This is a genomic window from Tardiphaga sp., assembly GCF_044336785.1.
In the GTDB taxonomy this organism is placed as follows: Bacteria; Pseudomonadota; Alphaproteobacteria; order Rhizobiales; family Xanthobacteraceae; genus Tardiphaga.
Genome location: NZ_JBIIOT010000025.1, coordinates 1 through 56,559, shown reverse-complemented (window position 1 = coordinate 56,559; position 56,559 = coordinate 1). Strand labels below are relative to the sequence as shown.

The 56,559-nt window shown below is 63.9% G+C and carries 47 protein-coding genes; 28 read left to right on the top strand and 19 right to left on the bottom strand.

Annotation, left to right across the window (positions count from 1 at the left end):
• The first annotated feature begins 75 nt into the window (after window positions 1-75).
• On the top strand, window positions 76-768 hold the full coding sequence (pdeM, locus tag ACIQ2A_RS09995; RefSeq protein WP_398478452.1) for a ligase-associated DNA damage response endonuclease PdeM: 693 nt from the start codon (window positions 76-78) through the stop codon (window positions 766-768).
• 12 nt (window positions 769-780) lie between these two features.
• Here pdeM and ACIQ2A_RS09990 read toward each other — a convergent pair whose 3' ends face one another.
• Window positions 781-1,755, bottom strand: a complete 975-nt coding sequence (locus tag ACIQ2A_RS09990; protein ID WP_398478458.1) for an NADPH:quinone oxidoreductase family protein — start codon at window positions 1,753-1,755, stop codon at window positions 781-783.
• A 224-nt stretch (window positions 1,756-1,979) separates the two neighbouring features.
• Here ACIQ2A_RS09990 and ACIQ2A_RS09985 point away from each other — a divergent pair, with 224 nt between their 5' ends.
• The 6 genes from ACIQ2A_RS09985 to ACIQ2A_RS09960 all read left to right on the top strand — a co-directional run bounded on the left by ACIQ2A_RS09985 (window position 1,980) and on the right by ACIQ2A_RS09960 (window position 9,070).
• The gene (locus ACIQ2A_RS09985) at window positions 1,980-2,573 is read left to right on the top strand and encodes an invasion associated locus B family protein (protein WP_398478449.1); all 594 of its coding nucleotides are present in this window, start codon (window positions 1,980-1,982) and stop codon (window positions 2,571-2,573) included.
• Between the two features lie 324 nt (window positions 2,574-2,897).
• Window positions 2,898-4,130, top strand: coding sequence for a 23S rRNA (adenine(2503)-C(2))-methyltransferase RlmN (gene rlmN / locus ACIQ2A_RS09980; RefSeq protein ID WP_398478447.1), 1,233 nt, complete (start codon window positions 2,898-2,900; stop codon window positions 4,128-4,130).
• A gap of 160 nt (window positions 4,131-4,290) precedes the next feature.
• Entirely contained in the window at window positions 4,291-4,764 is a 474-nt protein-coding gene (locus ACIQ2A_RS09975; protein WP_398478445.1) for a hypothetical protein, read from the top strand.
• A gap of 48 nt (window positions 4,765-4,812) precedes the next feature.
• Window positions 4,813-5,619 (top strand): phosphatase PAP2 family protein, encoded by an 807-nt coding sequence (locus ACIQ2A_RS09970; RefSeq protein WP_398478443.1) that lies wholly within the window; start codon window positions 4,813-4,815, stop codon window positions 5,617-5,619.
• 173 nt (window positions 5,620-5,792) lie between these two features.
• A complete protein-coding gene (argG, locus tag ACIQ2A_RS09965; RefSeq protein ID WP_398478441.1) occupies window positions 5,793-7,124 on the top strand; it encodes an argininosuccinate synthase in 1,332 nt (443 codons plus the stop codon).
• A gap of 188 nt (window positions 7,125-7,312) precedes the next feature.
• A complete protein-coding gene (locus ACIQ2A_RS09960) occupies window positions 7,313-9,070 on the top strand; it encodes an alkaline phosphatase (protein WP_398478439.1) in 1,758 nt (585 codons plus the stop codon).
• Between the two features lie 201 nt (window positions 9,071-9,271).
• Here ACIQ2A_RS09960 and pnp read toward each other — a convergent pair whose 3' ends face one another.
• From pnp to rimP, 8 genes are all read right to left on the bottom strand, one after another.
• The gene (gene pnp / locus ACIQ2A_RS09955) at window positions 9,272-11,422 is read right to left on the bottom strand and encodes a polyribonucleotide nucleotidyltransferase (RefSeq protein ID WP_398478436.1); all 2,151 of its coding nucleotides are present in this window, start codon (window positions 11,420-11,422) and stop codon (window positions 9,272-9,274) included.
• A 339-nt stretch (window positions 11,423-11,761) separates the two neighbouring features.
• Window positions 11,762-12,031 (bottom strand): 30S ribosomal protein S15, encoded by a 270-nt coding sequence (gene rpsO / locus ACIQ2A_RS09950; protein WP_398478434.1) that lies wholly within the window; start codon window positions 12,029-12,031, stop codon window positions 11,762-11,764.
• 2 nt (window positions 12,032-12,033) lie between these two features.
• Window positions 12,034-13,116: a tRNA pseudouridine(55) synthase TruB gene (gene truB / locus ACIQ2A_RS09945; RefSeq protein WP_398478432.1), complete on the bottom strand. Its 1,083-nt coding sequence runs from the start codon at window positions 13,114-13,116 to the stop codon at window positions 12,034-12,036.
• Window positions 13,113-13,529: a 30S ribosome-binding factor RbfA gene (gene rbfA / locus ACIQ2A_RS09940; protein ID WP_398478430.1), complete on the bottom strand. Its 417-nt coding sequence runs from the start codon at window positions 13,527-13,529 to the stop codon at window positions 13,113-13,115. Before rbfA ends, truB begins: the two co-directional genes overlap by 4 nt.
• Before the next feature lie 144 nt (window positions 13,530-13,673).
• Window positions 13,674-16,544, bottom strand: a complete 2,871-nt coding sequence (gene infB, locus ACIQ2A_RS09935; RefSeq protein ID WP_398478428.1) for a translation initiation factor IF-2 — start codon at window positions 16,542-16,544, stop codon at window positions 13,674-13,676.
• Window positions 16,545-16,601: 57 nt separating this feature from the next.
• Window positions 16,602-17,333 carry an RNA-binding protein gene (locus ACIQ2A_RS09930; protein ID WP_398478427.1) on the bottom strand — a complete coding sequence of 244 codons (732 nt, stop codon included), beginning with the start codon at window positions 17,331-17,333 and terminating at the stop codon, window positions 16,602-16,604.
• Between the two features lie 15 nt (window positions 17,334-17,348).
• A complete protein-coding gene (gene nusA / locus ACIQ2A_RS09925; protein ID WP_398478425.1) occupies window positions 17,349-18,956 on the bottom strand; it encodes a transcription termination factor NusA in 1,608 nt (535 codons plus the stop codon).
• Window positions 18,957-18,959: 3 nt separating this feature from the next.
• On the bottom strand, window positions 18,960-19,730 hold the full coding sequence (gene rimP, locus ACIQ2A_RS09920; protein WP_398478423.1) for a ribosome maturation factor RimP: 771 nt from the start codon (window positions 19,728-19,730) through the stop codon (window positions 18,960-18,962).
• Between the two features lie 290 nt (window positions 19,731-20,020).
• On the opposite strand from rimP, the gene ACIQ2A_RS09915 reads away from it, so the two are divergent.
• Window positions 20,021-21,118, top strand: coding sequence for a DUF2336 domain-containing protein (locus ACIQ2A_RS09915; protein ID WP_398478421.1), 1,098 nt, complete (start codon window positions 20,021-20,023; stop codon window positions 21,116-21,118).
• On the opposite strand, the gene ACIQ2A_RS09910 is transcribed toward ACIQ2A_RS09915, so the two are convergent.
• Window positions 21,115-22,014, bottom strand: a complete 900-nt coding sequence (locus tag ACIQ2A_RS09910; RefSeq protein WP_398478419.1) for a LysR family transcriptional regulator — start codon at window positions 22,012-22,014, stop codon at window positions 21,115-21,117. The genes ACIQ2A_RS09915 and ACIQ2A_RS09910 overlap by 4 nt on opposite strands.
• Window positions 22,015-22,133: 119 nt before the next feature.
• On the opposite strand from ACIQ2A_RS09910, the gene ACIQ2A_RS09905 reads away from it, so the two are divergent.
• The gene (locus tag ACIQ2A_RS09905) at window positions 22,134-23,129 is read left to right on the top strand and encodes an aldo/keto reductase (protein ID WP_398478417.1); all 996 of its coding nucleotides are present in this window, start codon (window positions 22,134-22,136) and stop codon (window positions 23,127-23,129) included.
• 4 nt (window positions 23,130-23,133) lie between these two features.
• Here the strand turns inward: ACIQ2A_RS09905 and ACIQ2A_RS09900 are convergent, their stop codons facing one another.
• Window positions 23,134-24,153, bottom strand: a complete 1,020-nt coding sequence (locus tag ACIQ2A_RS09900) for a LacI family DNA-binding transcriptional regulator (protein ID WP_398478415.1) — start codon at window positions 24,151-24,153, stop codon at window positions 23,134-23,136.
• A 203-nt stretch (window positions 24,154-24,356) separates the two neighbouring features.
• Here ACIQ2A_RS09900 and ACIQ2A_RS09895 point away from each other — a divergent pair, with 203 nt between their 5' ends.
• The 6 genes from ACIQ2A_RS09895 to ACIQ2A_RS09870 are packed head-to-tail and all read left to right on the top strand — an operon-like array spanning window position 24,357 to window position 29,243.
• Window positions 24,357-25,247, top strand: a complete 891-nt coding sequence (locus ACIQ2A_RS09895) for a dioxygenase (protein WP_398478413.1) — start codon at window positions 24,357-24,359, stop codon at window positions 25,245-25,247.
• Window positions 25,248-25,254: 7 nt separating this feature from the next.
• A complete protein-coding gene (locus tag ACIQ2A_RS09890; protein ID WP_398478410.1) occupies window positions 25,255-26,001 on the top strand; it encodes an SDR family NAD(P)-dependent oxidoreductase in 747 nt (248 codons plus the stop codon).
• 10 nt (window positions 26,002-26,011) lie between these two features.
• Window positions 26,012-26,908 (top strand): 3-keto-5-aminohexanoate cleavage protein, encoded by an 897-nt coding sequence (locus ACIQ2A_RS09885; protein ID WP_398478456.1) that lies wholly within the window; start codon window positions 26,012-26,014, stop codon window positions 26,906-26,908.
• The gene (locus ACIQ2A_RS09880) at window positions 26,905-27,897 is read left to right on the top strand and encodes a zinc-binding alcohol dehydrogenase family protein (RefSeq protein WP_398478408.1); all 993 of its coding nucleotides are present in this window, start codon (window positions 26,905-26,907) and stop codon (window positions 27,895-27,897) included. The genes ACIQ2A_RS09885 and ACIQ2A_RS09880 overlap by 4 nt, the downstream gene beginning before the upstream one ends.
• A gap of 4 nt (window positions 27,898-27,901) precedes the next feature.
• Entirely contained in the window at window positions 27,902-28,252 is a 351-nt protein-coding gene (locus ACIQ2A_RS09875) for a cupin domain-containing protein (RefSeq protein WP_398478406.1), read from the top strand.
• Window positions 28,253-28,286: 34 nt separating this feature from the next.
• Window positions 28,287-29,243 (top strand): Bug family tripartite tricarboxylate transporter substrate binding protein, encoded by a 957-nt coding sequence (locus tag ACIQ2A_RS09870; RefSeq protein WP_398478404.1) that lies wholly within the window; start codon window positions 28,287-28,289, stop codon window positions 29,241-29,243.
• A 5-nt stretch (window positions 29,244-29,248) separates the two neighbouring features.
• On the opposite strand, the gene ACIQ2A_RS09865 is transcribed toward ACIQ2A_RS09870, so the two are convergent.
• A complete protein-coding gene (locus tag ACIQ2A_RS09865) occupies window positions 29,249-30,049 on the bottom strand; it encodes a HesA/MoeB/ThiF family protein (protein WP_398478402.1) in 801 nt (266 codons plus the stop codon).
• A 215-nt stretch (window positions 30,050-30,264) separates the two neighbouring features.
• On the opposite strand from ACIQ2A_RS09865, the gene ACIQ2A_RS09860 reads away from it, so the two are divergent.
• Complete coding sequence (locus ACIQ2A_RS09860; RefSeq protein WP_398478400.1) at window positions 30,265-31,617, top strand: serine protease; 1,353 nt, start codon at window positions 30,265-30,267, stop codon at window positions 31,615-31,617.
• 11 nt (window positions 31,618-31,628) lie between these two features.
• On the opposite strand, the gene ACIQ2A_RS09855 is transcribed toward ACIQ2A_RS09860, so the two are convergent.
• From ACIQ2A_RS09855 to mutM, 3 genes are all read right to left on the bottom strand, one after another.
• On the bottom strand, window positions 31,629-32,303 hold the full coding sequence (locus ACIQ2A_RS09855) for a PilZ domain-containing protein (protein ID WP_398478398.1): 675 nt from the start codon (window positions 32,301-32,303) through the stop codon (window positions 31,629-31,631).
• A gap of 141 nt (window positions 32,304-32,444) precedes the next feature.
• Window positions 32,445-33,242, bottom strand: a complete 798-nt coding sequence (locus ACIQ2A_RS09850) for a class I SAM-dependent methyltransferase (RefSeq protein WP_398478396.1) — start codon at window positions 33,240-33,242, stop codon at window positions 32,445-32,447.
• A gap of 22 nt (window positions 33,243-33,264) precedes the next feature.
• Window positions 33,265-34,146 (bottom strand): bifunctional DNA-formamidopyrimidine glycosylase/DNA-(apurinic or apyrimidinic site) lyase, encoded by an 882-nt coding sequence (gene mutM, locus ACIQ2A_RS09845; protein ID WP_398478394.1) that lies wholly within the window; start codon window positions 34,144-34,146, stop codon window positions 33,265-33,267.
• 96 nt (window positions 34,147-34,242) lie between these two features.
• Between mutM and ubiE the strand changes: the two genes are divergently transcribed.
• From ubiE to trxA, 11 genes are all read left to right on the top strand, one after another.
• On the top strand, window positions 34,243-35,004 hold the full coding sequence (gene ubiE, locus ACIQ2A_RS09840; RefSeq protein ID WP_398478454.1) for a bifunctional demethylmenaquinone methyltransferase/2-methoxy-6-polyprenyl-1,4-benzoquinol methylase UbiE: 762 nt from the start codon (window positions 34,243-34,245) through the stop codon (window positions 35,002-35,004).
• Entirely contained in the window at window positions 35,001-36,569 is a 1,569-nt protein-coding gene (ubiB, locus tag ACIQ2A_RS09835) for a 2-polyprenylphenol 6-hydroxylase (protein WP_398478392.1), read from the top strand. The genes ubiE and ubiB overlap by 4 nt, the downstream gene beginning before the upstream one ends.
• A gap of 54 nt (window positions 36,570-36,623) precedes the next feature.
• On the top strand, window positions 36,624-38,078 hold the full coding sequence (gene coaBC, locus ACIQ2A_RS09830; RefSeq protein ID WP_398478390.1) for a bifunctional phosphopantothenoylcysteine decarboxylase/phosphopantothenate--cysteine ligase CoaBC: 1,455 nt from the start codon (window positions 36,624-36,626) through the stop codon (window positions 38,076-38,078).
• The gene (dut, locus tag ACIQ2A_RS09825; protein WP_398478388.1) at window positions 38,075-38,533 is read left to right on the top strand and encodes a dUTP diphosphatase; all 459 of its coding nucleotides are present in this window, start codon (window positions 38,075-38,077) and stop codon (window positions 38,531-38,533) included. The genes coaBC and dut overlap by 4 nt, the downstream gene beginning before the upstream one ends.
• A 309-nt stretch (window positions 38,534-38,842) precedes the next feature.
• Entirely contained in the window at window positions 38,843-41,356 is a 2,514-nt protein-coding gene (locus ACIQ2A_RS09820) for an ATP-binding protein (protein WP_398478386.1), read from the top strand.
• Between the two features lie 193 nt (window positions 41,357-41,549).
• Window positions 41,550-43,070 (top strand): tRNA (adenosine(37)-N6)-threonylcarbamoyltransferase complex ATPase subunit type 1 TsaE, encoded by a 1,521-nt coding sequence (gene tsaE, locus ACIQ2A_RS09815; protein ID WP_398478384.1) that lies wholly within the window; start codon window positions 41,550-41,552, stop codon window positions 43,068-43,070.
• A gap of 229 nt (window positions 43,071-43,299) precedes the next feature.
• Entirely contained in the window at window positions 43,300-43,626 is a 327-nt protein-coding gene (locus ACIQ2A_RS09810; RefSeq protein WP_398478381.1) for a PilZ domain-containing protein, read from the top strand.
• A 125-nt stretch (window positions 43,627-43,751) separates the two neighbouring features.
• A complete protein-coding gene (locus ACIQ2A_RS09805; protein WP_398478379.1) occupies window positions 43,752-44,474 on the top strand; it encodes a nucleotidyltransferase family protein in 723 nt (240 codons plus the stop codon).
• 193 nt (window positions 44,475-44,667) lie between these two features.
• Window positions 44,668-47,850, top strand: a complete 3,183-nt coding sequence (addB, locus tag ACIQ2A_RS09800; protein WP_398478377.1) for a double-strand break repair protein AddB — start codon at window positions 44,668-44,670, stop codon at window positions 47,848-47,850.
• The gene (addA, locus tag ACIQ2A_RS09795) at window positions 47,847-51,347 is read left to right on the top strand and encodes a double-strand break repair helicase AddA (RefSeq protein WP_398478375.1); all 3,501 of its coding nucleotides are present in this window, start codon (window positions 47,847-47,849) and stop codon (window positions 51,345-51,347) included. Before addB ends, addA begins: the two co-directional genes overlap by 4 nt.
• A 102-nt stretch (window positions 51,348-51,449) precedes the next feature.
• Entirely contained in the window at window positions 51,450-51,770 is a 321-nt protein-coding gene (trxA, locus tag ACIQ2A_RS09790; protein ID WP_398478372.1) for a thioredoxin, read from the top strand.
• A 184-nt stretch (window positions 51,771-51,954) separates the two neighbouring features.
• Here trxA and ACIQ2A_RS09785 read toward each other — a convergent pair whose 3' ends face one another.
• The 4 genes from ACIQ2A_RS09785 to trpA form a co-directional block, all read right to left on the bottom strand.
• Complete coding sequence (locus tag ACIQ2A_RS09785) at window positions 51,955-52,695, bottom strand: metallophosphoesterase family protein (protein ID WP_398478370.1); 741 nt, start codon at window positions 52,693-52,695, stop codon at window positions 51,955-51,957.
• A gap of 160 nt (window positions 52,696-52,855) precedes the next feature.
• Entirely contained in the window at window positions 52,856-54,184 is a 1,329-nt protein-coding gene (locus ACIQ2A_RS09780; RefSeq protein ID WP_398478368.1) for a bifunctional folylpolyglutamate synthase/dihydrofolate synthase, read from the bottom strand.
• Window positions 54,181-55,104 (bottom strand): acetyl-CoA carboxylase, carboxyltransferase subunit beta, encoded by a 924-nt coding sequence (gene accD, locus ACIQ2A_RS09775; RefSeq protein WP_398478366.1) that lies wholly within the window; start codon window positions 55,102-55,104, stop codon window positions 54,181-54,183. Before accD ends, ACIQ2A_RS09780 begins: the two co-directional genes overlap by 4 nt.
• Window positions 55,105-55,209: 105 nt before the next feature.
• Window positions 55,210-56,046 carry a tryptophan synthase subunit alpha gene (gene trpA / locus ACIQ2A_RS09770; protein WP_398478363.1) on the bottom strand — a complete coding sequence of 279 codons (837 nt, stop codon included), beginning with the start codon at window positions 56,044-56,046 and terminating at the stop codon, window positions 55,210-55,212.
• A 207-nt stretch (window positions 56,047-56,253) separates the two neighbouring features.
• Here trpA and ACIQ2A_RS09765 point away from each other — a divergent pair.
• The coding region (locus ACIQ2A_RS09765; protein WP_398478361.1) for an endonuclease domain-containing protein at window positions 56,254-56,559 on the top strand (306 nt) is incomplete at its 3' end.

The window sequence follows — 56,559 nt, the reverse complement described above, 5'->3', positions numbered from 1 at the left end:
TTCGCGAAAACCCATCAGCAGCCATCTGTGAAAATGATGGGTTTTCGCTGCGCTCAACCCATCCTACAAAGAGCCATGCTTGCCGAGTCGCTCACCAATGACACGAGTTCCGTCGCCATCGCCGGCGTCACACTGGCGGCGGATCTGTCGGGTGCGCTGTATTGGGAAGATCAGCGAACGCTGATCGTGTCCGACCTGCATCTGGAGAAAGGCTCGAGCTACGCCATGCGTGGCGTGCTGCTGCCGCCTTATGACACCATCGCCACTCTCGGCCGTCTCGGTGCGGTGATCGCGCGGCATGATCCGCGCACCGTGATCGCGCTCGGCGACAGTTTTCACGATCGCGACGCGCATCAGCGCCTCTCACCGGCCAATCGCGACGTGCTCGGCGCGCTGCAGGCACGACGCGACTGGATCTGGATTTCCGGCAATCACGATCCGGCGCTGCCCTCGGATCTTGGTGGTACGGTCGCTGACGAAATCGCCATCGGCGCCATCACGTTCCGCCATGAGCCGACCGGCGCGCTCGGTGAGATCGCCGGCCACCTGCATCCGAAGGCGCGGATCAGCGCGCGCGGACGGGCGATGGAGCGCCGATGCTTCGCCACGGACGGACAACGCGCCGTGATGCCGGCCTTCGGTGCCTATACCGGCGGCCTCAGCATCCGCGATGCCGCCTTCGCAAAAATCTTCCGGTCTCTCGGCTTCGTCGCCCATGTGCTTGGCGACCACCGCATGCATGCGATCGCCGCCTCGCGCTGTTGTTGATCCCGCTCCGTCTTACGGATGCAGGATCACCTTGCCCATGGCCTGACGACCACCCAGCACCTTCATCGCTTCCGCCGTTTTCTCCAGCGGGAAGGTGCGGTCCACATGGGCCGAGATCTTGCCCTCGGCTGCCCAGTTCAAGAGCTTCGTGATGCTCGCGCGATATTTGTCGTGGTTCTGCCGCACCCAGGCGCCCCAGAACACGCCACGGATATCGCAGCCCTTCAGCAGCGCGAGATTGAGCGGCATTTTTGGAATGTCGCCGGCCGCAAAGCCGATGACCAGGAAGCGACCTTCCCATGCGATGGCACGCAAGGCAGACTCGGCATACTTTCCGCCGACCGGATCGAAGATGATATCGACGCCCTTGCCGCCGGTGAGGCTCTTGAGGCCTTCCTTGAGATCTTCCTTCGCGTAGTTCAAGGTGAGCTCGGCGCCATGCTGCTTGGCGAATTCGAGCTTCTCGTCCGACGATGCGCAGGCGATGACTTTCAGGCCGAGCAGCTTGCCGAGTTCGCAGGCAGCCAGACCGGTGCCACCGGCAGCGCCGAGCACAGCCAGCGTTTCACCGGGCTTCGGCGACGCACGATCTTCCAGCGCATGCAGCGCGGTGCCGTAGATCACGATGACACCGGCCGCGCGATCGAAGTCGAGATTGTCGGGGATCTTGATCACGGACGTCGCAACTGCGGCCACTTTCTGCCGGGCACCGTTGTGACCGATGGAGGCGACAACGCGATCGCCGACCTTCAGCGACGTGACGCCGGCGCCAACGCTCTCGATCACGCCCGCGACTTCCGCGGCCGGCGAGAACGGGAATGGCGGCTTGATCTGGTACTTGCCCTGGATCATCAGGATGTCGAAGAAATTCAGCGCCGCCGACTTGATGGCGATGACCACCTGGCCCTCGCCGGCAACGGGATCCTCCACATCGGCAAAAACGAGATCGTCGGGTTCGCAATATTGCGAGCAGAGAATGGCTTTCATGATCATCTGACCTTCATCGTGACAGTTGAGAAAGTTGTGAAGGATTTACGCGCGACCCGCAACCGTCATTGCGCTTCGCTCCATGCGGGCTACGACAGTCCTGCGATATTCCGCCATGTGGCGTGTGCCTTTTCAAACAAGCACATTCCGTCTATTGGCAGATGTCCATGGCGCGCGTGATTCCAGGCCATCTTCCAGTCACAAAGATAGAGGATCGACACCTGATGTCCGTGCGGCGAATCCTGACAGTTGTATCGATGAGCGTAGCGATGATCGGCGTTACCGGTCTTGCGCAAGCGCAGACGGCTGCCAAGGGCAAGGCTGCACCGGCGGCCAAGCAAGCGCCGGCACCGGCTGCTGCCGGCAGTGCCGAGCCGACGCTGCTCGGTCAGTTCGGCCCATGGGGCGCCTACACCGCAGCACCAGGCGGCAAGAAGGTCTGTTTCGCGCTGGCAAAGCCAGCGTCATCGAAGACCAATCCCGCCAACCGGCCGCGCGATCCCGCTTACGCTTTCATCTCGACCCGCCCGGCCGAGAAGGTCAGCAACGAAGTTTCGATCATGATCGGTTATCAGCTGAAGCCCGGCTATGAGTCGACGCTCGATGTCGGCGGCGCGAAGTTTGCGATGTACACGCAGGGCGACGGTCTCTGGATCAAGAACGCGGCCGAAGAAGAGCGTCTCGTCGAAGCGCTGCGCAAGGCGGGCGACGTGACCGTGAAGGGCGTCTCCGCCAAGGGCACCGAGACGATCGATTCCTTCTCGATGAAGGGCCTGGCCCAGGCGCTGGACAAGGTTGCGCAGGAGTGCCGGCGGTAACCGCTGACGTAGGATGGGTTGAGCGAAGCGATACCCAGCACAACGAACTCCGGAGCAGGCGGTGATGGGTATCGCTCCGGCGCTTTGCGCCTGCGCTCAACCCATCCTACGGGCCGCCGTTAATATTGCCGCATTTGGCGCCTTTCCATTCGGGCGCGAAAAGCATATCTCTGGCCCTCATGGTGAGGAGGCGCGCAGCGCCGCCTCGAACCATGAGATGGTTTGCTCCGAGCTTGTCGCCATCCTTCGAGACGCGGCCAAGAGGCCGCTCCTCAGGATGAGGGATCGAGCTAACTCATTGCCCTTACTGATAGATCGAACGCCATGACCCCCGCTTCTGCCGAGGCCAGCACTGCCGTTGAAACCCACGCGCTCCAGGTTCCACTGGAGAAGATCGCGACGGAAACCTATGTGCCGCTGGCCAAACCCTCGCTGATCGGCCTGTCGCGGGCGCAGATCGCCGAGAAGCTCGGTTCCATCGGCGTGAAGCCGGCGCAGCAGAAGATGCGCAGCCAGCAGATCTGGCACTGGCTGTATTATCGCGGCGTTCAGAGCTTCGCCGAAATGTCCAGCATCTCCAAGGACATGCGTGCCGAGCTGGAGCAGCATTTCACGGTCGACCGGCCGGAAGTGGCGGTCGAGCAGATTTCCAATGATGGCACCCGCAAATGGCTGCTCAAGCTGCCCTCGGGCACCCATGGCGAGCGCGCCCATGAGGTCGAGTGCGTCTATATCCCCGAGACCGACCGCGGCACCCTGTGCGTCTCCTCCCAGGTTGGCTGCACGCTGAACTGCTCGTTCTGCCATACGGGAACCCAGCGGCTGGTGCGCAACCTGACGCCGGGCGAGATCGTCGGCCAGATCATGGTGGCGCGCGACCGGCTGAACGACTGGGCCGACCGCGACACCCCGAATGCCAATCGCCGCATCACCAATATCGTGATGATGGGCATGGGCGAGCCGCTCTACAATTTCGACGCCGTGCGCGACGCGCTGCTGATCGTCTCCGACAATGAAGGCATTGGCATTTCGCGCCGGCGCATCACGCTGTCGACCTCGGGCGTTGTGCCGAACATCGCGCGCACCGGCGACGAGATCGGCGTCATGCTCGCGATCTCGCTGCATGCGGTGCGCGACGAGCTGCGCAACGAGCTGGTGCCGCTCAACAAGAAGTATCCGCTGAAGGAATTGCTGCAGGCGTGCCGCGACTATCCCGGCGCATCGAACGCGCGGCGCATCACGTTTGAATATGTGATGCTGAAGGGCATCAACGACTCGCTGGAAGACGCGAAGCTGCTGGTGAAGATGCTCAAGGGCATCCACGCCAAGATCAATCTGATCCCGTTCAATCCGTGGCCGGGCACGCGCTACGAATGTTCCGACTGGGCGCAGATCGAGGCATTCTCCGAATATGTCTTCAATGCCGGCTATTCCTCACCGGTGCGTACCCCGCGCGGTCGCGACATTCTCGCGGCGTGCGGGCAGCTGAAGTCGGAGACGGAAAAGCTGAGCGCGCGCGAGCGCCAGGCGCTGCGCGCGATGGCGATGACGGATTGATGGACGGCACTTCCTGCTCCGCCCTCATGGTGAGGAGCACGCCGCAGGCGTGCGTCTCGAACCATGCGTGGCCTGGCACATCCTTCGAGACGCGGCCTGCGGCCGCTCCTCAGGATGAGGGCAGCGTGTGGGGCGCCGGCAGGAAGAACAACGAGCCCCCATGTCCCTGATCGGCCGCATCATCGTCATCTTCTTCGCTTTCTGCGTGGCCTGCATGGTCGGCGGCGCGATCGTGACCTTTTCGATCCTGTTCCCCGAATTGAGCGCGATGGATACCGGTCTCATCGATCCGAACGCCATCAACATCCTTGTCGGCTTCGGCTTCATCTTCTTCTCGGGCTTTGCGCTGATCCCCGCATTGATCGTCGTACTTATCACCGAAGCCTTCAATATCCGCAGCGTGATCGCCTATGCGCTTGGCGGCGCTGTGGTCGGCCTCGTCTGCTATCTCGGCCTGATCCCCTACGACACCACGACCATGAGTTTCGATGGCATCGTGCGCCGGCATCTGGAGGTGATGACTGGCGCCGGTATCGTCGCGGGGCTGATCTACTGGGTGATCGCGGGGCGCAAGGCTGGCGCGTGGCGACAGCCACGGCGGCTTCCACCGCAATCGGATGCCGCGGCAAAGTGATCGCGCTTTAACTTTCTTTCCCCCCGCCCCTCGGATACACCGCCCGCCATGAACCGGACCGGCCTCCTCATTGCGCTCGTGCTGCTTGCAGCGATCCTCGTGATTTTCGGCGTCTGGCCCGAACTCGATCTCAAGCTCGCGGCGCTGTTCTACACGCCCGAAGCCGGCGGTTTCGCCTATTCCGGGCTGCCTTACGCGCAGTTCGCGCGCCACGCGGCCATGTGGATCGCCTGGGCCTTCGTGGCCCCCTCGATCCTGGCGCTGATCGTCAAGCTGATCTGGCCGAACCGGCCGCTGCTGGTGAAGGGCCGCACCATGGCCTTTCTGGTCATCACCATGCTGATGTCGGCAGGCTTTCTCACCAATTTCACCTTCAAGAGCTTCTGGGATCGGCCGCGGCCCGTTTCCGTGACCGAATTCGGCGGCCCGTGGCAGTTCAAGGCCTGGTGGGACCCGAGCGGTGAATGCGTGCGCAACTGCTCGTTCTTCTCCGGCGAGGGCGCCACGGCGTTCTGGACCTATGCCCCTGCCGCGCTGGCGCCCCCGGCGTTTCGCCCGGCCGCCTATGTGGCCGCGACGGTATTCGGCCTCGCCACTTCGGGCTGGCGGATGGCCTTTGGCGGGCACTTCTTCACCGACGTGACGATCGCCGGCCTGGCCTCGTTTCTGGTGATCTGGCTGATCCACGGATGGATCTACCGCTGGCCGCGGACCCGGATGACCGATGACGGCATTGATCGCTGGCTGACCAAACTCGCCTGGCCAGGCTATGCCTGGCGGCGACGGATGCTGTCCGGCCGCAATCCGCCAAGACCGACGCTGGGCAACCGGATCACCGAGCAGCATCACGATTGAACAGAAACTGTCGTTGCCCGGCTTGACCGGGCAACCCAGTAAACGCGTAAGCGGCGGTGTGTACTGGGCCACCCGGTCGAGCCGGGTGGCGACAAGCATTCGTTCCCGCGTTGACGCCCTTTGCCCCGGCGCGCTATCGCTGACCGCGAAAATTAGCCCCGATTGGACGCCCCATGACCACGATCCTGAAGAGCCTTCCCACCGGCAAGAATGTCGGCATCGCCTTTTCCGGCGGCCTCGATACGTCGGCGGCGCTGCTCTGGATGAAGCAGAAGGGGGCAAAAGTCTTCGCCTACACCGCCAATCTCGGCCAGCCCGACGAGGCCGATTACGACGAGATCCCGCGCAAGGCGATGGAGTTCGGCGCCGAGAAGGCCCGCCTGGTCGATTGCCGCGCCCAGCTCGTCCATGAAGGCATCGCCGCGATCCAGGCCGGCGCGTTCCACGTCTCCACCGGCGGCATCACCTATTTCAACACCACCCCGCTCGGGCGTGCGGTAACCGGCACCATGCTGGTCTCGGCCATGAAGGAAGATGGCGTCAATATCTGGGGCGACGGCTCGACCTATAAGGGCAACGACATCGAGCGCTTCTATCGCTACGGCCTGCTGACCAATCCGGATCTGAAGATCTACAAGCCCTGGCTCGATGACCAGTTCATCGACGAGCTCGGCGGCCGCGCCGAAATGTCGGCCTTCATGACCGCCCACGGCTTCGCCTACAAGATGAGTGCGGAGAAGGCCTATTCGACCGACAGCAACCTGCTCGGTGCGACCCATGAGGCCAAGGATCTCGAACATCTCGATTCCGGCATCACCATCGTCAACCCGATCATGGGCGTGCCGTTCTGGAAGGACGATTGCGTCGTCAAATCCGAGCGCGTCAGCGTGCGTTTCGAGGAAGGCCAGCCCGTCGCGCTGAACGGCAAGACATTTGCCGATCCGGTCGCGCTGTTCCTCGAAGCCAATGCGATCGGCGGCCGCCATGGCCTTGGCATGAGCGACCAGATCGAGAACCGCATCATCGAAGCCAAGAGCCGCGGCATCTATGAAGCGCCCGGCATGGCGCTGCTGCACATCGCCTATGAGCGCCTCGTCACCGGTATCCATAACGAAGACACCATCGAGCAGTACCGCATGAACGGCATGAAGCTCGGCCGTCTGCTGTATCAGGGCCGCTGGTTCGACTCGCAGGCTTTGATGCTGCGCGAGACAGCGCAGCGCTGGGTGGCCCGCGCCATCACCGGCGAAGTGACGCTCGACCTGCGCCGCGGCAATGACTATTCGATCGCCAACACCCAGAGCCCGAACCTGACCTATGCGCCGGAGCGCCTGAGCATGGAGAAGGTGGAGGATGCGCCGTTCACGCCGGCGGACCGCATCGGCCAGCTGACCATGCGCAATCTCGATATCACCGATACCCGTGCGAAGCTGAACATCTATGCGAAGACCGGCCTGATCAGCGCCGGTGAAGGCGCGACGATCCCGCGACTGGGCAAGGATTAAACTATGCCGTAGGGCGGATGAGGCGCAGCCGTATCCGCCGCGGAGTTTCAACAACGAAGTCGGCCGGCGGATGACGCTGCGCTTATCCGCCCTACGATCGATCTAACGGCCGGATGTCATTGACGTGACATCCGGCCGTTTTATTGATGGAGACTGCCTGCGACAGAAAGCCACCGGGGATAGCGTCCATGACCAAGACCATTTCATTCGCCGCACTTGCGGCGTTTTTCATGAGCGCATCAGCTTCGGCGCAGGTGATCTATCCGCTGGATCGCGCGGAAATTCTCAAGGGCAGCAAATTCGACTTCAAGGTCGAACTTCCGGGGAAGGTCGCAGCCGCCGACATCAAGGTCACAATCAATGGCGCCGATCAGGCGGCGGCCTTCGGCAAGAGCGCCGACTATATCGAACGTGAGGATGATAAGGATCAATCCGCGCTGGTGCTGCGCGATGTCGTGCTCGACAAGCCCGGCGCCTACAAGATCGACGTCACGGCAGGTGCGCTCACCAAGTCGGTGACGTGGAACGTGTACGACACCGGCGCACGCAAGGCGAAGAACGTGATCCTGTTCGTCGGCGACGGCATGTCGCTGGCGCATCGTGTCGGCGCGCGGATCCTGTCCAAGGGCATCAAGGAAGGCAAGAGCAGCGGCAAGCTCGCCATCGACGATATGCCGAGCATGGCGCTGGTCGGCACCGCCGGCACGGATTCGATCATCACGGACTCGGCGAACTCCGCGAGCGCATACACGACCGGCCACAAGTCGGCGACCAATGCGCTCGGCGTCTATGCCGATCGCACACGCGACGTGTTCGACGATCCCAAGGTCGAGACCATCACCTCGCTGGTGAAGCGCAAGCTCGATCTCGCCGTCGGCATCGTCACCAACACGGAAATCCAGGATGCGACGCCCGCCTCGATGATCGCGCATACGCGCCGCCGCGCGGCCTATGACGAAATCGTCGCGCAGATGTTTGCGGCGAAACCCGATGTCATCCTCGGCGGCGGCGCGGCAAACTTTTTGCCGCGCACGGTCGATATCGGCAAGCGCGCCGACGAGGTGGACTACATCGCCAAGTTCAAAGAGGCCGGCTATCCCTATGTGAAGACTGCCGGCGAATTGAAGGCGACAGCCGACAAGACGGACACCACAAGGCTGCTCGGCCTGTTCACGCCCGGCAATATGGATGGCGTGCTCGACCGCAAGTTCCTCAAGGGTGGCGGCGTGAAGAAATATCCGGAGCAGCCGGATCTCACCGAACAGGTGCAGGCCGCCCTCAACGTGCTGTCGCGCCATGACAAGGGATTTGTCCTGCTGGTGGAGTCCGGCATGATCGACAAATATGCCCATCTGCTCGACATGGACCGCGCCGTCTATGACGTGATCATGCTCGACAATGCGGTGAAGCTCGCCAAGGAATGGTCCGCCAAGCGCGGCGAGGACACGCTGATCCTCGTCGTGTCCGATCACAGCCATCCGAACAGCCTCGTCGGCACCGTCAATGACGACATGAGCGTCGAGACCAATCTGCCGCTGCGCGAGCGGATCGGCGTCTATGACAAGGCCGGTTTCCCGAACTATCCGGCGCCTGATGCGGACGGCTATCCATCGCGCGTCGATGTCAGCCGGCGACTGGCGATCATGTCGGCGAGCCTGCCCGATCACTATGAGACGCTGCGGCCGAAGCTTGATGGTCCGTTCGAGCCGACGCAGAAGGGCGAGGCGCCAAATACATTCACGGCGAACGAGAAATACAAGAACGCGCCGGGGGCGATGCTACGGCTGGGCAATCTGCCGGCGATGATGAATGCGAGCGTGCATTCGGGAGAGGACGTGATCCTGACAGCGACCGGCCCGGGTAGCGATCGCGTGAAGGGGCAGATGGACAATACGGAAGTGTTTCGCGTGATGGTGGATGCGCTGGGATTGGGGAGCGTGAAGTAGAGCTCTGCGGCCATCCTTCGAGACGCGGCCTAAGAAGGCCGCTCCTCAGGATGAGGAAAGAGTATGGCGCTATAGAAGACCCTCATGGTGAGGAGCCCGCAAAGCGGGCGTCTCGAACCATGCAGGCCGAGCACTCTCCACCTTCATAGAAGCAAAAAGGGCGGCCTCACGGCCGCCCTTTTCTATTCATTCACGAAAAGCTTACTCGGCAGCCGGAGCCGCTTCGCCTTCGGCCTTCTGCTTGCCTTCGAGGTCTTCGCCAGTCTCCTGGTCGACAACCTTCATCGACAGACGCGTCTTGCCGCGATCGTCGAAGCCGAGCAGCTTGACCTTGACCTTGTCGCCTTCCTTGATGACGTCCGAGGTCTTCTGCACGCGGCCGGCGGCGAGCTGGCTGATATGCACCAGGCCGTCCTTGGCGCCGAAGAAGTTCACGAATGCACCGAATTCCATCACCTTGACGACGGTGCCCTCGTAGATCTGGCCGACTTCCGGATCGGAAGCGATCGACTTGATCCACTTGATGGCCGCCTTCATGGCCTCACCATCCGACGAAGCCACCTTCACGGTGCCGTCGTCTTCGATGTTGACCTTGGCGCCGGTCTTTTCGACGATCTCGCGGATCACCTTGCCGCCGGTGCCGATCACTTCACGGATCTTGTCGGTGGCGATCTTGAAGGTCTCGATGCGCGGCGCATATTCGCCGAGCTCGGCGCGGGCATTGGTCAGCGCCTTCGACATCTCACCGAGAATGTGAATGCGGCCTTCCTTGGCCTGGCCGAGAGCGACCTTCATGATCTCTTCGGTGATACCGGCGATCTTGATGTCCATCTGCAGCGAGGTGATGCCGGTGTCGGTACCCGCCACCTTGAAGTCCATGTCGCCGAGATGATCTTCATCACCCAGGATGTCCGACAGAACGGCGTAGCGCGAACCTTCGAGAATGAGGCCCATGGCGATACCCGCCGTCGGACGCTTCAACGGCACGCCGGCATCCATCAGCGCGAGCGAAGCGCCGCAGACCGAGGCCATCGAGGACGAACCGTTCGACTCGGTGATCTCCGACACCACGCGGATGGTGTAGGGGAATTCGTGGTGGCCCGGCAGCACCGGATGAATCGCGCGCCAGGCGAGCTTGCCGTGGCCGATTTCGCGACGCTTGGTGCCGCCCATGCGACCGGTCTCACCGACCGAGTAGGGAGGGAAGTTGTAGTGCAGCAGGAACGTCTCTTTGTACGTTCCCGACAGCGAGTCGATATACTGCTCGTCTTCGCCGGTGCCGAGCGTGGTGACGACCATCGCCTGGGTTTCACCGCGGGTGAACAGCGCCGAACCATGTGCGCGCGGCAGGATGCCGACTTCGGCAACGATCGGACGAACCGTGGTCAGGTCGCGGCCGTCGATGCGCTTCTTGGTGTCGAGGATGTTCCAGCGAACGATCTTCGATTCCAGCTCCTTGAACACGCCGGCAACGCGGAGCTTGTCGAACTTGGGCTCCTGACCTTCCGGGAAGTAGTGGTCCATGACCTTCTTCTTCACGGCGCCGACGGCGGCGTAACGGTCCTGCTTGATGGCAATCGAATAGGCCGAGCGCAGCTCGGTCTCGACGATGCCCAGCATTTCCTTTTCGAGCGCGCTGTCATCCACGGTGGTGACTTCGCGCGGCTCCTTGGCGGCCTTCTCGGCGAGTTCGATGATCGCCTTGATCACCGGCTGGAAGTGGCGGTGACCGAACATCACGGCGCCGAGCATGATCTCTTCGCCAAGCTCCTTGGCTTCCGATTCGACCATCAGCACGGCGTCGGCGGTGCCGGCGACGACCAGGTCGAGCTGGGTGTCGGTCATCTCGTCCAGCGTCGGGTTGAGGACGTATTCGTCACCGGTGAAACCGACGCGGGCAGCGCCGATCGGGCCCTGGAACGGTGCGCCCGACAAGGTCAGCGCGGCCGAGGTGGCGACGAGGGCGAGAATGTCCGGATCATTTTCCATGTCGTGCGACAGCACGGTGACGACGACCTGGGTCTCGTTGCGCCAGCCATCGGCGAACAGCGGACGGATCGGACGGTCGATCAGGCGGGAGACCAGCGTCTCCTTCTCGGTCGGACGGCCTTCGCGCTTGAAGTAGCCGCCGGGAATGCGGCCGGCTGCGTAGGTCTTTTCGATGTAGTCGACGGTCAGCGGCAGGAAGTCGATGCCATCCTTGGCGGACTTGGCGGCGACGACGGTCGCGAGCACGATGGTTTCGCCATAGGTGGCGAGCACGGCGCCGTCAGCCTGACGGGCGACCTTGCCGGTTTCCAGCTTGAGCGGACGACCGCCCCAATCGATCTCGACGGAATGAGAATTAAACATCTTGGGATTCTTTCATGGGTTCACGGAAGGCGTGGCGCCGAAAAAACAAAAGCCATGCGCAAGACTGCAAGACGCTTCGCATCGATTGCGAAAGCAGCGTCCGGCGATCTTGCCATGGCTTGTGAATTTCGAATGGCGTCCATCCTTCCGATGGTCGCGGGTTGGGGCATTCTTGCTCCACTCCGCGCGACGGGCTCCTTGCCCGTCATCGCCCAGCTGCCGGATTGCGGCTGGACGCTATCGTGCGGGCCACTCTGGCCTGCACTACGTGATGGCATGGGAATCTTTTGAGGATCGTCCATGCGAAAACGCGCGCAAACGATGCGCGCGTCGATTCGCTTAGCGGCGAATGTTGTGCTTTGCGAGCAGGGCCTTGTACCGGGCCTCGTCCTTCTTCTTGATGTAATCGAGAAGCGAACGACGGGTGGACACCAGCTTCAGCAGACCACGACGGGAATGGTTGTCCTTCGTGTGGGTCTTGAAGTGTTCGGTGAGATTCACGATGCGCTCCGAGAGGATGGCAACCTGAACCTCAGGCGAACCGGTATCGCCGGTCTTGAGGGCGCTGTTCTTGATGACTTCCGCTTTGCGTTCTGCGGCAATCGACATCGTCAGTGACTTTCTTTTTGCACCGGATTGGCAGTCAATCCGGAAAGGTTGAACACGCGCTTGGGGATGAGTTCACCATTGCTGAGTTCGGCGAGGGCCAGTAACCGGCCCGACACCGTGACATAAACCGTGCCATTGCAATGAGGCGCATCCCGTCCGCGCAACAAGACGGCCTGACCCCGATGGAGCCTTGCCGCATCTGACCGTGTGACGGCCAGCGCCGGGATGTCGTCCAGCGCGGTCTCAACGGGCAGTAGCGCGTCGGCGAGGCTTCCCTCGCCAGACGCGGCTCTATCGCACAAAGCCTCCAATTCTGCCAGTGGAATCATGTCAGCTTCGGCGAAGGGGCCGACCAGGGTCCGGCGCAGCGACGAGATATGGCCGTAGCAGCCGAGCAGGCGGCCGATGTCACGGGCCAGCGCGCGCACATAGGTGCCCTTGCCGCATTCGGCCTCGAACACGGCATGGTCGTTATCTGGTTGTTCTGTCAGCACTAATTCGTGGATCACGACGGGACGCGGAACCAGCGGGACGACCTCGCCGTCGCGCGCCAGATCATAGGCGCGCTCGCCCTGGATCTTGATGGCCGAATATTGCGGCGGGGTCTGCTCGATATTGCCGGTAAATTGCGGCAGCAGCGCACGGATCTGCTCGGCCGTTGGCCGAGCGTCCGACGTCTGGGTGACCTTGCCTTCGGTATCGTCGGTGTCGCGCTCGGCGCCCCAGGCGACGGTGAAGCGATAGCGCTTGCGGCCGTCCATCACGAAGGGAACGGTCTTGGTGGCTTCGCCCAAGGCAATGGGGAGACCGCCGGAGGCGAGCGGATCGAGAGTGCCGGCATGGCCGGCGCGCTTGGCCTGGAACAGGCGCTTGGCGACGGCGACCGCCTGGGTCGAGGTCATGCCGATCGGCTTGTCGAGAATGACCCAGCCATGGACGTCGCGCTTGTCGCGGCGCACCTGACCGCCGCCCTGACGCTTGCCGCCCTGATGGCGCGGATCGTTATTACCGCGCGGCGACGGGGCGCCCTGCGGAAGCGGACTCACTTCCACGCCGGTTTCGGTCTTGATCGTCGTCACAGTCATTCTTCGTTGTCCGAGTCTTGTTTGAGGTCACGCGCCACCGCAGGGGTGCGCAAAAGTTTGTCGATGCGTTCCGCTTCGTCGAAACGCTCGTCGATGCGGAAGCGCAGATCGGGCGCGTATTTCAGGTTCACGCGATGCGCGGCTTCGGTGCGCAAAAAACTCTTGTTCGCGGCCAGCGCCTTCAGCACCGGCTCGGTGTTCTTGCCGCCGAGCGGCATCACATAGACGGTGGCGAGCTTGAGGTCCGGAGACATCCGCACCTCCGGCACCGTGATGATGGATGTCGCCAGCACGGGGTCATGAACCCCACCCTGCGAGAGGATATCGGCGATCGCATGGCGCATCAGTTCGCCGACGCGCAGCATACGCTGCGAGCCGCCGGGCGCTGCGGATTTCTGATGATGCTTGGGCATCTTTTTGCCAACCCAAATAACGACGTCATGGCCGGGCTTATCCCGGCCATCCACGTCTATTGTTGTGAAAACAAGGCGTAGATGCCCGGCATTACGCCGGGCATGACGGCCTTCTCAAAATCCGGCTCTCTGTAAGACTTGGACTTACAGCGAGCGCTGGATGGTCTCGATGCGATAACACTCGATCACGTCACCGGCACGCATGTCGGAGTAGTTTTCGAACGCCATGCCGCATTCCTGGCCTGACGCCACTTCCTTCACTTCGTCCTTGAAGCGCTTCAGCGTCGACAGCTTGCCTTCGTGCACGACGACGTTGTCGCGGATCAGGCGCACATTCGCGCCGCGTTCCACATTGCCGTCGGTGACGCGGCAACCCGCGACCTTGCCGACCTTCGAGATGTTGAACACTTCGAGGATCTGCGCATTGCCCAGCATGGTTTCGCGCAGAGTGGGCGCGAGCAGGCCGGACATGGCTTTCTTCACGTCATCCACGAGATCGTAGATGATGTTGTAGTAGCGGATTTCGATGCCGTTGCGCTTGGCAAGAGCAGTCGCTTCCTTGTTGGCGCGCACCGAGAAGCCGATGATGGCGGCGTTGAAGCCTTCCGCCAGCGTGACGTCCGATTCCGAGATGCCGCCGACGCCTGCATGCAGGATGCGGGCTGCGACTTCGTCGGTGCCGAGCTTCTCCAGCGAGCCGAGAATGGCTTCCAGCGAACCCTGCACGTCGGCCTTGATGACCAGCGGGAAGTCCTTGCGGCCCGAGGTCTTCAGCTGGCTCATCATCTGCTCGAGCGAGCCGCGCATGCCGTTGGTGGAGGCTGCGGACTTCTCGCGCTTGGCATGGGTACGATAGTCGGTGATCTCGCGGGCGCGGGCTTCGTTGACCACGACGGCCATACGATCACCGGCTTCCGGCGGACCGTTGAAGCCGAGTACCTCGACCGGCACTGACGGACCGGCTTCGGTGAGCTGCTCGCCCTGATCGGAGATCAGCGCGCGGACACGGCCCATTTCCGAACCGGCCACGATGATGTCGCCGATACGCAGGGTGCCGCGCTGAACCAGCACGGTCGCCACCGGACCACGACCACGATCGAGCTTGGCTTCGATCACGGTGCCTTCCGCCGGACGATCCGAATTGGTCTTCAGATCGAGGATTTCGGCCTGCAGCGCGATCATTTCGAGCAGCTTGTCGAGATTGGTCTTGTTCTTCGCCGACACTTCGACGTCCACGACGTCGCCGCCGAAGGATTCGACCTGCACGTCGTGCTGCAGAAGCTCGGTGCGCACGCGCTCCGCCTTCGCATCGGGCTTGTCGATCTTGTTGATCGCCACGATGATCGGCACACCCGCCGCCTTGGCGTGGTTGATGGCTTCGATCGTCTGCGGCATCACGCCGTCATCGGCCGCCACCACGAGGATGACGATGTCGGTGACCTTGGCGCCGCGGGCGCGCATCGCAGTGAACGCGGCGTGGCCCGGCGTATCGATGAAGGTGATCTTCTTGCCGCTTTCCGGCGAAGTGACCTGATAGGCGCCGATATGCTGGGTGATGCCACCGGCTTCACCCGACACGACGTTTGCCTGACGCAGCGCGTCGAGCAGCGACGTCTTGCCGTGATCGACGTGGCCCATGACGGTCACGACCGGCGAACGGGTTTCCGTATCGGTGGAATCGTCGGCAACGTCGAACAGACCTTCTTCAACGTCCGACGCGGCGACGCGCTTGACGGTGTGGCCGAGTTCTTCAGCGATGAGCTGCGCGGTATCGGAATCGATCACGTCGGTGATCTTGTGCATCGCGCCCTGCTTCATCAGCATGCGGATGATGTCCACCGCGCGCTCCGCCATGCGGTTCGCGAGTTCCTGAATGGTGATCGCTTCCGGGATCACCACTTCACGAATGAGCTTTTCCTTCGGCTCGTTCGACTGATGACCCTTCAGGCGCTGGGTACGGCGACGGAACGAGGCGACCGAACGCTCGCGCACATCGCCGGCCGACAGCGCGGTGACGACGGTGAGACGGCCGCGCTCCTTCTGCGGACCAGGCTTGGCGGTCGGCTTCGGTGCGATCACCGGGCGAGCCGGGCCGCCACCGGGGCGACGAACGACGCGCGGTGCCTCATCCTCGTCGCTGCCATCGGCAGCAACAGCCGGACGGCCGGACGTGGTCGCGATCGGCGCACGCGCCGTGGTGGTCGTCGTGCGGGCAGCGGACTTGGCCTTGGCTTCAGCCTCGGCCTCACGGCGCTTGGCTTCAGCTTCCGCCTTGCGCTTGGCTTCTTCCTCCAGGCGGTGACGCTCTTCCTCGGCCTTGCGACGGGCTTCGGCGGCTTCACGCTCGGCCTGCTCCTTGTATTCCTTGGTGTTGCGACGGGCCGCTTCGGCCTCGGCAAGACGGCGCTCTTCGACCTCGCGGGCGCGCGCATCGGCAAGCGCAGCGGTTCGGGCGTTGCGCTCATCCTCGGTCAGCGTGCGCAGCACGACGCCGGAGCCGCTGCGCTGCGGCGGCTGCGGACGCTGCGAACCACCACGCGGCGGCGGCGAAGCCGAACGCGAGGGTGGCGTCGGCACGCGGGACGACGATCCCGATGACGAGGTGCGAACCGGAGCAGCAGGCGCAGCCGGGCGAACCGGCGCGGCTGGTGCAGCAGCACGGACGGGAGCGGCAGGCGCAGCAGCAACAGGCGCCGGTGCAGCCGGAGCCGCAGCAACGGGCGCCGGAGCCGGCGCAGGTGCGGCGGGAGTCGGAGCGGGCGTCGGCGCAGCAGCAACCGGTGCTGCCGGAACCGGCGCAGGTGCGGCGGCCGGTGCCGGAGCGGGTGCCGCAGCTTCGGTGCTGGTGGTTTCGCCGGGAATGCGGCGCTTGCCGCGTTTCTCGACCACCACCTGCTTGCTACGGCCCTGGCTGAAGCTCTGGCGCACAGTGCTCTGCTCGACGCGTGGCTTCAGCGTCAAGGTCTTGCTGGGAACGCTCAGAGTCTTGTCGCCAGGCGTTTTCGTATCAACCATTCAGCAGTCCTAGTCCTTTTGCGGTGTGCGCGGTCGCACATTCGTCATCGTTCTAATTCAATCGGCGAGATCGTCGTCCGGCAGCGCCGTGTCCGGCGACGCATGGGTCTTCGATGGTTTGGCGCTTGCGTTGATGTCCGCGTCAGCCATCCGGTATCGGACCAAAGTCTGGCTGCGCGACAGGAACGTTTTGCCCGCCGGGCCTGTCAGCACGGCAGCATGTATCACATTTGACCGCCCCAATGCCAAATCCAATTCGTCGCTATGAAGCAGCGAAATGATGGGCAACGGATCGGTTTCTTCGTCGAATTCGGCATTTTGGCGGGCGATGCCATCCAGTTTGCGGATGCCGTCGGCGGCGCCGTTGGAGGCATGCAACAGGATTCCGGCGGTATTACGCCGTAATGTGTCTTCGACCTTGGTGAAACCTGCGACCACCTGACCCGCCTTGGCCACCATGGCCAATGCCTCGATCACGCCGCGCAGCATCAATTTATCGGTTTCATCGGCGAGATCGGCCGATGGTTTGACATTTGTCTTGAAACCCCGGGCGAACAGATTGCGCTTCACCGCCTCGGCCACCGCTTTATGCGAGGCCGAAACCCACATGCCCCGGCCCGGCAGCTTGCGCTTGAGGTCAGGAACAGGCTCGCCCGTGGGGGCGAGAACGAAACGGATCAGTTCATCGATCGGACGCACGCGCCGTGAGACCACGCACATCCGCTCAGTCCCCGATTTGGTGTCTCGGGGGCCGCGATCAAGATCTGCGGGGTCAAAACTGGCGAGCATGCGTGGCGCATATCCTTACGCTTCGACGTCTTCGGACTCGGGCTCGACGCCCTTGTCCAGATCTTCACGGGTGATCCAGCCTGCAACGACACGGGCTTCCATGATCAGACGCTCGGCGTCCTCACGCGAAATCTCGTTGGCGTCGAGGAAACCGGCATGCTTGACCGGCTCGGAGCCTTCCTTGCGCTCGGTCCAGCCGACCAGATCGTCGGTGGCGCAGCCGGCCAGGTCTTCGACGGTCTTGACATCGTTTTCGCCGAACTTGACCATCATCTGCAGGGTCACACCGGGCACATCGCGCAGCGCCTCGTCGACACCCAGTTCCTTGCAACGTGCGCTCAATTCGGCTTCCTGCTGTTCCAGATATTCACGGGCGCGGCTCTGCAATTCTTCGGCGGTCTCGTCGTCGAAACCTTCGATGCTCGCCAGTTCCTTGGCATCCACCAGGGCGAGTTCTTCGACGTTCGTAAAGCCTTCCGACGCCAGCAGCTGGCCGACGACTTCATCGACATTCAGCGCTTCCATGAACACGCGGGTGGCGTTCTCAAAGTCGGCCTGACGGCGCTCGGATTCTTCCTGCTCGGTGAGGATGTCGATATCCCAGCCGGTCAGCTGCGAGGCCAGACGCACGTTCTGGCCGCGGCGACCGATCGCCAGCGAGAGCTGGTTGTTGGTGTCCGGCACCACGACTTCGATGCGCTCGCGGTCTTCGTCGATGACGACCTTGGAGACTTCCGCCGGCGCCAGCGCGTTGACCACGAAGGTCGCGATATCCGGCGACCACGGGATGATGTCGATCTTTTCGCCCTGCAGCTCGTTCACCACGGCCTGCACGCGCGAGCCGCGCATACCGACGCAGGCGCCGACCGGATCCACCGATGAATCGCGCGAGATCACGCCGATCTTGGCGCGCGAACCGGGATCGCGGGCGACCGCCTTGATCTCGACGATGCCGTCATAGATTTCGGGCACTTCCTGCGCGAACAGCTTGGCCATGAACTGCGGATGGGTGCGCGACAAAAAGATCTGCGGACCGCGGGTCTCGCGGCGCACGTCGAACACATAGGCGCGGACGCGGTCGCCGTTGCGGAACACTTCGCGCGGCAGCATTTCGTCGCGGCGCACGATCGCTTCTCCACGGCCGAGATCGACGATGACCGAGCCATATTCGACGCGCTTGACGACACCGTTGACGATCTCGCCGATGCGATCCTTGAATTCCTGATACTGACGGTCACGCTCGGCTTCGCGCACCTTCTGCACGATCACCTGCTTGGCCGACTGCGCAGCGATACGGCCATATTCCAGCGGCGGCAGCGTATCGGCGATGGTGTCGCCGACCTGGGCGCCCGGATTGGCGCGCTGTGCATCATTGAGCGAAATCTGGTTCGACGAGTTCTCGACATCCTCGACCACCAGCATGTGGCGGGTCAGCGAGAGCTGGCCGGTCTTCGGATGGATTTCGGCGTGAACGTCTGTTTCCGAGCCGTAACGCGCGCGCGCTGCCTTCGCGATCGCCTCTTCCATCGCCGAAATCACGATGCTGCGGTCGATCGTTTTCTCGCGCGCAACGGCGTCGGCAATCTGCAAGAGTTCAAGTCGGTTGGCGCTAATAGCGGCCATGGCTCAGTCTCCTTCGGTGGAATCGAAATCGCCGCGCGCAGCGAGGCGGTGGGCCTTGGTGTTCTTCGGCAGCGGCTTCTTCGCAGCCTTCGCGACCTTGGCCTTGGCCTTCGGTGCAAAACTCTTCTTCGGATCGCTGCGCTTGGCATGCGGCGCCGGCGGCGGCGCGAGACCAAGCTCGCGCTTGAGATCTTCCTCGGCATGCTTGCCGCGGCGCATGGACTCGGCGACCAGCTCGTCGGTCAGCACGAGATTGGCGCTGGAAATATCTTCCATCGGCAGGCGGGTGATCGGGTCCTCGCCGTCGCGCGCGCCTTCACGGTCGATCAGAACCTCGCCACCTTCGACAGCGCTGATAAAGCCGCGAAAACGCTTACGGCCGCCGACGGCAACCGCCATATCGACCTTCACGAGATGGCTGATATAGCGCTCGAAATCCGAACGACGCACCAGCGGGCGATCGATGCCCGGCGAGGAAATCTCGAGCCGATAGGCGCGCTGGATCGGATCCTCGATATCGAGCACCGGCGACAGCGCATTGGAAATCGCTTCGCAATCCTCGACCAGCATCGAGCCATCAGGCCGCTCCGCCATGATCTGCACGGTGCAACCGGCCTCGCCCGAAATCTTGATACGCACCAGCCGATAGCCCATGCCTTCGAGCACGGGAGTCGCAATGGCCGCCACGCGCGCGCCAGCACCAGGCTCGACGACCAGACGCGGCTCGGCGAGCAGCTCGGCATCATTCTGGGTGGGTTCGATCGGGTCAGTCATCGGGCAGCAGCGGTCCAGGTTTTGGGGCGTTTCAGGTAATAAAAAAGAGCGGGTCCCCGGGGGCCCCACTCTCAAACGGTCTGTATGAGAACTGTAAGTTGCGGCCGATATAGACCTTTTCGGGCGGGACGGCAAGGGCGAGATTCGGCCACGGGAAGCTCGTGCTTGAACCCACTCTATGTTAAGTCACTGTAAACTCTCGCATCTATGCTTCCGCAGACTAACCCTTCCTTCACAAAGCCCCTTTAGTCTACGCGGGCCTTTGTGATTGGCGTAGTTGAGTATTCTTGATGGCAGAGGCCAAATCCCTCATTCCGGGGCTTGAGGAGATCGTCCGCAACGGCGATCCCGCGCGCCGTGGTGAGGCCGTCCGGAAGATTGCCGACCTGTTTTTGCAGGGCGCATCCCGGTTCCAACCGTCCCATGTGGACCTGTTTGACAGTATCCTGACCAGCCTGGTCCCGCAGACCGAGGTCGAGGCGCGGCGCATGCTGGCCGAGCGGCTGGCGGAACTGGTCAATGCCCCGCCGCAGCTGATCTCCATGCTGGTGCGCGACGATGAAATCGTGATCGCCGGGCCGTTGCTGCGCCGCTCGCCGCAGATCGACGAGCCGACTTTGCTCGATATCGCCAAGGTCAAAGGCCAGCCGCATCTGCTGGCAATCTCCGATCGGCCGACCCTCGGCCCGCGACTGACTGACATCATCATCCGCCGCGGTGACCGTGAGGTCATCCGCCGCGTCGCCGGCAATGCCGGTGCGGTATTCTCGCAGCTTGGCTATCACGGCCTGATCCGCCGCGCCGGCGATGACGGCGTGCTCGCCATCACCGTCGGCCAGCGCGACGACCTGTCCACCGAACAGCTCAAATATCTGCTGGCGCAATCGGTCGAGGTGGTGCGCCGCCGGCTGTTCGATGCCGCCGCCCCCGAATTGCGCGCAGCCATCAACCGCGCCATGCAGGACATCTCTGGTGCGCAGCAACACCTTGCTCTGACACGCGATTTTGCCAGCGCCGAGCGCACCGTGCGGAAGCTGCAAACCAGCGCCGAGCTGAACGAAGGCGCGCTGCTGCGCTTCGCCCGCGCCCATCAATATGAGGAAACAGCTGCCGCATTGGCCGCCATGTCCGGCGTCCGGATCGCCACCATCGATCAGTTGTTGAAGGGCGACCGCGATGATCCGATGCTGATCCTCGGCAAGTCGATCGGTATTTCCTGGGCCACCGTGCGCGCCTTGATCGCGCTTCGCGTCGGTCCCGGCCGGTCGCCGGCAGCGCCCGATGTAGAGGAAGCCCGGCAGAATTTCGAACGGCTGGTTCCCGCCACCGCCAAGCGCGTGCTGACCTTCTGGCAGACCCGCGAGCCCACCGCGGAAATCCCGAACTAGCGCCTACGCCTCCATTCCCCGACAAAACCGACGAACGTCGCCAAGGCGGGCGGCGGCTGCCTGCGGCTCGGATAATACAGAAACGGCCCCGGAAATGGCGGCAGCCAGTCTTCCAGCACACTGACCAGCTTCCCGGACGCCACCGCCTCCCGCACATAGCCCTCGAATGTCATGAAGAAGCCGAGCCCGCCCAAAGCGGCCTCGATCCCGAGCCGCGAATAGCTGGCGATCAGCGCCGGCTCCGGCGCCACCCGGACCTCCCGACCGTCCTTTTCGAACTCCCAATCCAGCAGCGCGCCGGACGCGAAGCGGGTTCTGATGCAGCAATGCTGCAGCAAATCCTGCGGCACAACAGGGTGCCCATGTTGCGCAACATATTGCGGTGAAGCCACCACCACATAGCGCTCCGGCAGCCCCAGCGAGATCGCAATCATGTCCTGGGCGAGGTGTTCGCCATAGCGAATGCCGGCGTCGAAACCTTCGGCAACGATGTCGACCAGCGACGTTTCCGCAATGATTTCAAGCTGAATGTCGGGGTAGCGCTGCAGGAACGGTGTCACCATCGGCGCCAGGACGAGATCCACCGCGGGTGCCGGGGCATTGATCCGCAGCCGGCCAGAGGGCACAGCGCTGAAGCCTCGGACTTGCTGCAATGCAGCATGAACATCTCCCATCGCGGGAGAGACTTTTGTGCGCAGCATTTCGCCGGCTTCCGTCAGCGAGACACTGCGTGTTGTGCGATGCAGCAATCGCACACCAAGACGCGCTTCCAGGTCGCGGAGCCGCTGGCTGAGACCTGAGACAGACACCTGCAACTCCACAGCCGCCCGGCGAAAGTTTCGCGTTCGGGCGACGGCGAGGAAGGCGGAGAGATCGCGAAGATTCAAGTGATCCATTGTCCGCAGGATTGAACAAGCCTTTCAGGATTGTCCAGCTTATCGAAGGGCGACGTTCGGCGCATATCGGTCGGCATCGGCGGCACAGAGACCGCCCTTCACAGCCACGGAGCATTCCAATGGACACCCGTACCCTCGGAAAGACCGGCCCGCAGACCTCGGCACTCGGCCTCGGCTGCATGGGCATGTCGGATTTCTACGGCCCCGCCGACCGCGACGAGAGCCTCACCACGATCCATGCCGCCCTCGAAGCCGGCATCACGCTGCTCGACACCGGCGATTTCTATGGCATGGGCCATAATGAGATGCTGATCGCCGAAGCCCTGCGCGGCCATCCCAAGCGCGCCAACGCCCAGATCTCGGTGAAATTCGGCGCCCTCCGCGGCCCGGACATGGCTTGGAACGGCTATGACTCCCGCCCGGTCGCGGTGAAAAATTTCGTCGCCTATTCGCTGAAGCGGCTGAATGTCGAGGCCATCGACATCTATCGCCCGGCGCGGCTGGATCCGAACGTGCCCATCGAGGATACGATCGGCGCCATCGCCGACCTCATCAAGGCCGGCTACGTCAGACATATCGGCCTGTCCGAAGTCGGCACCGAGACCATCCGCCGCGCCGCCAAGGTGCATCCGATCGCCGATCTGCAGATCGAATATTCGCTGATCTCGCGCGGCATCGAACGCGACATCCTGCCGACCTGCCGCGAACTCGGCATCGGCATCACCGCCTATGGCGTGTTGTCGCGCGGCTTGATTTCCGGCCATTGGAGCAAGCAGCAGGGCACGCAGGATTTCCGTGCCATCAGCCCGCGCTTCTCGGCTGCGAATATCGATCACAATCTGGCGCTGGTGGAGAAATTGCGCGCCATCGCCAGCGAGATCGGTGCTTCGGTCGCACAGGTGGCGATCGCCTGGGTCGCGGCACAAGGCAACGACATCGTCCCATTGGTCGGCGCCCGCCGCCGTGATCGGCTCACCGAAGCGCTGGGTGCGCTGAATGTGAAACTGACGCCGGCGCATCTCGCAGCTCTGGAGCAAGCCATTCCAGCCGATGCCGCTGCTGGCGGTCGCTATCCCGACAGCCAGCTCGCGCATATGGATAGCGAAAAGGCGTAAGCGCTCAGCTCTCCACAGGCCGCGTCGATGCGCGCGCGACCAGCACAGGCGATGTCACGATCTGCAACGCGCCCTGATGGGTGCCGGTGATCAGATCGAGCAAAAGCTCCCCGGTCCGCTCGCCCATCTCGTGATGGCTGATGCGGACCGTGGACAGCGGCGGATTGACGAGATCGACCAGCGGCATGTCGTTATGGCCGATGACAGAGACATCCTCCGGGCACCGCCGCCCCTGTTCGCGCAGGGCCTCATAGACGCCAAGCGCGAGCAGGTCGTTGGCCGCGACCACCGCCGTCGCATCCGGCCGACGCGCCAGCAGGCTGCGGGCCGCCGGCAGTCCCGCTTCGCGGGTGAAGGCGGAGGCTTCCTCGATGTCATCCTCGTCGGGATCGAGACCAGCCGCCCGCATCGCTGCCACAAAGCCACGACGACGGAGCAAGCCCGTCGAGAGCGACTGCGGCCCGGCGATGTGCACGATGCGTCGATGCCCGGACGCGATCAGGTGATCCACCGCCAGCGTGATCCCCGCCATGTCGTCGGACACCACCGACGGCACCCGCGCCTGACCTTCAGACCGGTTGACCAGCACGACCGGAATCTGCGCCTGCAGACAGCGCTCCACGGCATTGTCCTTCAGGGCCGCGCTGGCGAGCACGAGCCCGTCGACCCTGCGTGCAATCAAGGTCTGCACGAGATCATGGCCACCCGTGCGATCCGGCCGCTGATCGGCGACGATCAGGGCATAGCCCCGCGCCGACAGCGCGCGTTCGAGTCCGCTGATGATTGGTGAGAAGACGGGATTGGCGATGTCCGGCACCACGATCCCGATGAGCTTGGAGCGCCCGCTGCGCAGGCTGGCGGCGGCCACATCCGGCCGGTAACCGAGCCGCTCAGCCGCTTCCAGCACCCGGAGGACGACCGGCTCTCCGAGCCTGTCCCGCCGCGCGGGATCGAGCGCGCGCGACACCGTGGACGGGTGAACGCCAACTTCCCGCGCTACGTCCTTGATCGTCACCGTTGCCATGGCACCTTGCTCGACTGCAGCCCATCCATTCGCACGAAAGTATCCCGTTCCAGCAGGGAAAGCTGCGATCGGTCAAAGCGATAGCTGAGCTTAGTCAATTCGCTTGACCTGCGCAAACGATTGCATTAGCGTTTATGCAATCGATTGCGCATAAAGCGCCGCTCGCAACATGGACGCGACAGCCAATCGACCGGGAGGACCCAATGATCATCACACGTCAGCAGGACGTGACCGACGTCGTTCTCGACGCCATGAGCCCCGCGCCGGACTACCGGCTGCGCACGGTCATGGCGTCCTTCGTCCGCCACCTCCACGCTTTCGCCCGCGACGTCCGGCTCACCGAAGCCGAGTTCGAATTCGCCATCGATTTCCTCAACCGGATCGGCCAGTCCAGCAACGACGCCCATAACGAGGCCGTGCTGTTCAGCGATGCCGTCGGCCTCTCCACCCTGGTCTGCCTGTTGAACAACGGGCAGGACGGCGCCAGCGAGACCGCGGCAGCCTTGCTCGGCCCATTCTGGCGCGCCAATGCCCCGCAAATGGAGAACGGCGCCTCCATCGTCCGCTCGCCGACGCCCGGCCCGCCATTGTTCGTGAGCTGCAATATCCGTGACGCCCAGGGCGCGCCGATTGACGGTGCCCGCGTCGATGTCTGGCAGGCGTCGCCATCGGGCATGTATGAAAACCAGGACGCCGGGCAGGCCGACATGAACCTGCGCGGCGTGTTCACGACCGATGCGGATGGCCGCTTCGGCTTCCGCTCCGTCAAGCCGGCCGGCTATCCGGTTCCGACCCATGGCCCGACCGGCGAGATGCTGGCCGCCCAGCGCCGCCATCCCTACCGGCCCGCGCATCTGCATGTCCTCGCCTACAAGCCCGGCTTCAAGACGCTGATCACCCAGGTGTTCGTCGATGACGACGAGCATCTCGAAAGCGACGTGGTGTTCGGCGTGACTCGCGCTTTGATCGGCGACTTCCGAAAGGGCGAAGGAACGCCGCCGGCGCCGGACGTCAGCGGCGAGTGGTTCAGCCTCAACTACACTTTCGTGATGGAGCCCGGCGAAGCCGTGCTGCCGCATCCTCCCATCAAGTGAGCGACCGATGACACAACCCCTCGCAGGCAAGATTGCGGTCGTGATCGGCGGCTCCGGCGGCATTGGCGCCGCGGCGGCACGGATGCTCGCCGCCGAAGGCGCCACCATTGTGGTGACTTGGCGCTCCGGTGAAGCGGCGGCGAATGGGCTGCTCGCAAAGCTGCCGGGCAAAGGCCATCTCGCCCGCCGCGCGGTGGTCGAGGACACCGCGACACTCACCGCACTTGCCAGCGATGTTGAGAAGGCCTTCGGTCGCTGCGACATCCTCGTCAACACCGCGGGCTACACCAAGCCGATCCCCATCGGCGATCTCGACGCGCTCACCGACGATTTCATCGACGACATGTTCAAGGTGAACTGGCGCGGGCAATTCGCCGCGATCCGCGCCTTCACGCCAATGCTCAAGGCCTCCGGCGACGGATTGATCGTCAGCGTCTCCTCCATCGCCGGCCTCAGCGGCGTCGGCTCCAATCTCGCTTATGCCGCCATCAAGGCCGGCATCGACACCATGACAAAGTCACTCGCCCGCGCGCTGGCGCCTGCTGTGCGCGTGATGTCGGTCTCGCCCGGCGTGGTCGCCACCGATTTCGTGCCCGGCCGCGATGCCGCAGCACTCGAGAAAGTCGCCCCCACCATCCCGCTCAGGCGCGTCGCCACGGCCGATGACGTCGGCCGCGCCATCGCCGCCTGCGCGACGCATCTGACCTATTCCACCGGCTCGCTCGTCGTCGTCGACGGCGGCCGGGCACTATAAGGAGACGATGATGCGCCCGATGCTCGACAAGGTCGTCATTACCTGCGCCGTCACCGGCAATCTGACCCGCCCGGATCAGACACCGCATCTGCCGATCACGCCGGAAGAGATCGCGGATGCCTGCCTCGGCGCGGCAGAAGCCGGCGCGGCGGTCGCCCATATTCATGTGCGCGAGCCCGGCACCGGTGCGCCATCGATGAAGCTGGACTATTATCAGGACGTCGTCGCGCGCATCCGCGCTCGCAACCGTGACCTGATCCTGAACATCACCACCGGCCCCGGTGGCCGCTTCGTGCCATCGAAGGACGATCCCAAGATCGCCGATGCCGGCACCACGTTGATGAATCCGGAGGAGCGTGTCGCGCATATCACGGCGCTGAAGCCCGATATCTGCACGCTCGACCTCAACACCATGAATTCCGGGGCACAGGTGGTGATCAATACGCCCGGCAATGTCCGCCGCATGGCCAAGGTGATCCGCGCCGCCGGCGTGAAGCCCGAGATCGAACTGTTCGATTCCGGCGACATCGCGCTGCTCCATGATCTTCTCGCCGACGGCACGCTGAGCGGCCCGGCGCTGACCTCCTTCGTGATGGGCGTGAAATACGGTTTCCAGCCTTCGCCGGAGACGGTGCTCTATGCACGCGGTCTGCTGCCGGCGAATGCGCATTTCACCGCCATCGGCATCGGCCGCTCCACATTTCCCATGGTGGCGCAATCCGTGCTCGCCGGCGGCCATGCCCGCACCGGGATCGAGGACGGCGTCTATCTCGAACGTGGCGTGCTGGCACCTTCCAATGCAGCGATGGTCGAGAAAGCACGGCGCATTATCGAGGAGATCGGCGCGCAGATCGCCACGCCCGCTGAAGCACGCGCTCTGTTCGATCTGCCGGAGGCTTCAGCATGACGACCGCCACGTGCCTGCGGCTCAACGCGAAAGTCGAGCAGATCGAAAACGTCGCGCCCGCCATCGAGCGGCGTTCGCTTGCGCGTACCAACGCAACCGACGTTCTTGTCGAGATCAAGGCCGCCGCCGTCAATCCATCGGATGCGAAAGCGGCAATCGGCATGATGCCATACGCGATCTTCCCACGCACACCCGGCCGCGATTTCGCCGGTGTCGTCCTGGAAGGCCCGGATGCGCTGATCGGCAAGGACGTCTTCGGCTCCTCCGGCGATCTCGGCATCCGCCGCGACGGCACGCATGCGACGCATCTTGTCGTGGAAGCGGACGCGGTGGTCGAGAAACCCGCGAGTATCAGCCTCGCCGAAGCCGCGGGCATCGGCGTGCCCTTCGTCACCGCACAGGAAGGCTTTCGCCGCGCCGGCATGCCAAACGCCGGTGAAACCGTTTTGATCCTCGGCCTCAATGGCAAGGTCGGCCAGGCCGCGGCGCAGATCGCCTCCTGGCAAGGTGCGCGCGTGATCGGCGTCGTACGCAAGGATGAGCCCTATGTCGGCCATGCCCATGGCGAAGTGACCGTGATCGATTCCAGCCGCAGCGATGTCGCCGCCACCGTGCGCGAACTCACAGGCGGCAAGGGCGCCGATATCGTCTACAACACCGTGGGCGAGCCCTATTACGACGCCGGCACCAAATCGCTGGCGCTGCTCGGCCGGCAGATTTTTATCGCGTCGGTGAAGCAGCCTGTCGCGTTCGACATCTTCGCCTTCTATCGCGGCCGGCACACTTATGTCGGCATCGATACGCTGGCACTCTCCTCCATCGCCAGCGCCGAGGTGCTGCGCGACCTCGTGCCAGGCTTTGCCTCCGGTGCACTCAAGCCATTCCCGATCGAACCGAACGCGATCTATCCGCTCGCTCGCGCCGCCGAAGCCTATGCCGCCGTGCTCGGCTCGTCGCGCGACCGCGTCGTCTTCCAGCCCAACGGGTGAAGCCATGCATGTCGTCCGCCTGAATGACGCGCCGCGCTACGAGGCCCCCGGCCACAGTGACATGCGGATGTTCCGCCTGCAGGGGCGCGATGCCGGGCCGAGCGATGTGATGTGGCTCGGCATGAGCCAGATCCTGCCCGGCGGCGGCATCACGCCATCAGCCTCGCCCGAAGAGAAGTTCTACGTGGTGCTCGAAGGCGAGGTGACCTTCGAGACGCCGGACGGCACCGCCACGCTGACCACCTGGGATTCCTGCCGCATCGCGCCCAACGAGACCCGCGCGCTGCGCAACGCGACGAAGAGACCGGCCGTGGTGTTGCTCGCAATGCCACTGCCCAACACCGCCAGAGGCTGAAAGCCCGGCATTTGAATTCACACGGAGGACACCAATGGATCGCCGACAGTTCATGATCGGCTCCGGCCTCGCCGCGTCCGCGGCGTTGATCGGCAGCAGCGCGTCAGCACAGACCTATCCCAGCCAACTCGTCCGCATCGTGGTGCCATTCTCCGGCGGCAGCATGACCGATATTCTCGCGCGCACCGTGGCGGACAAGCTCGCCACCAAATGGAAGCAGCAGGTCATCGTCGAGAACCGGCCGGGCATCGCCGGCGTCAGCAGCATCGCCAAGGGCCCTGCCGACGGATCGCAGATCATGCTGACCTCCAATGGCCACAGCGTGGTCGGCGTGGTGAACAAGAATCTCGGCTTCGATCCGATCAAGGATTTTGCCCCCATCAGCCGCGTCGCCACCACCGCGGTGATCCTGATCGTGCCGCCCGATGCGCCGTATAAGACGCTCGCCGAATTCATTGCCGCCGCAAAGGCCAAGCCCGATGGCCTCAGCTACAGTTCCGCCGGCGTCGGCAGCTCGACCGGCATCGCCGCCGAACTGTTCAAGAGCCTCACCGGCGCGAAGATGGTTCTGATCCCGCATCGCGGGCAACCGGAGTCGCAGATCAGCGTCATGCGCGGCGACACCAACATGGCCTTCACCTTCTTCAATGTGGGCGGCGACCTCATTCAATCCGGCAAGCTGCGCGCCCTCGCCGTCACCGGCAAAGCGCGTCTGCCGCAGTTGCCTGATGTGCCAACCTTTGCCGAGGCCGGACTGCCGGACTTCGCTTACGATAGCTGGTTCGGCATGCTCGCCGCCGGTGCCACGCCGAAGCCGATCGTGAGCCAGATCGCGCGCGATCTCGCCGAGGCGCTCACCGACCCCGCTCTCGTCCAACAATATGCGGCCCAGGGCGTCACCATCACCAGTTCGACGCCCGATGCCTTCGAGGCCGAGTTGCGCAGCGATGGCGAACGTTATGGCAAGCTCGTGGCCGCCGCGAGCGGCTGAGCGCTTCAACGATAGCTGCTCAAATCCGTGATGGACGGCGTATCGCCGTTCAGCGGATTGGCGGGATCGCGCGCATAGCGCAGGGTCTCGAAGCGCATCGAACGGGCGTCGATCATCAACAGACGTCCGACCAGGCCTTCGCCAAAACCGACGATCTCGCGGATCGCTTCCAGCGCCATCATCGAGCCGATCATGCCGGCCAGCGCGCCCATCACGCCGGCTTCCTGGCAGCTCGGCACGGTGCCGGGCGGTGGCGCTTCGGGAAACAGGCAGCGATAGGTCGGGTTGAGTGCACCCTTGTCGTTGCGCTCATGCGGCCGCAGCGTTGTGAGCGACGCATCGAACGTACCGAGCGCGGCAGAGATCAGCGGCTTGCCGGCGAGATAGCAGGCATCCGACACCAGATAGCGCGTCGAAAAATTGTCGGAGCCATCGAGCACGAGATCATAGGCCGAGATCAGTGCCATCGCATTGTCAGCATTCAGCCGCTCGCCATGGCCGACAAAATTCACATGCGGATTGAGCGCGTGGATTTTCGCCGCAGCACTATCGACTTTCAGCGCGCCGATATCGGGCGTCGCATGGATGATCTGGCGCTGCAGGTTGGACAGCGACACCTCGTCATCATCCACCACGCCCAGCGTGCCGATGCCCGCCGCCGCGAGATACATCAGCGCGGGCGCACCAAGGCCGCCGGCGCCAATCACCAGCACTTTCGCCGCGCGCAGCTTCGCCTGGCCGGGGCCACCGACCTCGCGCAACACGATGTGGCGCGCATAGCGCTCGAGTTCATCGCCACTCAGCATGATGTTATTCGCTCCAAACTCTCCCCCCTCATGGTGAGGAGCGCGCATCGCGCGCGTCTCGAACCATGAGTGCCCCACACGCATGGTTCGAGACGCCCGCCCTTGGCGGGCTCCTTACCATGAGGCCGGTGTTGAACCCGCAGATCGCTGTCACCGACCCAGCAGATGTGCTTAATTGCCGTAAAATCAATCGCAGGCTTCATACGGGACATGTCATGAGATCGATACTGTCGGCAACCGCGATGATTCTTCTTGCCTCTGCGGCGCATGCACAGTCCCCTGCCCCGAGCGCGCCCGCAAAGCCCAAACCCGTGACCACCGTGCCGGTGCGGCCGGCTTTGCAGACCCCTGCCGACACCGCCAAGAGCATGACCCAGGCCGAGCGCCTGTCGATCCAGTCCGACCTCGCCTGGACCGGGAACTACAACGGCGCCATCAATGGCGAAGTCTCCGATCGCATGGTCAACAGCATCAAGGCGTTCCAGAAGAACAATGGCGGCAAGGAAACCGGCGTCCTGAACCCGCAGGAGCGCGGCCTGCTCGCCGCCGCTGCGAAGAAGCCGCGGGACAATGTGGGCTGGAAGATCGTCACCGATATGGTGACCGGCGCCAAGCTCGGCATTCCCGGCAAACTGGTGCCGCAGCAGATCTCCGATGCCGGCGGCAGCAAATGGCAATCCGCTTCCGGCACGATCCAGGTCCTGCTGACGCGCCGCAAGGAAGAGGGTCTGGCATCCCCTAAACTCGCCGAAGCCGAACGCAAGCAGCCCGGCCGCAAGCTCGACTACAGCGCGGTGAAGCCGGATTTCTTCGTGCTGTCCGGCCTGCAGAACCAGAAAAAATTCTACGTTCGCGGCCAGATCAAGGGCGATGAGGTCCGCATGATCACCATCCTCTATGATCAGGCCACCGAAGGCACCATGGAGCCGGTGGTGATCGCCATGTCCTCGGCTTTTGAGGCCTTCCCCGCCAGCGCCCAGGCCGCAGCGCCGCCACCGCGCAAAAAGGTCGAATATGCATCGGGCATCGTGGTGAGCGCGGAAGGCGCCATCGTCACCGATCGCCAGGCCGTAGATGGCTGCCTGTCGATCACCGTGGCCGGCCATGGCAATGCTGACAAGATCGCGGAGGACAAGACACGCGACCTCGCTCTGCTGCGCATCTATGGCGCACGCGATCTGAAGCCGCTGCCGCTTGGCGCCGGCGCTGCGAAGCCTGATCTTACGCTCGTGGGCATCGCTGATCCGCAGAACCAGGGTGGTGGTGCTGCCGTCAGCAGCGTGAAAGCTGCAGCGGCGCAGGGAGCGAATGGGGAGACGACGTTGTCGCCCGCACCAGGCATCGGCTTCGCTGGCGCTGCGGCCATCGATAACGACGGCGCGTTCGCCGGACTCACGCAGTTGAAACCCACCATTGTCGCAGGCCCGGCACCTGCAGCAACTCAGGCCGTGCTGGCGCCCACGGAGATTGTGCGCAATTTCGTCAAGGCGAATGGCGTGGCGGCAGAAACCGGAAAGGCCAGCGATGCGAAGGCATCGATGGTGCGCCTGATCTGTGTGCGCAAATAGTCCTGCGCTCGCTACGCTTCTTCCATGCGATCCATGCGCTGTTCCAGCGTTGTCGCTCTCAACGCACGCGGGGCCTGCATCGGGCGGATGACGCGGCGCTCCAGCACCTCGCGGCCCTGCTCCTCGACGAATTTCACCGCGAAACCACCGGCGAGATGACGCACCACGCGGCCGACGCACGCCCCGACGGCAAGCGGCGTCCCGATCTCCGGCTGCACGTCAGCGGATACCGCAGCGCCAGACGACGACATGTCGATCACGAAACAGCTCTTCATCGTGCCATCGGCAAAGGTCAGCATCGAATGCGGGCTCGCCGGCACGATGCGGGCCTGCTTGCGCCCGTCCTTGATGGACGGGTCCTTCTGCTTCTTCTCCAGCCAGGTGAGCTGATCCGACATCTTCTGCCGTTGCGGGCGCGTCAGCATCAGTTCGAGCAGGAAGCTGCCCGACACGGTGTCGCTGATCTCACCCTCCAGCTTTCCGAAGTCCCCGAAATAGGTGTCGATCCGGTCGCCGAGCCGCCCCATAACCGGCGCATCGACGATCATCCGGAACGGCGACACGCGGCTGGTGCGGCAGGCAAAGCTGCGCGGCTTGCCTTCGGGATCGAGCCAGTTCGACAGCGTATACTGGCCACCCACGACCACATTGACGGCGCGCTGCCTGAGGAATTTTTCGACGGACACGTGTGGCCTCCTGCGGTACCTCGCAACCATCATAAAAACGGCTGCCAGGCGAGCATTCGCGCGCGCCGTGGTTATCAGGGGTATTTATACACCCGTTCAAGTTGAGACAATATTACCGGGGATTTGCCGGCTTGATAAATATCAGCCGGGCACCCGTCCCTGGATGGCATTGGCGAAGGCGTCATAGCTGACCGCCCCGCCAGACTGCTCTTTGAGATGCGCCCGCACGCGGTGCTGCAACTCGGCCAATATGTCAGGTGCCATTGCGGCCACCGCCGGCTTCACTGTCGAGCCGGAGGTCGAGGCTGCCCAGAAATCTTCGAAACTCTCGAAGCGTCGGGTCACGTCGATCCGGCGCGTTGCGATATCGGAGAGCCCGGCGCCCTGCCACAGCGCGATCAGGTTTTCGGTCCGGGACGCATCCGGATGGGGTGGCGGCTGCGGCACAAAGCCCATGGCGCGCAACTCTCGCATCACGGGCTGTAGCGGAAAGCCGCCACCATCCATATCCCAGGCATAGGCAGACACGAGACCGCCGGGCTTCACCACCCGCGCCATCTCCGCCACGCCGCGTGGCGGCTCCGGCACGAAGAAGATCACGAGCGCCATCACGGCCGCATCGAAGGCCTTATCGCCAAACGGCAACGCCATCGCGTCGCCCTGATGATAGGTCGCGATCTGCGTGCCCGGCCGCTTGCGCGCATAATCGAGCTGGCCGTCGGACGGATCGACACCATTCACCGCCCGTGGCGCACAGCGCTGCACGATCAGCTCGGTGAACGCGCCGTTGCCGCAACCAACATCGATCCAGGCGAGGTCCTGCTTTGGTGCAATCCAGTCGAGAAACGTCTCGCCGGCAAGACGGCTCCATACACCCATCATCCGCTCATAGGCAGCGCCGTCGTTGAAGCGGATAGAGGGATTGGACGTGTCGGTCATGACAAAAACTCCTTCCTCACCGTCACTTCTGACACTTCGGGCACCAGAAGGTCGATCGCCCGTTCTGTACGAAGCGCTTGACGATGCCCGAGCAGCCGTCGGTTTTGCAGGCCTCGCCCTCGCGGTCATAGACCTGGAACGAATGCTGGAAATAGCCGAGTTCACCGGAGGTCTGGCGATGGTCGCGCAGCGAAGAACCGCCGGCCTTGATGGCGAGATTCAGCACGTCGTGGATGGCATCCACCACCAAGGTGGCGCGCTCGGTCGGCTCGCCCTTCTTGGTCGCAAGCGTCGCAGCCAGGCGGCGCGGTGACAGATGCGAGCGAAACAGTGCCTCGCAGACATAGATATTGCCGAGGCCAGCAACCACGGTCTGATCGAGCAGCGCGGCCTTCAGGCTTGTCTTCTTGTTGCGGCAGGCTTCGGCGAGCATTGCCGCATCGAATTCATTCCCGAGTGGCTCCGGGCCGATATCCTTGATGAAGGGCTCCTGCTCCGCCTCGCTGCGGGCAAATATCTTCATGAAACCGAAGCGGCGGGGGTCATTATAGATCACCGACGGGCCCGACGACATGTGGAAGACCACATGATCATGCGCGCGCTCGTCGCTGCGTGGATGATGGAACGCGCCGGGCATCTCATTCGTCCCGTCGGAGACGACGCGGAACGAGCCGGACATGCCGAGATGCATCAAAAGAACGTCACCGGAATCCAGATCCGCGAGCAGATATTTGGCCCGGCGACCAAGGCTGATGACCATCCGCCCCTGCAACCGCTCGGCAAAATCGGGCTGAAACGGAAACCGCAGGTCGCCGCGGCGGAGTTCGAGGCGGTCGATCCGGGCGCCTTCCATGGCGGGCTGCAGGCCGCGCCGGACGGTCTCGACTTCGGGGAGTTCGGGCATGAGATACGTCATTCACCTTGCGAGGCTGACGTGATAGCCCCTTTGCCGCCGGCAGGCTATGGTCCGCCGCAATCGAGGTTTTTTGAGATGAGCAGCATGGATCAGCCGGGCGAAACCACGCATTTCGGCTTCCGGGACGTGCCGGTGGGCGACAAGCAGACGCTGGTGAACGAGGTGTTCCACAGCGTGGCGCAGCGCTACGACCTGATGAACGACCTGATGTCCGGCGGCATGCATCGCGTCTGGAAGGACGTGATGATCAACACCCTCAACCCGCCCCGCTCGGACGCGCCCTTCGCGCTGCTCGACGTGGCCGGCGGCACCGGCGACATTTCTTTCCGTGCGGCCAAGGCGTCGGGTCTCGGCTTCGCGGCGACGGTCTGCGACATCAATACGGGCATGCTGGAAGTCGGCCGCGAGCGCGCGATCAAGCAGCATCTCGAACATCAGGTCTCGTTCGTCGAGGGGAACGCCGAGGAGCTGCCTTTCGCCGACAAGAGTTTTGACGCCTATACCATCGCCTTCGGCATCCGCAACGTGCCGCGCATCGACCGCGCACTCAAGGAAGCCTATCGCGCGCTGAAGCCGGGCAGCCGCTTCCTCTGCCTCGAATTCTCGACCGTGGACGTGCCCGGCCTCGACAAGATCTACGACCTGTTCTCGTTCAAGCTCATTCCGCCGATGGGCAAGGCGGTGACCGGCGATTCCGAATCCTATCAGTATCTCGTGGAATCCATCCGCAAGTTTCCGAAGCCGAATGCGTTCGCCGACATGATCCGCGACGCCGGCTTTGCGCGGGTGAAATACGAACTGCTCTCAGGCGGCATCGTCGCACTGCATTCGGGTTGGCGTTTGTGATTTCTGCTCTCTCGCATATCACACGCCTCGCTCGCGCCGGCATCGTGTTCGCGCGCGAAGGCGTGTTCGGCGCTGTCGATCCCGCACTGATCCCGCCACCGGCTTTGCTTGCCGTGAAAATTGCGCGGCTGATCGAGCGCAAGAATGCGCAGACCGGACCAAAGCTGTCGCGCGCATTGACGCGGCTGGGCCCCGCCTATCTGAAGCTCGGACAGTTTCTTGCCACGCGGCCTGATGTCGTCGGCGTCGCCATGGCACGCGATCTGGAGAATCTGCAGGATCGCCTGCCGCCCTTCTCGATGACCGAAGCCGAGCATGTGGTGGCCGCTTCGCTGGAGCGGCCGATGTCGCAGCTCTATGCGAGCTTCTCGCCGCCGGTGGCAGCCGCGTCGATCGCGCAGGTGCATCGCGCGGAGATCGACAAGGACGGCGTGCGCAAAACCGTTGCCGTCAAGGTGCTGCGCCCGAATGTGGCCGCGCAATTCCGCCGCGACCTCGGCGATTTCTTCTTCGTCGCCCGCAATGCCGAAGAGCATTCGGCGGAAGCACGCCGCCTGCGGCTGAACGAGATCATCACCGTGATGTCGCGCTCTGTCGCGATGGAAATGGATCTGCGGCTGGAGGCTGCCGCACTCTCCGAAATGGCGGAGAACACGAAGAACGATCCGGATTTCCGCGTCCCCGAAGTCGATTGGGATCGCACCTCGCACAATGTGCTGACGATGGAATGGATCGACGGCATCGCGCTGAACGATCACAAGCGTCTTGCCGAATCGCAAACCGATCTGCCGGATCTCGGCCGCAAGGTGATCCAGAGCTTTCTGCGTCATGCTTTGCGTGACGGCTTCTTCCATGCCGACATGCATCCGGGAAACCTGTTCCTCGGCAGCGACGGCCGCCTCGTCGCGGTCGATTTCGGGATCATGGGCCGGCTCGGCCTGAAGGAACGGCGCTTCCTCGCAGAGATTCTGCTGGGCTTCATCACCCGCAATTATCGCCGCGTGGCCGAGGTGCATTTCGAGGCCGGCTATGTGCCGGCGCATCACTCGGTGGAGAATTTCGCGCAGGCAATCCGCGCCATTGGCGAGCCGATTCATAATCGGACGGCCGAAGAAATCTCCATGGCAAAGCTTTTGACTTTGCTTTTGGAAGTAACCGGCCTGTTCGACATGCAGACCCGGCCGGAACTGATTTTGCTGCAGAAAACAATGGTCGTGGTCGAAGGCGTGGCACGCACTTTCGATCCGAAACTGGATATCTGGAAGGTCGCCGATCCCGTGGTGCGCGAGTGGATCGAGCGCAATTTGGGGCCGCTCGGCAAGATTCAGGGCGCGCTGGCCGGCGCCGGCGAGCTGGGCAAGGCGGCCTCGGGCCTGCCGATGCTGGCCACGCGGGCGATGACGGTGCTGGAGCAGCTCGAGACCATGACCCGCAACGGCGTCCGGCTCGACGACGAAACCATTGCAGCCATTGGCAGAATTCGCGCCAAACAGACCAGGTGGCGGACCATCGGAATCTGGGTGATCGCGCTCACCTTCATCGGGATTTTGCTCACCGTGCGATGATTGCATTGCCGGCACATCGTGCTAGCATTGCCATCACACAGCGCGAGGCGCCGCATGGCCAATCTCTCCATTCGCAATCTCGACGACGCCATTCGCGACGAAATCCGGCTCCGGGCGGCGCGCAACGGGCGGTCCGTGGAGGACGAAGTCCGGGTCATTTTGCGTGAGGCGTCGCAAGGCGGCCATCGTGCGGCCGCTGGTTTGCCGCAAGAACAGCTCCCCGAAAATGCGGCTTCACCGCCCGCTTCGCGCGAAATCTTGCGGCAAAATAGTGGCAGCCAGCCCAAGGTCACGCTGATCATCGGCGGCGGCATCGCGGCCTATAAATCCCTCGACCTGATCCGCCGGATCAAGGAGCGCGGCATCCATGTCCGGGTCGTGCTGACCCAGGCCGCGCAAAAATTCGTCACGGCACTGGCTGCGAGCGCCCTCTCGAACGAGCGCGCTTACACCGACCTGTTCGATCCGCAGAGCGAGTTCGATGCCGGGCATATCCGCCTCGCGCGCGAATGCGATCTGATCGTCGTGGCGCCGGCGACCGCGGATCTGATGGCCAAGATGGCGAACGGGCATGCGGATGATCTCGCCTCCGCGATTCTTCTCGCATCCAACAAGCCGATCCTGATCGCGCCGGCGATGAATCCGTTGATGTGGGGCAACCCTGCAACGAAGCGCAATGTCGCGCAGCTGCAGCGCGATGGCATCCGCATGATCGGGCCGAATGCCGGCGAGATGGCCGAGCGCAATGAAGCCGGTGTCGGGCGCATGGCGGAGCCGACGGAGATTGCGGAAGCCGCCAATGCGCTGCTGCGACCGCAACGTCCACAGCCGCTGAGGGGCAAGCGCGTGCTGATCACCGCGGGGCCGACCCATGAGCCGATCGATCCCGTGCGCTATATCGCCAACCGCTCGTCGGGCAAGCAGGGTTATGCGATCGCGGATGCGGCGCGTGCGGCGGGCGCTGACGTGATTCTGGTGTCAGGCCCGGTCGAGCTCGATGAGCCCCGTGGTGTGGACGTGAAGCATGTGGAATCCGCGCGGGATATGCTGAGCGCGGTCGAGGCCGCACTGCCTGTCGATATCGCGATCTTAGCCGCAGCGGTTGCCGACTGGCGCGTCGTCAATGAAGGCGCGCAAAAGCTGAAGAAGAAGGCCGGCGAAGCGATGCCGCCGCTGCAGCTCACAGAAAATCCGGACATCCTCGCGACGATCTCGAAACGCGAATCGAATCGTCCTCCGCTGGTCATCGGCTTCGCGGCCGAGACCGAGCACCTCATCGACAACGCCACTGCAAAAATCAAGCGCAAGGGCTGCGACTGGATCGTGGCCAATGACGTCTCGCCGGCCACCGGCATTATGGGCGGCGACAGCAACACTGTGAACCTGCTCACGCGCGACAAGGAGAGCGGCGAGATCGCCGTTGATTCATGGGCGCCGATGAGCAAGGAGGATGTCGCCGTGACGCTTGTCGCGCGCATCGCTTCCGCCATTGCGAAAGAGACACCATGAGCAGCACCGTCAAAGTCGAAGTCCAGCAATTGCCGCATGGCGCGGGCCTGCCGCTGCCGGCCTATCAGACCGCGCATGCCGCGGGGATGGACCTGCTGGCGGCGGTCCCGGATTCCGCGCCGGTGGTGCTGGAGCCCGGCAAGGTCGCGATGGTGCCGACGGCACTGAGCATTGCGCTGCCGCCGGGCTATGAGGCGCAGGTGCGTCCGCGCTCCGGGCTGGCGGCGAAGCATGGCATCACGGTGCTGAATTCGCCGGGGACGATCGATGCGGATTATCGCGGCGAGATCGCGGTGATCCTGATCAATCACGGCAGTGCAGCTTTCACGATCAAGCGCGGTGAGAGAATCGCGCAGATGGTGATTGCGAAGGTCGAGCAGGCGGAACTGGTGACGGTGACGGCTCTGGGCGAGACCGAGCGCGGTAGCGGCGGGTTTGGTTCGACGGGGAGATAAAGCGCCTGATCGTAGGATGGGTTGAGCGAAGCGAAAACCCATCGGCCGAACGATGTGGCTCACTCCGCCGATGGGTTATCGCTCCGGCGCTGCGCGCCTGCGCTCAACCCATCCTACGAGACAGCAAGACCGAGTCTTTTCGCCACACTCCGCGCAATTCGATTCAAACGCCGCCGCTTTTCTTAACCCCCTGATTCACGTTCACGGTCTGGACTCTTACCCGGCGAGTCCCGAAGCAGATATCCTCCACCGATTCGTTTGAGGTGGTGCGGGGACCGCCTGGGGAGTCGTGCGGTTTTGGGGCGAAGAATGCCAGGCGTGGTCGCGATGATGCGTCGGACCTTGCTCTCATGCACCGCCATGGTGCGTGACGGGCTTGTCGGCGTCGGTGCGTCCGTCGCACTCGCCTCCCACGCGCTCGCCGCCGAGGGCTCGCCCCTCACGCTCGCCGGCCTGGTCGATCTCGATCGCCAGGAAATTGCAGCGCTCACCACCGGCGGCGCCGTGCTCGGCTTTTCCGTGGTCTGCGCGATCCTGCTGATGCGCAATCGCCAGCGCGCCGCGCGCACCGAGACCAAACTGCGCAACGAACTCCATGCCGTGCAGACCGAAGCCGATCGCTTTCGCGCGCTGCTGTTCACCGAGCCGCAGGTGCTGGTCTCCTGGGCCGCCGGCGAAACCCGCCCCGAAATTTCCGGCGATACCGCCATCATGATGTCGCAGGATCCGCAGGCGCATCAGCCGCAGCGCATTCTCGCTTTCGGAACCTGGCTGCCGCCGGAACCGGCGCTGCGCATGGACCATGCCGTCGATGCGCTGCTCGATGCCGGTGAAGGCTTTGTGCTCAATCTCACCACCACGACAGGTCGCGCCATCGAAGCCATGGGCCGCGCCATCGGCGGGCAGGCCATTGTGCGGATTCGCGAACTCTCCGGCCTGCGCCGTGAGCTCGCCGAAATGACCCTCCGCTATAAGGGCCTCGCGGAAGAAAGCGACACGCTGCGCGGTTTCGCCAATGCGGCGCCGACGCCGATCTGGGCGCGCCATGCCGATGGCAAGCTGGCTTTCGCCAATGCCGCTTATGTGCGCGCGACCGAAGCCGCCGATACGGCCGACGCCATCGGCCGCAATCTCGAGCTCCTCGACAGCGACCACCGCGACAGCCTTGCGCATGCGCTGAACGACAACCAGCCGTTTGCCGCGCGCATCCCCCTCGTCATTTCCGGCGAGCGCAAGATTTTTGACGTACATGCCGCGCGCATCGGCGCCGGCAGCGCCGGCATGGCCATCGATGCATCCGAAGCTGCAGCCCTGAAGGCGGCACTCGTCCGCATGGCGGAAGCGCATCGCCGCACGCTGGATCAGCTGTCATCCGGCGTCGCCGTGTTCGACGGCCAGCGTCGGCTGGCTTTCTACAACGATGCCTATCGCCGGCTGTGGGACCTCGATCGCACCTTCCTCGACAGCAATCCCGACGATTCCAGCGTGCTGGATCGCCTGCGCGCGGCGCGCAAATTGCCGGAGCAGCCGAATTTCCGCACCTGGAAAAACAAGCTGCACGAGGCCTATCACGCCAATGAAGCCCATAAGGACGTCTGGTATCTGCCGGATGGCCGCGCGCTCTCCATCGTCACCACGCCGAATCCCGAAGGCGGCGTCACCTATCTGTATGACGATGTCACCGAACGCCTCGATCTCGCCCGCCGCTTCGACGGACTGATCCGCGTCCAGCGCGAAACGCTCGATGCCCTCGGCGAAGCCGTGGCCGTGTTCGGCAGCAATGGCCGCGCGCAGCTGTTCAATCCGGCTTTCGCAAAGATGTGGCGCCTCTCCGACGAGGCGCTGGCGCAAGAGCCGCATATCGAGATGGTCGAGACCTGGTGTCGGCCGCTATTCGACGAGCCTGCCGTCTGGCAGACCATTCGCGGCGCCATCACCTCCATCGACAATCGCGCGCCGGTGCCGCTGAAGATGGAGCGCAAGGACGGCAGCGTGCTGGCCTGCATGTGCATGCCGCTGCCGGACGGCGCGACCATGCTGACCTTCCAGGACATTTCCGACGCCGAGAATGTCGAGCGTGCACTGCGCGAGCGCAATGAGGCGCTCGAGGCGGCCGACCAGATGAAGGTGGATTTCGTCCACCACGTCTCCTACGAACTGCGCTCGCCACTCACCACCATCATCGGCTTCGCGCATCTGCTCAGCGATTCCTCGACAGGGCCGCTGCTGGCCAAGCAGGCCGAATATCTCGACTACATCACCACCTCGACCTCGGCGCTGCTGGCGATCATCAATAACATCCTCGATCTCGCCACCATCGATGCCGGCGCGATGTCGCTCAATCTCGGCCCGATCGACATCCGCGCGATCATCGATGCTGCGGCCGAAGGCGTGCAGGATCGTCTCGCGCGCGACCGCATCGCGCTGCAGATCGACGTCGCCTCTGACATCGGCAGCTTCATCGGCGACGAGAGCCGCGTGGTGCAGGTGCTCTATAATCTGCTCGCCAATGCGGTCGGCTTTGCGCCGCATGATTCAGCTGTCACGCTGAGAGCGGCGCGCACCGAGCACATGATCACCTTCTCGGTGACCGATCGCGGCCCCGGCATTCCGCAGGACAAGCAGGACAAGATCTTCGACTGGTTTGAAAGCCACGCCAATGGCTCGCGCCATCGCGGCGCCGGGCTCGGCCTGTCGCTGGTGCGCTCCTTCGTCGAACTGCATGGCGGCAAGGTGCGGATCGACTCAGCGGTTGGGAGGGGCACCACAGTGAGTTGCGACTTCCCTTTGGACCAAACCGCCCATCGTAACGCGGCCGAATGAGCGGGGCTGCTCACCTTTCGACAGCGCTCCGTTCACCTCTCCCCACCGGGGAGAGGTCGGATCGCTCTTGCGATCCGGGTGAGGGGGCAAAAGCGGACGGCGGCGCTTGGGGAGGCCCCCTCACCCGCTCCGGCTTCGCTGCGCTACGCCGGATCGACCTCTCCCCGGTGGGGAGAGGTGTCGGAGCCCGGCCATGACAGAACCCGCAACCTTCTCCCTCGCGCTGCCCAATGAAGACGCCACGGCCGCGCTGATGGCTGATCTTGCGCTGCTGATCAGCGCCGGCGATGTCATCACCCTGTCCGGCGATCTCGGCGCCGGCAAGACATCGGCGGCCCGCGCGATGATCCGCTATCTCGCCGGCGATGACGAACTCGAAGTGCCGAGCCCGACCTTCACGCTGGCGCAGAGCTACGACCTGCCATCCTTCCCGCTGGTGCATGCGGATCTCTATCGCATCACCGAGCCGTCCGAGATGGAGGAGATCGGCCTTTCGCCATTGCCCGAAGGCACGGTGGCGCTGATCGAATGGCCGGAACGTGCCGAAGGCGATTTGCCCGCCGATCGTATCGATATCGCGCTGACGCATCGGCCTGCGCTGGGCTCGCTCGCGCGCGCCGCGGAGATTACCGGGCACGGCAAGGCTGCAGCGATCGTACAGCGCCTGCAGAGCTTGCGCGAATTCCTGGAAGAAGCGCGCACTCTCGATGCCGGACGCCGGCGCATGGCAGGCGATGCCTCGACGCGCTCCTATGCGCGGCTGATCCGCGACGACGGCGTCTTCATCCTGATGAATGCGCCGAAACGCCCCGACGGCGCGCCTGTCTATGGCGGCAAGTCCTACAGCGCCGCGGTGCATCTGGCGGAGGATGTGAAGCCGTTCGTTGCGATTGCAAACGGGCTGCGCGCGCAAGGCATCTCGGCGCCGGCGATCCATCACGCCGATCTCGATGCGGGCTTTCTGATCACGGAAGATTTCGGCATCGAAGGCGTGATCGAGGGATCGCCGCCTGCACCAATCGTGGAACGCTATCAGGCGGCCACCGACATGCTGGCGGTGCTGCATGGCAAGCAACTGCCGGAAACGCTGCCGCTGCTGCCGCATCAGGACTATACGATTCCCGTCTTCGACACCGACGCGCTGCTGATCGAGGTCGGGCTGATGCCGGAATGGTATCTGCCGGATCGCGATGCTGCCCCGAGTGACGCGTTGCAGGCGGAGTTTCTTGCGCTGTGGCGCGAGTTGCTGACATCGATCGAAGCCGCACCGCGCACCTGGGTGTTGCGCGACTTCCATTCGCCGAACATGATCTGGCTGCCCGCGCGCGACGGCATCAATCAGGTCGGCGTCATCGATTTCCAGGATACGGTGCTCGGCCATGCGGCCTATGATGTCGTGTCGCTGCTGCAGGATGCGCGGATCGACGTGCCCGAGCCCATCGAGCTTGCGATGCTGACGCGCTATATCAAGGCGCGGCTCGCGGCGGAGCCGGATTTCGATCCGGCGTCGTTTGCCGAGATCTATGCGATCATGTCGGCGCAGCGGAACACGCGGCTGCTCGGCACCTTCGCGCGCCTCAATCGCCGCGATGGCAAGCCGCATTATCTCAAGCATCAGCCGCGGATCTGGACCTATCTCAATCGATCACTGGCGCATCCGAGACTGACGGCGTTTCGCGAGTGGTATGAGAGATATGTACCGGCGCCTGGGTAACTCGGCCCTCATCCTGAGGAGCCGCGCAGCGGCGTCTCGAAGGATGGCTGCAGGCTCCGAGCCCGGCCAGCTCCATGGTTCGAGACGCGCGCAAGGGCGCGCTCCTCACCATGAGGGACGGAGCTGCCCCAATCCTTAACGCAATCTTAGCCACGATCGCCTTAGTCTCGTCCTCAAGATCGGCCAAAGCCTCGTTTGCGGGGCTATCGGTACTGAGTAGGGATCGGTCATGGCACACACGGACCAACGCAGCGACCATCGGGTCGTGTTCGAGCGCGGCTTTCCCGCGCAGATGATGGGGATCGACGGCACCTGGCGTCGCGCCTGCATTCTCGAAGATGTGTCCGAGACTGGCGCGAAGCTGACTGTCGAGACCTCGGTCGAGGGATTGCACCTGAAAGAATTTTTCCTGCTGCTGTCATCCACGGGCCTCGCCTATCGCCGCTGCGAACTCGGCTGGGTGAATGGCGACCAGATCGGCGTGAATTTCCTCAAGCCGGGCGACAAGAAGAAGAAAAGTTCAAAACGACCGGAGAATCAGGACGCCGACGCGTGATCATGCGGCATGTCGCACCGACGTCATGTCGCGCCCTTATTGCTCGATGAATTTATGCGCGACTGCGCGCCCCGTGCTACACTTTCCACCAATCGATTCAGAATCGCTTTTCGAGACGCAACGTCATGTCCGTGAAACCCACCAAAGCCATGGTTCTCGCTGCTGGCCTCGGGCTGCGCATGCGCCCGCTGACCGAGACCATGCCGAAACCGCTGGTGCCCGTCGCCGGCCAGCCATTGCTCGATCATGTGCTGGATAAACTCGCGGCCGTCGATGTGCGCGAAGCCGTGGTCAATGTGCATTACCTGCCTGACCAGATCATCGATCATGTGAAGACACGCACGGCGCCGAAGATCACGATCTCCGACGAACGCGACCAGGTGCTCGGCACCGGTGGCGGCGTGGTGAAAGCATTGCCGCTGCTGGGCAGCGAGCCGTTCTATCATCTCAATGCCGATACGATGTGGATCGACGGCGCACGACCGAATCTGGTGCGCCTCGCCGAGAGTTTTGATCCGGCGAAGATGGACATCCTGTTGCTGATGGCGCCGACGGCGAACAGCATCGGCTATAGCGGCAAGGGTGATTATGAGATGCGCCCCGACGGCACGCTGCGCCGCCGCAAGGAAAACCAGGTGGTGCCGTTCGTCTATGCCGGCGTGGCCATCATCTCGCCGGCGATTTTTGCGGATGCGCCGCAAGGTGAATTCGCGCTGACAAAACTGTTCGACCGCGCGAATGAGGCCGAGCGGCTCTACGGCCTGCGCATGGACGGCGTGTGGATGCATGTCGGCACGCCCGACGCGGTGCGCGCTGCGGAAGACGCGTTCCTGGCGAGCGTGGCGTAATCCCGAACTCCACCCTCATCCTGAGGAGCCGCGCAGCGGCGTCTCGAAGGATAGTGGCACGCTCCGAGCTAGGCCAGCTCATGATTCGAGACGCGCGCAAGAGCGCGCTCCTCACCATGAGGTGGCGGAGAGCCTGACTCCCTTCCGGTCTCGGCCCATGCCATGATGCGCCCGTTCTCGAATCGGGTCGCTCATGCGCGTTTTCACCATTCCATCCTCGGCGCCGTTCCTGCGCACGCTGATCACGGCGCTGGTGGATGGCGATCTCGTGCCGGGCTTCGAAGCGCGCAGCGATCGCGCCAAACTCGCCACCGTCACGCTCTATCTGCCGACGCGCCGGGCCGGGCGCATGGCGCAGGAGGTGTTTCTCGACGTGCTCGGCGGCGACGCGGTGCTGCTGCCGCGCATCGTGCCGCTCGGCGATGTGGACGAGGAAGAACTCGCTTTCGCCCATGCCGCAGCGCCCGATGCGCTGGATTTGCCTGACGTGCCTGACGCCCTCGACGGCCTGCAGCGCCGCCTGCTGCTGGCGCAACTGATCGGGGCCTGGGCGAAGCAGATCAGGCCCGACAATCCCGCCCAGGCGCCGCTGGTGGCCGGCGGTCCCGCTTCGATGCTGGCGCTCGGCGACGATCTCGCGCGACTGATGGACGACATGGCGACGCGACAGGTGCCCTGGTCGGAGCTCGACGCATTGGTGCCCGATGCGCATGACCGCTACTGGCAGCTGACGCTCGATTTCCTCAAGATCGCGCGCGAATGGTGGCCCGCCGAACTGGAGGGCCGCAACCGGATCGAACCAGCGGTGCGGCGCGATCGCCTCATCGATGCGGAAGCAGCAAGGCTGAAGGCCCATACAGGCGGGCCGATCATCGCCGCGGGCTCGACGGGCTCGATGCCGACCACGGCAAAGTTCCTGCACGCGGTGGCGCAGCTTGCACAAGGCGCCGTGGTGCTGCCGGGGCTGGATACCGATCTCGACGAGGCCTCGTGGAAACTGATCGGCGGCAGCCGGGATGTGCTCGGCTTCGTCGAATCCTCCGCATCGAATCATCCGCAATATGCGCTGCATGCGCTGCTGGAGCGCTTCAACATCAAGCGCAGCGATGTGATCACGCTCGGTGCGCCATTGCCACATGGGCGCGAATTGCTGGCCTCGGAAGCGATGCGGCCGTCGAACGCGACGGCGCAGTGGCACAAGCGGCTGAGCGAGCCGGCAGTCGAGCAGAAGATCGCTGCAGGCATGACGAAGCTCTCCGTCATCGCCGCTGCCAATCCGGAAATGGAAGCGCTCGCGATCGCGATTGCGATGCGCGAGGCCCATGAGCAGAAGAAATCCGCCGCATTGGTGACGCCCGATCGCGCGCTGGCACGGCGGGTGATGGCGGCGCTGGGAAGATGGAATCTGCTGTTCGATGATTCCGGCGGCGATGCGCTGACCGAGACATCCGCCGGCATCTTTGCGCGGCTTGTTGCCGAAGCGGCAGCAGAGCAACTCGAGCCAGCGACATTGCTTGCGCTGCTGAAGCATCCGCTGTTCCGGCTTGGTGCGCCCGCCCACGGATGGCGGGATGCCATCGAGACGCTGGAGCTGGCGCTGCTGCGCGGCACGCGGCCGGCAGCGGGCACTTCGGGACTCAAGCAGGATTTTGCCCGGTTCCGCGACGAACTCGGCAAGCTCTATCGCGACGAACCATCGATGCTGCATCGCGCCGAGCCGCGCACGAAGCTGAGCGGCGAACAACTCGATCGCGTCGATGATCTGATCTCGGAGCTGCAGAAGGCGCTGGCCCCGCTGGAAGGCATCCATCCGATCCGGCCGATTGATTTTTCGGCTGTGGCACAGCAACATCGCGAAGCCATCGAGCGATTGTCACGGGATGACAAAGGTGCCGCCGTCGCGCTGGCCGGCCGCACCGGCGGCAATGCGCTGGCAAAGGTGTTCGACGATCTCCTCGTCATGGAAACGCCCGCGGATGGCGGCGACGATCGCCTCGTTCTCTCGGGCCTCACACTACAGCTCCGCGACTATCCCGATGTATTCCAGACCGCCTTTGCCGATGGCATCGTGCGGCGGCCGGAAGTGGCCAATGCGCGGCTGCGCATCTATGGCCAGCTCGAAGCGCGCCTCACGCAATCGGATCGCGTGATCCTCGGCGGGCTTGTCGAGGGCATCTGGCCGCCGTCGCCGCGCATCGATCCCTGGCTCAGCCGGCCGATGCGCAACCAGCTCGGCCTCGACCTGCCGGAACGCCGCATCGGCCTCACCGCGCATGACTTCGTGCAATTGCTCGGCCATGACGAGGTGATCCTCAGCCATGCGGCGAAAGTCGGCGGCGCGCCGGCGGTGGCCTCGCGCTTCCTGCATCGCATGGAAGCGGTCGCCGGTGAGGAACGCTGGACAGCCGCGGTGAAAGCCGGCGAGATCTATGTTCGCTATGCGGAAACACTCGACCAGCCCGACACCGTCACGCCGATCACGCAGCCGGAGCCGAAGCCGCCGCGCGATGCGCGCCCGCTGCGACTCTCCGTCACCGCCATCGAGGACTGGCTGCGCGATCCCTATTCGATCTATGCGAAATACATCCTGAAGCTCGCGCCGCTCGATCCCGTGGACATGCCGTTGTCCGCCGCCGATCGTGGTTCGGCGATCCACAATGCGATCGGTGACTTCACGCTGGAATTCAGCAAGGCCTTGCCGGATGATCCCGCTGCGGCGCTTCGTCGAATCGGCAAGGTGCATTTCGATCCGCTGATGAACCGGCCGGAAGCGCAGGCGCTGTGGTGGCCGCGCTTCCTGCGCATCGCATCCTGGTTTGCCAATTGGGAAATCGAACGGCGCATCAATGTGGCCAGCATCGATGCCGAGACGCGCGGCGAGATCGCGATCCCGCTCGATCATGGCCGCATCTTCCATCTCTCGGCCCGTGCCGATCGCATCGAGCATCGCACCGACCGCACCTTTGCGCTGCTCGACTACAAGACCGGCAATCCGCCGACCGGCAAACAGGTGCGCATGGGCCTGTCGCCGCAGCTGACGCTGGAAGCGGCGATTCTGCGCGAGGGCGGCTTCCGCGGCATCGCCGCCGGCAGCTCCGTGAGCGAACTCACTTATGTCCGCCTCAGCGGCAACAATCCGCCGGGCGAGGAAAAGCCGATCGAATTGCGCATCGAGCGCAAGGACGAGGCCCAGCATCCCGACGATGCCGCCATCGAGGCGCGCGCCAAGCTGGAAGCGCTGATCCGCAAGTTCGAGGACGAGGCCACCGGCTACACATCGCTCGCGCTCTCCATGTGGTCGAACCGCTACGGCGCCTATGACGATCTCGCGCGCATCAAGGAATGGTCCGCCAATGGCGGCGGAGGCGAGTCATGAGCGGCCCGCGCAATATTCCCGAGGCTGCAACGGCCAAGCAGAAGCTGGCGTCGGACCCGACATCCTCGGTGTTCGTCTCCGCCAATGCCGGCTCCGGCAAGACCTATGTGCTGGTCAATCGCGTCATTCGGCTACTGCTCAATGATGTGCCGCCGGAGAAGATTCTCTGCGTGACCTTCACCAAGGCCGCGGCCGCCAATATGGCGGAGCGCGTGTTCACGCGGCTCGGCCATTGGGTGACGCTGGATGATGCGGCACTCGATGCGGAAATCCGCAATGCCGGCGTGGCAACGCCCGACAAGAAACTGCGCGCGCGGGCGCGCGAACTGTTCGCCAGCGCGCTGGAGACGCCGGGCGGGCTGAAGGTGCAGACCATCCACGCGCTGTGCACCCGATTGCTGCAGCAGTTTCCATTCGAGGCCAATGTGCCCGCCCGCTTCAGCGTGCTGGACGACCGCGACCAGAACGAGATGATGGAGCGCGCCTCGCTCAAGGTGCTGCTTGCGGCTGCAGCTGCGCCCGCAAGCGCCGAAGGCCGCGCGCTGACCATCGCCATGACATCGGCGGCCGATGTGACCTTCCGCGATGTGGTGCGCGAAGCAAGTCTCAGCCGCGATCAATTTCTGGCCTGGATCGCGCGCGCCGGCACCACCGATGCCGCGATGGCGCAGCTGTGCGCAACGCTCGGCGTCTCGCCGACGGATACGCGCGAAGCCATCGAGCTGGAGATCGTCGATGGCCCGCATCTGCCGCGCAAGGAGTGGATCGCCACGGCGGAGAGCCTCGCGACCGGCAGCAAGACCGATGGCGACCAGGCCACGCGGCTGCGCGATGCGCTGGTGCTGTCCGGCACCGAGCAGGTGGAAAAATATCTCGAACTGTTCCTGACCAAGGAGCAGAGCTTGCGCAAATCGCTGGCGACCAAGAAGATTGCCGACAATCATCCCGGCATTCTCGCCACGCTGCAACGCGAAGGCGATCGCATCATCCCGCTGCTGGACCGCCGCCGCGGCGTCGCCATGCGCGAACGCACGGAATCGCTGCTGGTGATCGCGAGCCAGGTGGCGGAGAATTATCGCCGCGAGAAGATCGAGCGCGGGCTGCTGGATTACGATGACCTGATCGACCAGACGCTGGCGCTGCTCGATTCCGGTGCGGCGGGCTGGGTGCATTACAAGCTCGATCGCGGCGTCGATCATGTGCTGATCGATGAAGCGCAGGATACGAGCCCGCGGCAATGGGACATCCTCACCCATCTGATCGCGGAATTCACCTCCGGCGAAGGCGCGCGCGACGGCGCCAAGCGCACGATCTTTGCCGTGGGCGACGAGAAGCAATCGATCTTCTCGTTCCAGGGTGCCGCACCGCGCGAATTCGACGAACGACGGCGCGCGCTGCAGGCGCGCTTCACCAAAGCGGGTCTGAAATTCGATCCGGTCGCTTTCACCTATTCGTTCCGCACCGGCGGCGCGATCCTGCAATCGGTGGATCATGTGTTTCGCGATCCCGCGATCTATCGCAGCATCCACAATGAGAGCGCCTATCCGCAGCATGAATCCCTGGACGATGCCGGGCCGAGCCTGATCGACCTGTGGGAGCTGGAGCAGCCCGACGAGCGCCCGAGCATCGAAGGCTGGGATGCCCCCTTCGACAGACGCTCGGAAACCAGCCCGGACGTGAAGCTGGCGCGGCGGGTGCAGGCCGAGATCAGGGAGCTGATCGCGGCGAAAACGGAGACAGGGCCGCTCGGCAAGCGGCGGCGGCTTCGCTATGGCGACATGCTGATTTTGGTGCGGCGGCGCGGATCGGCTTTCAATGCGATCATCCAGGCGCTGAAGCATGCGGGCATTCCCGTGGCTGGTGCTGATCGACTGAAGCTGACCGAGCATATCGCGATCATCGACCTGATGAATCTTGCCGATGCACTGCTGCTGCCGCAGGACGATCTGGCGCTCGCGACCGTGCTGAAGAGCCCGTTGTTCGGGCTCGACGACGACGATCTCTACAAGATCGCATGGGATCGGCATGGACGATCGCTGCGCGACTCGCTTGGCGAGAAGGCGGCTGGCGACAAGACGCTCGGCGCCGCGCTGGCGCGGCTGATCGCCTGTGAAAAACATTTCGCCAGCGAGACGCCGTTTGCGTTCTATGCCTGGCTGCTCGGCGGCGATGGCGGGCGGGCGCGCATCCTGCAGCGGCTCGGCCACGAGGCCAATGATGCGCTCGATGAATTTCTCGAACTGGCGCTCGGCTATGAGCGCAAGGCGCCGGCCTCGCTGCAAGGGTTTGTCGCCTGGCTGCGCGCGGCCGATACCGAAGTGAAGCGCGACATGGAGATCACCCGCGACGAGGTGCGGGTGATGACCGTGCATGGCGCCAAGGGATTGGAAGCGCCGGTGGTGTTCATGATCGACACCACATCGTCGCCCTCGGATTCGCAGCGCATGAACCTGATCCATGTGCCGCAGGGCAATGCGGCGCCGGGGCCTTCGGGCGTGGTGGTATGGGCCGGCAAGAAGAGCGACGATCCGGAAGCCGTCGCGCTCGCCCGCGCGGCGATGATCCAGGACACCGAGGACGAATATCGCCGGCTGCTCTATGTGGCGATGACGCGCGCGGCGGACCGCCTCATTGTCGGCGGCTGCATGCCCGGCAATCGCAACGCGGTGCGTGAGCACTCCTGGTATGACCTGATCCAGAAGGGGCTGGAGAATTCCGGCCTGCAGATGCAGCAGGTGCCGCCGCCGGATGGCGTGGTGAAGCGCTATACCAAGCCGGGCGACGCGGCACCGGCGCTGAGCGCTGCGGAGACGGCGGCCGTGGCCGCCCCGATCGCATTGCCGGCCTGGCTGCATGGCAAAGTGGGCGATCAGCCGCGGCGCGAGAGCCTGCTGCGGCCATCCGATGCCGAGGACGACGATCGCTTCACGGCCTTGCCCGGCGAAGCCGAGCGACAGCGCAAGATGGCCATGCAGCGCGGCAATCTCGTGCATCGGCTGCTGCAATCGCTGCCCGAGATCGTGCCCGACAAGCGCCGCGATACGGCGATGGCTTTCCTCAGCCGCAAAGCGGAGCAGAGGGACGGCTGGACCGACATCGACCGCGGCACGCTGGCCAACCAGGTGCTGGGCCTGCTGGCCGAGCCGGGCCTCGCCGCGCTGTTCGCGCCTGGCAGCCGGGCGGAAGTGGCGGTTGCGGGACGCCTGAGCCGTCTGGACGGCTCCACTTTCCTCGTCTCCGGCCAGATCGACCGGCTGGTGGTGACGCCAACGGAGGTGCGGATCGTGGATTACAAGACCAACCACAACCCGCCCCGCAAGCTGGTGGCCGCGCCAAAAGCCTATATCCGGCAGCTGGCGCTGTATCGTGGGGTGCTGGCCAAGCTGTATCCCGACCGGCCGGTCCGCGCCGCGCTGCTCTGGACGGAAACCATTGAGATGATGGAGATTTCCAGCGCCGCGCTGGACGCGGAGCTGGCCGCCATCATCGCTGCGTGAGCACGCCTTGACCCGGCAAGGGGGCGTTCATAGGTTGGATGCATCATTCCGGCGCGCGATTCTGATCGGCGCCTTTTACTGGACAGGACGAGGATCAAGACCATGGCCGTTGGCAAGGTGACAGACGCCGATTTCGAAGCGGAAGTGCTCAAGGCGACCGGCCCGGTCGTGATCGATTTCTGGGCCGAATGGTGCGGCCCCTGCCGCATGATCGCCCCGGCGCTGGACGAAATCTCGGCCGCCATGGGCGAGAAGGTGACCATCCTGAAGCTGAACGTCGACGAGAACCCGAAGACCGCGTCGAAATATGGCGTGATGTCGATCCCGACGCTGATGATCTTCAAGGGCGGCGAAATGGCCTCCCGCCAGGTCGGCGCCGCGCCGAAGGCAAAGCTGCAGCAGTGGATTTCGTCGGCGGTGTAAGCTGAGACGGATGTGAGTTTGCGGAACGGCCGGTGACGATGTCGCCGGCCGTTTTTGTTTGCCGGATTTGAAACACCACTTGTCGTCACCCGGCTTGACCGGGTGAACCAGTAAACGCAGCCGCGGCGGTGTGTACTGGGTTGCCCGGTCAAGCCGGGCAACGACAGCAAGAGCGAGACGAAACTTACCTGATCCACCCCGTCGCCAAGGCACTCGCCCAGGCCATGCTCTCGTTCTGCCGCGCCAGCGCTGCCATCGCGTCGTGATCGTACGGCACCTGCCGGAATGTCACGTCCCAGCGATCTCCGCGCTTCTCGATGATCGCGTAACAAGCATCCGGTGTGCCGACTTCGAGCACATGGGGAAATGGCGTGATATCGCGATAGCCGGGACCGCCGACGCTGCCGGGATTGACGATCATGCGTCCGTCGCGAAGCCGCACGGACCGCGCGATATGCGTGTGGGCGCAAAGAATCAGCGATTGCGGAATGCCGGCGGCCTTGGCCTCGATGCTCTCGATAGCGGCCATATGCACCACGCCCTCGGGCGTCACCGCTTCCATCCAATAGGTGTTGTCATCATCGGGCGTGGCGTGCACGCAATAGACCTCGTTGCGATAGATCGCGCTGAACGGCAATGCGCGCAGCCACTCCATCTGCGGCGGCGTCAACTGGCTGTGCGCCAACCGATCCGACGGATACATTTGCTCCAGCGTATAGTCGGTGACGTAACGATCGTGATTGCCGCGCACGCAGACGGCATTCATGCCCATCATGATCTCGACCGTGCGATGGGCATCGAGCGGGCCGGAGACCATGTCGCCAAGATTGACGATCTCGGTGAGGCCCTGCGCCTTGATATCGGCGAGGACGGCTTCGAGAGCGAGATAGTTGCCGTGGACATCGGCAAGAACAGCGAAGCGCATGAAGACCCCTGAGCGTGAAGTTACGCCAGATACCATGCAGGTAGCATGCCGTTCTCCACAAACTCCATATCTCGTCACCCGGCTTGACCGGGTGACCCAGTACACACCGCACCATCAGTGTTTACTGGATCGCCCGGTCAAGCCGGGCGATGACAGAGAGTTACGCCGGTAGCGTGCCGTTTTCGGCAAGCACATGGCCGGCGAGATAGAGCGAGCCGCCAATCAGCACGCGCGGTGGCACTTCATAGGCGAGACGCCGCAGCGATTGCAGCGCAGCGCTGGCGCTCTCCGCCGTCTCGACGCGCATGCCGAGCGCGCGTCCGGCATCGGCTAACGTCGCGACCGGCATGGCACCGGCGCGATCGGGAATCGGCACGGCAATGATGTGCCGCGTGAGACCGGCGAAATTTGCGAGGAAGCCTGTCGCATCCTTGTTGGCCATCATGCCGACGATGACGACCAGCGGACGCGGCACACGCTCCTCGAGATCGCCCAGCGCCTCGGCGATGACACGGCCGCCTTCGGCATTGTGGCCACCATCGAGCCAAAGCTCGGACTCATCGGGGGCGAGGGGCAGCAGCTTGCCGGAGGTGAGCCGCTGCATGCGCGCGGGCCATTCGGCCGCAGCGACGCCGCGCTCGTAGATGGAGGGATCGAACTTGAATTGAGGCAGCGCACGCAGCGTCGCGATGGCCAGGCCGGCATTGCCGAACTGATGGCGACCGAACAGGCGCGGGGCCGCCAGATCCATCAAACCACGCTCATCCTGATAGACGAGACGGCCGCGCTCGACGCTGATGTGCCATTCCTGCCCGGCGCTGTGCGTCGGCGCATGCTGTTTTCGCGCCTGTGCTGCGAGGACCGCGGCGACTGCAGGCGGCTGCTCGCCGATGATCACCGGCACCCGGCGCTTGATGATGCCGGCTTTCTCCGTCGCGATCTTCTCGACGGTGTCGCCGAGAAAATCGGTGTGGTCGATGGCGATGGGCGTGATGACGGAGGCGACCGGCGCCTCGATCACATTGGTGGCGTCGAGCCGGCCACCGAGGCCGACTTCGAGCAGCAGCACATCTGCGGGATGGCTGGCGAAGATGTGGAAAGCCACCGCCGTCTCCGCCTCGAACAGCGTGATCGGCGCGCCGGCATTGACGTTTTCGACATAGGCAAAGGCGTCGCGCAGATCGCCATCGCTCACCAGCATGCCGCCGAGGCGGATGCTTTCATTCATGCGGACGAGATGCGGGGAGGTGTAGACGTGGACGCCGAGGCCCGCCGCTTCGAGGATCGCACGGAGATACGCGATGGTCGAGCCCTTGCCGTTGGTGCCGGCGACATGAATCACCGGCGGCAGGCGGCGCTCGGGATTGCCGAGCTGCGCCATCAGGCGCTGCATGCGCTCAAGCGACAGATCGATCGTGTTCGGATGCAACGCGGAGAGTCGCGCCAAAATCTCGCTCAGCGGCGATGATGTCGGCGCGGTCTCGCTCACGCTTGCGGAGCCGGCACCGCGTCGGGCGCCACGGCGATCTGCTCGGGCAGGACGCGCGGCGCGACTTCGACAGCCGGCGCCTTGGTGAGCAGGCGGCACAGGCGCGCCAGCGTCGGCTTCAGGTCATGGCGATGCACGACCATGTCGACCATGCCGTGATCGCGCAGATATTCGGCGCGCTGGAAACCCTCGGGGAGCTTTTCGCGGATGGTCTGTTCGATCACGCGCGCGCCGGCAAAGCCGATCAGCGCACCGGGCTCGGCGATCTGCACATCGCCCAGCATCGCATAGGAGGCCGTGACGCCACCGGTGGTCGGATTGGTGAGCACAACGATGTAAGGCAGTTTGGCCTCGCGCAGCATCTGCACGCCCACGGTGGTGCGCGGCAGCTGCATCAGCGACAGGATGCCTTCCTGCATGCGCGCGCCGCCGGAGGCGGCAAACACGATGAAGGGCGACTTCTTCTCGACGGCGAGTTCGAGGCCACGGACCAGCGCCTCACCGGCCGCCATGCCGAGCGAGCCGCCCATGAAATCGAAATCCTGCACGGCGACAACGGTGCCCATGCCTTCGAGCTTGCCGTAGCCGACCTTCACTGAGTCGGTCATCCCGGTCTTGGTGCGGGCGTCCTTGATGCGATCGACATATTTGCGCTCGTCGCGGAATTTCAGCGGATCGGCGACCACGTCGGGCAGCGCCACGTCGTACCAGGTCTCGTTGTCGAACACCGACTTCAGGCGCGCGGTGGCACCCATGCGCATGTGATAGTTCGAGCCGGGAATGACGAACTGGTTGCTCTCGACGTCCTTGTAGAACACCAGCTGGCCGGTATCCGGACATTTGATCCAGAGATTCTCCGGCGTCTCGCGCCGCAGAATGTTGCGGATTTTCGGACGGACGACATTGGTGAGCCAGTTCATTTCAGTCTCCGCGTCGCATGGATCGGGCGTCGCTGTTCATATTCATATGGCGGCTGGGGCCGAGCCCGGCAACCGCGGTTCCGTCCCGATAGGGACCAATTCGGCTTATTCTGCGGCCTGCTTCGCGCCGCGGACACCCGCAGCGAGCGCTGCCGTCAGGTCAGCAACCGCCGAGACAGTCTTCGCCGTCGCCTTGCCGTCCGCATCCAGCGAGCCCTTGAGGGCATCGATCAGCGCCGTGCCGACGACCGCGCCATCGGCGTGGCTGGCGATGGCCTGGGCGGCCTCCGGGGTGCGGATGCCGAAGCCAACGCAGACCGGCAGTTTGGTGTGGCGCTTGATGCGTGCCACCGCGGTGCCGACGGCCGACGCATCGGCGGCCGCAGCACCAGTGATGCCGGTGACGGAGACGTAATAGACAAAGCCCGACGTGTTCGCGAGCACGGCCGGCAGGCGCTTGTCGTCGGTGGTCGGCGTCGCGAGGCGGATGAAGTTGAGGCCGGCCTTCATCGCGGGGATGCAGAGCTCGTTATCTTCTTCCGGCGGCAGATCGACGATGATCAGGCCATCGACGCCGGCTTCCTTGGCATCGGGCAGGAATTTATCGACGCCGTAAATATAGATCGGATTGTAGTAGCCCATCAGCACGATGGGGGTCTTGTCATCGGTCGCGCGGAAATCGCGCACCAGCTGCAGCGTCTTGCGCAGCGTCGTGCCGGCTTGCAGGGCGCGCAGGCCCGCAGCCTGGATCGAAGGGCCATCGGCCATCGGATCGGTGAAGGGCATGCCGAGCTCGATGATATCGGCACCGGCCTTCGGCAACGCTTTCACAATCTCCAGCGCGGTGGCGAGATCGGGATCGCCGGCCATGACGAAGGTGACGAAAGCCGAGCGGCCTTCGGCTTTGAGTTCGGCGAAACGGGTATCGATGCGGGTGGTCATGATGCGGGGATCGCCGTGCTATACTCTCCTGCAAAGAGAGTCCGGGGGATGAGTTGGATGATAGTTCGGCCGGAGTAGAGCCCCCTCACCCGCGCCCAAATGGGCGCGACCTCTCCCCGGTGGGGAGAGGTAAAGGGGATGCTCCGTTCACCTCTCCCCACCGGGGAGAGGTCGGATCGCCCTTGCGATCCGGGTGAGGGGGAAAGCATGGACAGGTTCAAAGCCAGGGCCAGACAACTCCGTGCCGCGCAAACGAGCGCCGAGGCAAGGCTATGGCAGTCGCTCAGGGCGCGCCAGCTGGCCCGCTGGAAGTTTCGCCGGCAGCATGTGATCAACGGCTTCATCGTCGATTTCGTGACGATCGACGGAAAGATCGTCATCGAGGTCGATGGCGTGACACATGCCACGGCCAGCGAGCTCGAATATGACGCGCGGCGGACGCGGGTGCTGGAAGATGCCGGCTTCTTCGTGCTGCGGTTCAGCAATACGGATGTGTACGAAAATCTCGAAGGC

Coding starts and splice junctions, on each gene's coding strand:
- ACIQ2A_RS09905 (WP_398478417.1), top strand. CDS start 22,134: ATGGACACCCGTACCCTCGGAAAGACCGGCCCGCAGACCTCGGCACTC.
- ACIQ2A_RS09865 (WP_398478402.1), bottom strand. CDS start 30,049: ATGCTGAGTGGCGATGAACTCGAGCGCTATGCGCGCCACATCGTGTTG.
- mutM (WP_398478394.1), bottom strand. CDS start 34,146: ATGCCCGAACTCCCCGAAGTCGAGACCGTCCGGCGCGGCCTGCAGCCC.
- ACIQ2A_RS09875 (WP_398478406.1), top strand. CDS start 27,902: ATGCATGTCGTCCGCCTGAATGACGCGCCGCGCTACGAGGCCCCCGGC.
- truB (WP_398478432.1), bottom strand. CDS start 13,116: ATGACTGTGACGACGATCAAGACCGAAACCGGCGTGGAAGTGAGTCCG.
- ACIQ2A_RS09970 (WP_398478443.1), top strand. CDS start 4,813: ATGAACCGGACCGGCCTCCTCATTGCGCTCGTGCTGCTTGCAGCGATC.
- ACIQ2A_RS09810 (WP_398478381.1), top strand. CDS start 43,300: ATGGCACACACGGACCAACGCAGCGACCATCGGGTCGTGTTCGAGCGC.
- ACIQ2A_RS09985 (WP_398478449.1), top strand. CDS start 1,980: ATGTCCGTGCGGCGAATCCTGACAGTTGTATCGATGAGCGTAGCGATG.
- addB (WP_398478377.1), top strand. CDS start 44,668: ATGCGCGTTTTCACCATTCCATCCTCGGCGCCGTTCCTGCGCACGCTG.
- ACIQ2A_RS09885 (WP_398478456.1), top strand. CDS start 26,012: ATGCGCCCGATGCTCGACAAGGTCGTCATTACCTGCGCCGTCACCGGC.
- ACIQ2A_RS09930 (WP_398478427.1), bottom strand. CDS start 17,333: ATGCTCGCCAGTTTTGACCCCGCAGATCTTGATCGCGGCCCCCGAGAC.
- ACIQ2A_RS09850 (WP_398478396.1), bottom strand. CDS start 33,242: ATGACCGACACGTCCAATCCCTCTATCCGCTTCAACGACGGCGCTGCC.
- pdeM (WP_398478452.1), top strand. CDS start 76: ATGCTTGCCGAGTCGCTCACCAATGACACGAGTTCCGTCGCCATCGCC.
- coaBC (WP_398478390.1), top strand. CDS start 36,624: ATGGCCAATCTCTCCATTCGCAATCTCGACGACGCCATTCGCGACGAA.
- trpA (WP_398478363.1), bottom strand. CDS start 56,046: ATGACCACCCGCATCGATACCCGTTTCGCCGAACTCAAAGCCGAAGGC.
- nusA (WP_398478425.1), bottom strand. CDS start 18,956: ATGGCCGCTATTAGCGCCAACCGACTTGAACTCTTGCAGATTGCCGAC.
- pnp (WP_398478436.1), bottom strand. CDS start 11,422: ATGTTTAATTCTCATTCCGTCGAGATCGATTGGGGCGGTCGTCCGCTC.
- ACIQ2A_RS09900 (WP_398478415.1), bottom strand. CDS start 24,153: ATGGCAACGGTGACGATCAAGGACGTAGCGCGGGAAGTTGGCGTTCAC.
- ACIQ2A_RS09895 (WP_398478413.1), top strand. CDS start 24,357: ATGATCATCACACGTCAGCAGGACGTGACCGACGTCGTTCTCGACGCC.
- ACIQ2A_RS09805 (WP_398478379.1), top strand. CDS start 43,752: ATGTCCGTGAAACCCACCAAAGCCATGGTTCTCGCTGCTGGCCTCGGG.
- ACIQ2A_RS09890 (WP_398478410.1), top strand. CDS start 25,255: ATGACACAACCCCTCGCAGGCAAGATTGCGGTCGTGATCGGCGGCTCC.
- tsaE (WP_398478384.1), top strand. CDS start 41,550: ATGACAGAACCCGCAACCTTCTCCCTCGCGCTGCCCAATGAAGACGCC.
- ACIQ2A_RS09960 (WP_398478439.1), top strand. CDS start 7,313: ATGACCAAGACCATTTCATTCGCCGCACTTGCGGCGTTTTTCATGAGC.
- infB (WP_398478428.1), bottom strand. CDS start 16,544: ATGGTTGATACGAAAACGCCTGGCGACAAGACTCTGAGCGTTCCCAGC.
- ACIQ2A_RS09975 (WP_398478445.1), top strand. CDS start 4,291: ATGTCCCTGATCGGCCGCATCATCGTCATCTTCTTCGCTTTCTGCGTG.
- rbfA (WP_398478430.1), bottom strand. CDS start 13,529: ATGCCCAAGCATCATCAGAAATCCGCAGCGCCCGGCGGCTCGCAGCGT.
- rimP (WP_398478423.1), bottom strand. CDS start 19,730: ATGACTGACCCGATCGAACCCACCCAGAATGATGCCGAGCTGCTCGCC.
- ACIQ2A_RS09880 (WP_398478408.1), top strand. CDS start 26,905: ATGACGACCGCCACGTGCCTGCGGCTCAACGCGAAAGTCGAGCAGATC.
- trxA (WP_398478372.1), top strand. CDS start 51,450: ATGGCCGTTGGCAAGGTGACAGACGCCGATTTCGAAGCGGAAGTGCTC.
- ACIQ2A_RS09910 (WP_398478419.1), bottom strand. CDS start 22,014: ATGGATCACTTGAATCTTCGCGATCTCTCCGCCTTCCTCGCCGTCGCC.
- dut (WP_398478388.1), top strand. CDS start 38,075: ATGAGCAGCACCGTCAAAGTCGAAGTCCAGCAATTGCCGCATGGCGCG.
- ubiE (WP_398478454.1), top strand. CDS start 34,243: ATGGATCAGCCGGGCGAAACCACGCATTTCGGCTTCCGGGACGTGCCG.
- accD (WP_398478366.1), bottom strand. CDS start 55,104: ATGAACTGGCTCACCAATGTCGTCCGTCCGAAAATCCGCAACATTCTG.
- ACIQ2A_RS09860 (WP_398478400.1), top strand. CDS start 30,265: ATGAGATCGATACTGTCGGCAACCGCGATGATTCTTCTTGCCTCTGCG.
- argG (WP_398478441.1), top strand. CDS start 5,793: ATGACCACGATCCTGAAGAGCCTTCCCACCGGCAAGAATGTCGGCATC.
- ACIQ2A_RS09915 (WP_398478421.1), top strand. CDS start 20,021: ATGGCAGAGGCCAAATCCCTCATTCCGGGGCTTGAGGAGATCGTCCGC.
- ACIQ2A_RS09990 (WP_398478458.1), bottom strand. CDS start 1,755: ATGAAAGCCATTCTCTGCTCGCAATATTGCGAACCCGACGATCTCGTT.
- rlmN (WP_398478447.1), top strand. CDS start 2,898: ATGACCCCCGCTTCTGCCGAGGCCAGCACTGCCGTTGAAACCCACGCG.
- ACIQ2A_RS09785 (WP_398478370.1), bottom strand. CDS start 52,695: ATGCGCTTCGCTGTTCTTGCCGATGTCCACGGCAACTATCTCGCTCTC.
- rpsO (WP_398478434.1), bottom strand. CDS start 12,031: ATGTCGATTGCCGCAGAACGCAAAGCGGAAGTCATCAAGAACAGCGCC.
- addA (WP_398478375.1), top strand. CDS start 47,847: ATGAGCGGCCCGCGCAATATTCCCGAGGCTGCAACGGCCAAGCAGAAG.
- ACIQ2A_RS09870 (WP_398478404.1), top strand. CDS start 28,287: ATGGATCGCCGACAGTTCATGATCGGCTCCGGCCTCGCCGCGTCCGCG.
- ACIQ2A_RS09820 (WP_398478386.1), top strand. CDS start 38,843: ATGCCAGGCGTGGTCGCGATGATGCGTCGGACCTTGCTCTCATGCACC.